The sequence below is a fragment of the Methyloversatilis sp. NSM2 genome (assembly GCF_038066675.1).
Taxonomy (GTDB): Bacteria; Pseudomonadota; Gammaproteobacteria; order Burkholderiales; family Rhodocyclaceae; genus Methyloversatilis; species Methyloversatilis discipulorum_A.
The window spans coordinates 397,845-455,515 of sequence record NZ_JBBUKV010000017.1 but is presented as its reverse complement, the minus strand read 5'-3'; the positions used below and the strand labels follow the sequence as shown (position 1 = coordinate 455,515).

The 57,671-nt window shown below is 68.3% G+C and carries 47 protein-coding genes (2 of these 47 cut by a window edge); 18 read left to right on the top strand and 29 right to left on the bottom strand.

Annotation, left to right across the window (positions count from 1 at the left end):
- From WJU27_RS20920 to WJU27_RS20895, 6 genes are all read right to left on the bottom strand, one after another.
- Positions 1-193, bottom strand: the beginning of a protein-coding gene (locus WJU27_RS20920) for a formate dehydrogenase subunit alpha (protein WP_341423321.1). 2,714 nt of this gene lie to the left of the window's left edge; the window shows 193 of its 2,907 coding nt (coding positions 1-193); it begins with the start codon at positions 191-193; its stop codon lies beyond the left edge, outside the window.
- 20 nt (positions 194-213) lie between these two features.
- Positions 214-414, bottom strand: coding sequence for a hypothetical protein (locus tag WJU27_RS20915; protein ID WP_020165592.1), 201 nt, complete (start codon positions 412-414; stop codon positions 214-216).
- A gap of 63 nt (positions 415-477) precedes the next feature.
- A complete protein-coding gene (locus tag WJU27_RS20910) occupies positions 478-1,134 on the bottom strand; it encodes a TorD/DmsD family molecular chaperone (protein ID WP_341423320.1) in 657 nt (218 codons plus the stop codon).
- On the bottom strand, positions 1,131-3,236 hold the full coding sequence (locus WJU27_RS20905) for a 4Fe-4S binding protein (protein WP_341423319.1): 2,106 nt from the start codon (positions 3,234-3,236) through the stop codon (positions 1,131-1,133). Before WJU27_RS20905 ends, WJU27_RS20910 begins: the two co-directional genes overlap by 4 nt.
- Positions 3,237-3,301: 65 nt before the next feature.
- On the bottom strand, positions 3,302-3,961 hold the full coding sequence (locus tag WJU27_RS20900; protein WP_341423318.1) for a DUF3306 domain-containing protein: 660 nt from the start codon (positions 3,959-3,961) through the stop codon (positions 3,302-3,304).
- On the bottom strand, positions 3,900-4,484 hold the full coding sequence (locus tag WJU27_RS20895; RefSeq protein ID WP_341423317.1) for a DUF3305 domain-containing protein: 585 nt from the start codon (positions 4,482-4,484) through the stop codon (positions 3,900-3,902). The genes WJU27_RS20900 and WJU27_RS20895 overlap by 62 nt, the downstream gene beginning before the upstream one ends.
- Positions 4,485-4,496: 12 nt before the next feature.
- Between WJU27_RS20895 and moaA the strand changes: the two genes are divergently transcribed.
- The 5 genes from moaA to WJU27_RS20870 are packed head-to-tail and all read left to right on the top strand — an operon-like array spanning position 4,497 to position 9,156.
- Positions 4,497-5,585, top strand: coding sequence for a GTP 3',8-cyclase MoaA (moaA, locus tag WJU27_RS20890; RefSeq protein ID WP_341423316.1), 1,089 nt, complete (start codon positions 4,497-4,499; stop codon positions 5,583-5,585).
- A 1-nt stretch (position 5,586) separates the two neighbouring features.
- A complete protein-coding gene (locus WJU27_RS20885; RefSeq protein ID WP_341423315.1) occupies positions 5,587-6,405 on the top strand; it encodes a formate dehydrogenase accessory sulfurtransferase FdhD in 819 nt (272 codons plus the stop codon).
- Positions 6,402-7,010, top strand: coding sequence for a molybdenum cofactor guanylyltransferase MobA (mobA, locus tag WJU27_RS20880; RefSeq protein ID WP_341423314.1), 609 nt, complete (start codon positions 6,402-6,404; stop codon positions 7,008-7,010). The genes WJU27_RS20885 and mobA overlap by 4 nt, the downstream gene beginning before the upstream one ends.
- Complete coding sequence (gene moeA, locus WJU27_RS20875; RefSeq protein ID WP_341423313.1) at positions 7,007-8,242, top strand: molybdopterin molybdotransferase MoeA; 1,236 nt, start codon at positions 7,007-7,009, stop codon at positions 8,240-8,242. The genes mobA and moeA overlap by 4 nt, the downstream gene beginning before the upstream one ends.
- A 2-nt stretch (positions 8,243-8,244) precedes the next feature.
- On the top strand, positions 8,245-9,156 hold the full coding sequence (locus WJU27_RS20870; RefSeq protein ID WP_341423312.1) for a helix-turn-helix transcriptional regulator: 912 nt from the start codon (positions 8,245-8,247) through the stop codon (positions 9,154-9,156).
- Between the two features lie 23 nt (positions 9,157-9,179).
- Here WJU27_RS20870 and WJU27_RS20865 read toward each other — a convergent pair whose 3' ends face one another.
- The 11 genes from WJU27_RS20865 to WJU27_RS20815 form a co-directional block, all read right to left on the bottom strand.
- The gene (locus tag WJU27_RS20865; protein ID WP_341423311.1) at positions 9,180-19,796 is read right to left on the bottom strand and encodes a filamentous haemagglutinin family protein; all 10,617 of its coding nucleotides are present in this window, start codon (positions 19,794-19,796) and stop codon (positions 9,180-9,182) included.
- A gap of 126 nt (positions 19,797-19,922) precedes the next feature.
- Positions 19,923-21,539 carry a ShlB/FhaC/HecB family hemolysin secretion/activation protein gene (locus WJU27_RS20860; RefSeq protein ID WP_341423310.1) on the bottom strand — a complete coding sequence of 539 codons (1,617 nt, stop codon included), beginning with the start codon at positions 21,537-21,539 and terminating at the stop codon, positions 19,923-19,925.
- A 111-nt stretch (positions 21,540-21,650) separates the two neighbouring features.
- Positions 21,651-23,186, bottom strand: a complete 1,536-nt coding sequence (locus tag WJU27_RS20855; RefSeq protein ID WP_296807450.1) for a hypothetical protein — start codon at positions 23,184-23,186, stop codon at positions 21,651-21,653.
- Positions 23,187-23,246: 60 nt separating this feature from the next.
- Complete coding sequence (locus tag WJU27_RS20850) at positions 23,247-24,104, bottom strand: PEP-CTERM sorting domain-containing protein (RefSeq protein WP_296807447.1); 858 nt, start codon at positions 24,102-24,104, stop codon at positions 23,247-23,249.
- Between the two features lie 366 nt (positions 24,105-24,470).
- Complete coding sequence (locus WJU27_RS20845; protein WP_341423309.1) at positions 24,471-25,133, bottom strand: hypothetical protein; 663 nt, start codon at positions 25,131-25,133, stop codon at positions 24,471-24,473.
- A 2-nt stretch (positions 25,134-25,135) separates the two neighbouring features.
- Positions 25,136-26,794, bottom strand: a complete 1,659-nt coding sequence (locus WJU27_RS20840) for a putative porin (RefSeq protein ID WP_341423308.1) — start codon at positions 26,792-26,794, stop codon at positions 25,136-25,138.
- Between the two features lie 34 nt (positions 26,795-26,828).
- Entirely contained in the window at positions 26,829-27,533 is a 705-nt protein-coding gene (locus WJU27_RS20835) for a TonB C-terminal domain-containing protein (RefSeq protein ID WP_341423307.1), read from the bottom strand.
- Positions 27,533-27,937 (bottom strand): ExbD/TolR family protein, encoded by a 405-nt coding sequence (locus WJU27_RS20830; protein ID WP_341423306.1) that lies wholly within the window; start codon positions 27,935-27,937, stop codon positions 27,533-27,535. The genes WJU27_RS20835 and WJU27_RS20830 overlap by 1 nt, the downstream gene beginning before the upstream one ends.
- A gap of 12 nt (positions 27,938-27,949) precedes the next feature.
- Positions 27,950-28,360 carry an ExbD/TolR family protein gene (locus WJU27_RS20825; protein WP_019917086.1) on the bottom strand — a complete coding sequence of 137 codons (411 nt, stop codon included), beginning with the start codon at positions 28,358-28,360 and terminating at the stop codon, positions 27,950-27,952.
- A 14-nt stretch (positions 28,361-28,374) separates the two neighbouring features.
- Positions 28,375-30,051, bottom strand: coding sequence for a DUF2341 domain-containing protein (locus tag WJU27_RS20820; RefSeq protein ID WP_341423305.1), 1,677 nt, complete (start codon positions 30,049-30,051; stop codon positions 28,375-28,377).
- A 430-nt stretch (positions 30,052-30,481) separates the two neighbouring features.
- Positions 30,482-31,270 (bottom strand): pseudouridine synthase, encoded by a 789-nt coding sequence (locus tag WJU27_RS20815; RefSeq protein ID WP_341423304.1) that lies wholly within the window; start codon positions 31,268-31,270, stop codon positions 30,482-30,484.
- A gap of 241 nt (positions 31,271-31,511) precedes the next feature.
- Between WJU27_RS20815 and WJU27_RS20810 the strand changes: the two genes are divergently transcribed.
- Both WJU27_RS20810 and WJU27_RS20805 read left to right on the top strand, forming a co-directional pair.
- The gene (locus WJU27_RS20810) at positions 31,512-32,843 is read left to right on the top strand and encodes a GAF domain-containing sensor histidine kinase (RefSeq protein WP_341423303.1); all 1,332 of its coding nucleotides are present in this window, start codon (positions 31,512-31,514) and stop codon (positions 32,841-32,843) included.
- Positions 32,844-32,912: 69 nt separating this feature from the next.
- A complete protein-coding gene (locus WJU27_RS20805) occupies positions 32,913-33,185 on the top strand; it encodes a hypothetical protein (protein WP_341423302.1) in 273 nt (90 codons plus the stop codon).
- 24 nt (positions 33,186-33,209) lie between these two features.
- Here WJU27_RS20805 and WJU27_RS20800 read toward each other — a convergent pair whose 3' ends face one another.
- The 3 genes from WJU27_RS20800 to WJU27_RS20790 are packed head-to-tail and all read right to left on the bottom strand — an operon-like array spanning position 33,210 to position 37,052.
- A complete protein-coding gene (locus tag WJU27_RS20800; protein WP_296807418.1) occupies positions 33,210-33,767 on the bottom strand; it encodes a DUF1415 domain-containing protein in 558 nt (185 codons plus the stop codon).
- The gene (locus WJU27_RS20795) at positions 33,767-34,678 is read right to left on the bottom strand and encodes an alpha/beta fold hydrolase (protein ID WP_341423301.1); all 912 of its coding nucleotides are present in this window, start codon (positions 34,676-34,678) and stop codon (positions 33,767-33,769) included. Before WJU27_RS20795 ends, WJU27_RS20800 begins: the two co-directional genes overlap by 1 nt.
- A 22-nt stretch (positions 34,679-34,700) precedes the next feature.
- Positions 34,701-37,052, bottom strand: coding sequence for a ComEC/Rec2 family competence protein (locus WJU27_RS20790; RefSeq protein ID WP_341423300.1), 2,352 nt, complete (start codon positions 37,050-37,052; stop codon positions 34,701-34,703).
- Positions 37,053-37,223: 171 nt separating this feature from the next.
- On the opposite strand from WJU27_RS20790, the gene WJU27_RS20785 reads away from it, so the two are divergent.
- Positions 37,224-37,787, top strand: coding sequence for a DUF2062 domain-containing protein (locus WJU27_RS20785; protein WP_341423299.1), 564 nt, complete (start codon positions 37,224-37,226; stop codon positions 37,785-37,787).
- Entirely contained in the window at positions 37,784-38,035 is a 252-nt protein-coding gene (locus WJU27_RS20780) for a hypothetical protein (protein WP_341423298.1), read from the top strand. Before WJU27_RS20785 ends, WJU27_RS20780 begins: the two co-directional genes overlap by 4 nt.
- A 225-nt stretch (positions 38,036-38,260) precedes the next feature.
- Here WJU27_RS20780 and lolD read toward each other — a convergent pair whose 3' ends face one another.
- Positions 38,261-38,932 carry a lipoprotein-releasing ABC transporter ATP-binding protein LolD gene (lolD, locus tag WJU27_RS20775; protein ID WP_020165620.1) on the bottom strand — a complete coding sequence of 224 codons (672 nt, stop codon included), beginning with the start codon at positions 38,930-38,932 and terminating at the stop codon, positions 38,261-38,263.
- Positions 38,925-40,169, bottom strand: a complete 1,245-nt coding sequence (locus WJU27_RS20770; protein WP_296807401.1) for a lipoprotein-releasing ABC transporter permease subunit — start codon at positions 40,167-40,169, stop codon at positions 38,925-38,927. The genes lolD and WJU27_RS20770 overlap by 8 nt, the downstream gene beginning before the upstream one ends.
- Positions 40,170-40,301: 132 nt before the next feature.
- On the opposite strand from WJU27_RS20770, the gene WJU27_RS20765 reads away from it, so the two are divergent.
- From WJU27_RS20765 to WJU27_RS20730, 8 genes are all read left to right on the top strand, one after another.
- Positions 40,302-41,294, top strand: coding sequence for a hypothetical protein (locus WJU27_RS20765; protein ID WP_341423297.1), 993 nt, complete (start codon positions 40,302-40,304; stop codon positions 41,292-41,294).
- 56 nt (positions 41,295-41,350) lie between these two features.
- Positions 41,351-43,042: a single-stranded-DNA-specific exonuclease RecJ gene (gene recJ, locus WJU27_RS20760; protein WP_341423296.1), complete on the top strand. Its 1,692-nt coding sequence runs from the start codon at positions 41,351-41,353 to the stop codon at positions 43,040-43,042.
- A gap of 89 nt (positions 43,043-43,131) precedes the next feature.
- Positions 43,132-44,475, top strand: a complete 1,344-nt coding sequence (locus tag WJU27_RS20755; protein ID WP_341423295.1) for a M48 family metalloprotease — start codon at positions 43,132-43,134, stop codon at positions 44,473-44,475.
- Positions 44,476-44,729: 254 nt separating this feature from the next.
- The gene (locus WJU27_RS20750; RefSeq protein ID WP_020165625.1) at positions 44,730-45,857 is read left to right on the top strand and encodes a TRAP transporter substrate-binding protein; all 1,128 of its coding nucleotides are present in this window, start codon (positions 44,730-44,732) and stop codon (positions 45,855-45,857) included.
- Between the two features lie 99 nt (positions 45,858-45,956).
- Complete coding sequence (locus WJU27_RS20745; protein WP_020165626.1) at positions 45,957-46,556, top strand: TRAP transporter small permease subunit; 600 nt, start codon at positions 45,957-45,959, stop codon at positions 46,554-46,556.
- Positions 46,553-48,541 carry a TRAP transporter large permease gene (locus WJU27_RS20740; RefSeq protein WP_341423294.1) on the top strand — a complete coding sequence of 663 codons (1,989 nt, stop codon included), beginning with the start codon at positions 46,553-46,555 and terminating at the stop codon, positions 48,539-48,541. The genes WJU27_RS20745 and WJU27_RS20740 overlap by 4 nt, the downstream gene beginning before the upstream one ends.
- A gap of 84 nt (positions 48,542-48,625) precedes the next feature.
- The gene (locus WJU27_RS20735; protein ID WP_341423293.1) at positions 48,626-49,927 is read left to right on the top strand and encodes an MFS transporter; all 1,302 of its coding nucleotides are present in this window, start codon (positions 48,626-48,628) and stop codon (positions 49,925-49,927) included.
- The gene (locus WJU27_RS20730) at positions 49,924-50,877 is read left to right on the top strand and encodes an AEC family transporter (RefSeq protein WP_296807381.1); all 954 of its coding nucleotides are present in this window, start codon (positions 49,924-49,926) and stop codon (positions 50,875-50,877) included. The genes WJU27_RS20735 and WJU27_RS20730 overlap by 4 nt, the downstream gene beginning before the upstream one ends.
- A 17-nt stretch (positions 50,878-50,894) precedes the next feature.
- Here WJU27_RS20730 and WJU27_RS20725 read toward each other — a convergent pair whose 3' ends face one another.
- The 4 genes from WJU27_RS20725 to WJU27_RS20710 all read right to left on the bottom strand — a co-directional run bounded on the left by WJU27_RS20725 (position 50,895) and on the right by WJU27_RS20710 (position 54,997).
- Positions 50,895-52,874, bottom strand: a complete 1,980-nt coding sequence (locus tag WJU27_RS20725; RefSeq protein WP_341423292.1) for an AsmA family protein — start codon at positions 52,872-52,874, stop codon at positions 50,895-50,897.
- Positions 52,875-52,909: 35 nt separating this feature from the next.
- Complete coding sequence (locus WJU27_RS20720; protein ID WP_341423290.1) at positions 52,910-53,236, bottom strand: BON domain-containing protein; 327 nt, start codon at positions 53,234-53,236, stop codon at positions 52,910-52,912.
- A gap of 187 nt (positions 53,237-53,423) precedes the next feature.
- Positions 53,424-54,836, bottom strand: a complete 1,413-nt coding sequence (locus tag WJU27_RS20715) for a phospholipase D-like domain-containing protein (protein WP_341423289.1) — start codon at positions 54,834-54,836, stop codon at positions 53,424-53,426.
- Positions 54,837-54,844: 8 nt separating this feature from the next.
- Complete coding sequence (locus WJU27_RS20710; RefSeq protein WP_020165633.1) at positions 54,845-54,997, bottom strand: hypothetical protein; 153 nt, start codon at positions 54,995-54,997, stop codon at positions 54,845-54,847.
- Between the two features lie 192 nt (positions 54,998-55,189).
- Between WJU27_RS20710 and WJU27_RS20705 the strand changes: the two genes are divergently transcribed.
- The gene (locus WJU27_RS20705; RefSeq protein WP_341423287.1) at positions 55,190-56,644 is read left to right on the top strand and encodes an NAD-dependent succinate-semialdehyde dehydrogenase; all 1,455 of its coding nucleotides are present in this window, start codon (positions 55,190-55,192) and stop codon (positions 56,642-56,644) included.
- Between the two features lie 7 nt (positions 56,645-56,651).
- Here WJU27_RS20705 and WJU27_RS20700 read toward each other — a convergent pair whose 3' ends face one another.
- From WJU27_RS20700 to WJU27_RS20690, 3 genes are all read right to left on the bottom strand, one after another.
- A complete protein-coding gene (locus WJU27_RS20700) occupies positions 56,652-56,852 on the bottom strand; it encodes a heavy-metal-associated domain-containing protein (RefSeq protein ID WP_341423286.1) in 201 nt (66 codons plus the stop codon).
- A 7-nt stretch (positions 56,853-56,859) separates the two neighbouring features.
- The gene (locus tag WJU27_RS20695; RefSeq protein WP_341423285.1) at positions 56,860-57,561 is read right to left on the bottom strand and encodes a queuosine precursor transporter; all 702 of its coding nucleotides are present in this window, start codon (positions 57,559-57,561) and stop codon (positions 56,860-56,862) included.
- A gap of 74 nt (positions 57,562-57,635) precedes the next feature.
- Positions 57,636-57,671 carry the 3' portion of a hypothetical protein gene (locus WJU27_RS20690; RefSeq protein WP_020165637.1) on the bottom strand. Its footprint extends 312 nt past the window's final position, so the window shows 36 of its 348 coding nt (coding positions 313-348); its start codon lies beyond the right edge, outside the window; it ends in the stop codon at positions 57,636-57,638.

Here is a 57,671-nt window from a genome sequence, read left to right as displayed (position 1 = left end):
GCGGATTGGCAGCCTGCGCGCGCTCGACCATCGAGAACGGCAGCGCCGAGGCGAAGGCGCCGGCACCTGCGGTCATGCCAGAACGCTTGAGGAAGGTGCGGCGGTCCATCGTGCGCGGCGAAGCCGCCGATGCCGGGCGCACGAGACGCGATTGCGCGCGCGCGCCGCCAGCCGATTTGCGGGTCAATGTCATGTTGGCTCTCCTTCTCGGGGTCAGACGCGGGCGGTGCGGTAGTAGGCCGCGATGTGCTCGGTCATGCGGTATCCGCTCCTGTCCGTCTGCGCGGTGGTGGCGGTCGCGCCGGCATCGCTGCCGGTCGAACGCACGGCCACCACGGCCGCCGCGGCGCTCACGCCGCCGACGCCCGCGGTCAGCAGGAACTGACGGCGTTTCAGGTTGGCTTTTTCGGTCATTGCTCTGTCCTCCTCGTGATGACTGCCCGGTTCAGGGTGTTGGCTCTTCAGTTGTAGGTCACTTCATGGATCTATGGTCAGCGCCGCCGCCTCGACGTCGAGAAAGCTGCGCGCGTACTGCGAAACACGGCGGTAGAAATTGGCGCCTGCGGCGGCATCCAGCGCGTCGCACAGCGCGCCGTACCAGGGCTGGATGTGGGTGGCGAAGAAGCGGTCCTGCTCGAGCGCTCGCTCGGCGGCGCTGCGCGTAGTGTCGGTCAGCAGCAGGCGCATCACGTCGCATACGGCGGCGATGTGGTCCTCGGGCAGCGACTCGCCCTGCGTGCGCGCGAAGCCCAGCGCCGCCAAGTCGTCGCGCAATTTCACCAGCGGCTTCTCATTGACGAAGCCGGCCAGGTAGAAGGAGCCGAAGACGACGATCTCCGGCCGGCCGACGCCGCCGAACAGCGCATCGAACTCGTCCTGCGCGGCAGCCGGGTCCATCGCTGCCGATGCTGCACACAGTCCGTTCCAGGCCTGCGCCATCAGCACCGCCTCGGCCGACGGCGCGTCGTCGTCGATCTGCCAGTCGCCGGAGGCGGCGAGCATGCCGAGCAGAGAGGCATCGGGTGCGGCATGCAGCAGCCGCGACAGCAGTGCGTAGTGATTGGCGCGTGCCGTGTCCTCGTCGCTGACCGGGTCACGCACGAAAGTGAGTGTTTGCGGAGTGGGTGCGTTCATGTGTCGAACACCGTGGTTTCGCCACCCTTCGCCTTCATCATGTCGATGACGCGACAGTCGGCGCACATCTGCAGCCGGCGCAGCGCGTCGCCGCTGGCGAACATCGAATGCGCCGACAGCCTGCCGGTCATCGCGTCGATCATCTGCTTGGTGCCGAAGGGCGTACCGCAGCTGATGCAGTGGAAAGGCTCAGTCTCGTTCAGCACGCGTTCGCGCCGCACCGCGTCGCCGATCAGCAGACGCGGTTCGAGCGACAGCGCGTTCTCCGGACAGGTGTTCACGCACAGGCCGCACTGCACGCAGTTGCGTTCGAGGAAGCGCAGCGCCGGCCGTTCACCACCATCCATCAAGGCCGAGGCCGGACAGGCGCCGACGCAGCTCATGCACAAGGTACAGGCGGCCTTGTCGATATTGACCGCACCGAAGGGCGCGCCGGCTGGCAGCGCGATGGCCTCGACCTTCTGCGCCGCGTGGCGGGCCAGGTGATCGATGCAGAACTCGAGCGCGCCGCGCTTCTCGACCGGCAGCGCGAAGCTGGCCGGCGGACAGGACTGCGCCGGCGCAGCCGGCGCGCCCATAGCGTGGATCAGCGTCGCCGCATCGTCGGCGACCACGGCGCACAGCGCCGACGACGGATGGCCCAGCGCGGAGAGGATGGTGCGACCGAGCGCGATCTGCCCCGACGTCGCTTCACGGTAGGCGTCGGGCTGATCGTCGTGAGACAGAATGACGCATTGTGCGGCGCCGTAGCACAGCGTCGCGAGCATCAGTTCCAGCCCGACCGCGGCGACGTCATGCACGGCCACCGGCAGCAGGTCGGCGGGCAGTCCGCGACGGCGTCCAGCCAGCGCCAGCAACTCCTCACCCTGCGTCTCGTTGTGGAACACGACGCGCGGTGCCTGGCCGCCGGCGGCGCGCCAGGCCTGCAGAGCCGTCTTGATGCGCACCGCAACATCGGACGCCGATGGGTAGGCGTAGCGCATCGCGCCGGTGGGACAAACTGTCGCACAGGCACCGCAACCCATGCACAGGTGCGGCTCGACGAACACGCCGTCGCCGTCGGCGCGGATGGCCGAGGTCGAACAGACGTCGATGCAGCGATTGCAGCCCTGCTTGCTGTTGCGGCTGTGTGCGCAGATCGAGGATTTGTAGTTGAAGAACTTCGGCTTTTCGAACTCGCCCACCATGCCGGCGAGCTTCTGCAACGCCAGCGACTGTTCGAGCGGATCGCGGCCCGGTGCCGCGTAACCCTGCGGCGGGTGCGGAATGCGGATCAGCGCCGGCTCCGACAGGTCGAGCACCAGGTCGTAGCGCTCGCTGCGCGGGCTGCCCACGGCGGCGAAATCGATGGCGCCGATGTCGGCACAGGCTTTTACGCAGGCGCGATGGCCGGTACAGCGAGCGGCATCGACCTGATAGTCGTAGCCGATGGCGCCCTCCGGACAGGCGTCGATACAGGCATTGCAGCGCACGCAGGCGTCGAGATCGATCGCGTTGGCGCGCGCCCAGCTCACGTCGAATGCGCCGAGCCAGCCGCTCACCGTCACGTCGCGGCCGGTCATGACCGGCCAGTCGCGGCGCACCGGCAGTTCGCTGCCGTCGCGGCCGGTGACCAGCACACTGACGGCGATGCTGTCGCCGTACCGGCGCTGCGCTTCCTGCGCCCAGCCGAGCGCGGCACCGGCCGGACCGATGATCAGCAGCTGACCGGACGACGCGTAGCTGACCGCAGGCACCGGGGCCGGTTCGGCCATGCGCGCCATCGCCAGTTGCGCGGCGACCGACGGCGTCGCGTCGCTGCCGCGCGGGCTGCGTCCACCGATGTCGCGCAGATTGATGAAGGTGAGACCCGCCGTCGCGCCGGCCTCGTCGGCCACTTCGCGCAGCAGCGCGGCTTCCTGCGTGCAGCCGACGATGGCGTCGGCCGCGCCACCCAGGGCGGCGGAAAACGCGGCGGCGTCGCGACCACACAGCTGCGTCGCGGCATGCAGTACCGGCAGATCGGCGGCGTCGAGCGCCAGCGCGTCACCCAGTCTTCTGATGTCGATCTCAACCGTGCCATTGCAGCTGCACAGCTGGATCGCCTTGTGGGCGTTGTTCATGTAGTCAGGCTCCTCCGGCAAGGCTTCTGCAGCCTTCGTGCCAGATCACCTGAGAACAGAACGGACTATTCCGACCTGGAATTACTTTCTGCGTTGTCGGACGACACGGGCAACTCGCTCGGCAAGCGCTCGATATTGTCCGGCTCGGTCGCAACACCGTCGTCTTCGTCCGCCGGACTGTCCAGCGCAGGCGCTGCCGCCTGCTCCGCGGGGGCTGTGGTCGTCTCCGGCACGGCGGGCGGCGTCTCGTCCGGTACCGAGGTGAGCCAGTTGTCGGGCAGCGTCGGGTTCAGCGTTTCCTTCGCATGCGCAAGCTGCGACACCATGGATGCCGGCAGCGGCTCGTACAGGTTGAAGTCCTCGATATAGACGTCCAGCCCGTCCATCGTATTGAAGTGCGGCGTGTGGAACAGCTTCTTCAGCGCCGCGCGCTTCAGTCCCTCGTCCACCTTCTGGCCAAGGAAGGCGCGGTAGTCAGAATCGAAGCCCAGCGATTCGAGCGGTGGCGGTTCGGCCGGCACATCGGTGTCCGGCACCACCTGCCCCGCGTCCGGCGCCTGCTGCGGCACGATGGCGGCCGGCGCCTCGACGGGCGGTGGCGCCTCGGCGGCGGCCGCTTCCCGCTTCAGCCGCGACCAGCGGCCGAGGAAGCCCTTCACCGGATCATCGTTCACGCTCACCTCCATCGACGCCTGCACGCACACCGCCGTAGTGCGTATTGCCATCGCCGGTCTTCGCGAAACGCTTGGGCTTGCGCGGTTCAGGCGGCTTCTGGAAACGGCGCGCAAAGTCCTCGACCCAGTCGCGCATGTCGGCCGGCATGGTCAGACCATCGACCTTCTCGCCGGAATCCATCCAGCGCGCGGCCTCGCCGTAGCTGGCGCTGATCTGCATCGGTCGTACCGGCGGATCGGCCTCTTCGTCGGGCCGCCACATGACGAAGATGCGCGGCTCGGCGGCCGTCACGTTAAGCAGGTAGTTGTCGGCCTCGTCGGTGTAGAGCGTCAGCTCCAGCGGCGGGAACAGCCACTGGGTCGCCTCGTCGGTCTGCGCAAAAACCCTTGGCACATCAGGGCTTTCCGGGCCTTCGGGCAAAAGCGCGCGCGCTTCCCAGGCATGGTCTGTCCACTTGTTGTGCAGTACCCTGCGCTCCATAATCACGGCCAACCTGAGGGTGACGGGGCTGGTTTCCACGAAATCTTCCTCTGCCTTTCTGTCAAACGGAGCCGGAGCAAGGAAACGGCTCACGCCGCACCGCCCATGAGCGAAAAGATCATACATCTGCTGGACATCCGCACCGCCGGACGCGCGACCGCACTGGTGCCGGAGACACCGATTCCGGCGACCGGCACGCTGCTCGACACGCGTGGCCGCGCCGTGCGCGATCTGCGCATCTCGGTCACCGACCGCTGCAACTTTCGCTGCATCTACTGCATGCCGAAAGAGGTGTTCGACAAGGACTACCCCTATCTGGCACGCAGCGATCTGTTGAGCTTCGAAGAGATCGAGCGCATCGCACGTCTGTTTGTCGCGCACGGCGTCAACAAGTTGCGCATCACCGGCGGCGAGCCGCTGCTGCGCAAGGACGTCGAGAAGCTGATCGAGCGGCTGGCGAAGCTGCCAGTCGAACTGACGCTGACCACCAATGGCGCGCTGCTGAAACAGAAGGCGCGTGCGCTGCGCGACGCCGGCCTGACCCGCGTCACCGTCAGCCTCGACGCGATCGACGACGCCACCTTCCGCATGATGAACGACGTCGACTTTCCGGTCGCGCGCGTGCTCGAAGGCATAGACGCCGCGCAAGCCGTCGGTCTCGCGCCGGTCAAGGTGAACATGGTGGTCAAGCGTGGCACCAACGACCACGCCATCGTACCGATGGCGCGCCACTTCAGGGGCAGCGGCCACATCGTGCGCTTCATCGAGTTCATGGACGTAGGCTCGAGCAACGGCTGGAAGATGGACGAAGTGCTGCCCAGCGCCGACGTCATCGCGCGCATCCATGCCGAAATGCCGCTGGAGCCGGTGGACCCGAACTACCCGGGCGAAGTCGCGCAGCGCTGGCGCTACACCGACGGCAGCGGCGAAGTGGGCGTCATCTCATCGGTGACCCAGGCCTTCTGTTCGTCCTGTACGCGCGCCCGCCTGTCGACCGAGGGCAAGATATTCACCTGTCTTTTCGCGACCGAAGGACACGACCTGCGCGCGCTGCTGCGCGAAGGCCGCAGCGACGAAGAGATGCTTTCGGCCATCGGCGCGATCTGGCAGCAGCGCGGTGACCGCTACTCCGAAATCCGCACTGCGGAAACGGCCGCGGCAAGAAAAATCGAGATGTCCTACATCGGTGGATAGTGTGCACAGACCCAAACTGACCGACGCCGCACGCCCCGCCACGATAGAAATTCCCGCCATCAACGAACGTGGCGAAACGGTACCGACGGCGATTGCCGGCGAGCACCCGCTCACCGTCTATCTCGACAAGCGCGAACTGGTAACGCTGATGACGCTGGGCGGCGCACCCGAGGCGCTGGTGATCGGCTGGCTGCGCAATCAGCGCCTGTTGCCCTCCATCGACGACATCCTGTCGGTGCAGGTGGACTGGGACGTGAATGCCGCGGCCGTCACCACCCGCGCTGGCGTGGCCGACCTCGACGCGCGCATGGCGACGAAAACCGTCACCACCGGCTGCGGCCAGGGCACGGTGTTCGGCGACCTGATGGACGACATCGAACGCATCCGCCTGCCGGACGATGCCCGGCTGACCGAGTCGACGCTGTACGCGATGCTCGACGTGGTGCGCAAACACGAAACCATCTACAAGCAGGCCGGCGCGGTGCATGGCTGCGCGCTGTTCCGCGGCGACGAACTGCTGTACTTCGTCGAGGACGTCGGCCGCCACAATGCGGTGGATGCCATCGCCGGCCACATGTGGCTGGATGGTGTCGAAGGCGGCGACAAGATTTTCTACACCACCGGCCGGCTGACCTCGGAAATGGTGATCAAGGCGGCGCAGATGGGCATCCCCTTCCTGGTGTCGCGCTCCGGCCTCACGCAGATGGGCTATGACATCGCGCAGCAGGTGGGCATCACGATGATCGGCCGCTCGCAGGGCAAGCATTACCTGCTGCTGACCGGCATGCAGCGCTTCGTGCGCGATGGAGAAAGCGCATGACTAAAAGCGGCGTGAGCGAGGCGATCACCGGTCTGGTGCTGGCCGGCGGCCTCGGCCGCCGCATGGGTGGCGTCGACAAGGGCCTGCAGGACTTCCGCGACGAGCCCATGGTCGCGCACGTGGTCCGTCGCCTGGCGCCGCAGGTCGATGCGCTCATCATCAACGCCAACCAGAACATCGAACGCTACGCCGCCTTCGGTCACCCGGTTGTGGCGGACGCGATAGCCGGCTTCGCTGGCCCGCTGGCCGGGCTGCACGCCGGGCTGAGCGCCTGCACGACGCCGCTGCTGGTGACCAGCCCCTGCGACTCGCCCTTCCTGCCACTCGATCTCGTCGCGCGACTGCGCGCGGCGCTGGAGCGCGAAGACGCCGACCTCGCGGTGGCCATCACCGGCGACCAGCCGCATCCGGTATTCAGCCTGGTGCGCGCGCACGTGCTGCCCGGTCTGACACAATTCCTCGAAGGCGGCGGCCGCAAGGTCGACCTCTGGTACTCGGCGCTGAAGGTGGTCGAAGTGCCCTTCGACGACAATCCGGACGCCTTCGCCAACATCAATACGCTTACCGAACTGGCCTCGCTCGAAGCCCGGCCTGACGCCTCATGACTGATCGCTTCACTCCGGTCGCGGACGCCCGCGCCCACATCCTCGCCGCCTGCTCGCAGGTCGCCGGCACCCAGCGCGTGCCGGTGCGCGACGCGCTGGGCCGCGTGCTCGCCGTCGACGTCATCTCGCCGGTCAGTGTGCCGCCGCACGACAACTCGGCGATGGACGGCTACGCGGTGCGCCATGCCGACCTGTCGGCCGACGCCGATACGCGGCTCACCGTCGTCGGCACCGCCTACGCCGGCCACGCCTGGGACGGCGAGGTCGGCCCCGGACAGGCGGTGCGCATCATGACCGGTGCCGTCATGCCGCGCGGCGCCGACACGGTCGCGATTCAGGAAACCGCGAAGGTGGACGGCGACTGCGTCCTCATTCCGTCCGGCCAGAAGGCCGGCCAGAACCGGCGCCGCGCCGGCGAGGACCTGAAGGCGGGCGAAGCCGCGCTGCGCGCCGGCCGCCTGCTGCGCCCGTCCGACATCGGCCTGGCCGCTTCGCTCGGCGTGCCCGAACTGACGGTGGTGCGCCGCGTGCGCGTCGGCGTGCTGTCGACCGGCGACGAGGTCATGTCCATCGGTGACGCGCCGCGCGAAGGCGGCATCTACGACAGCAACCGCTACACGCTGACCGCCATGCTGACGCGACTCGGCTGCGAGGTGGTCGACCTCGGCGTCGCGCGCGATACGCGCGAAGCGCTGTCGGCCGCGCTCGAATCGGCGGTCGGCGAGGTAGACGCCATCATCACCAGCGGCGGCGTGTCGGTCGGCGAAGCGGATTTCGTCCGCGAAATCCTCGCCAGCCTGGGCGAGGTCACCTTCTGGAAGATCGCGATGAAGCCGGGCCGGCCGATGGCTTTCGGGCGGCTCACCAAGGGCGGCCGCGACACCTTGCTGTTCGGCCTGCCGGGCAATCCGGTCGCGACGATGATCACCTTCTACTTCTTCGCGCGTGAGGCACTGCTGACGCTGATGGGCGCCTCCCCCGTGCCGGCACCGATCCGCTTCGACGCGATCAGCGGCAGCGCGATGAAGAAGCAGCCGGGCCGCACCGAATACCAGCGCGGCATCCTCGAACTGCGCGACGGCCGCTGGCACGCGACGGTCACCGGCGCCCAGGGCTCCGGCATCCTGCGTTCAATGTGCGACGCCAACTGCATCATCGTGCTCGACGACGACGTGGGCAACGTCGCAGTCGGCGACACAGTGGGCGTCATCCCGTTCGAAGGCCTGATCTGAACGTGAGCGCCGACGGCGACGATACGACGCCTTCGCCCTACCTGACGGCGCGCGAAGCGGCCGCCTACCTGCACCTGAACGAGAAGACGCTGTACGCGATGATCCAGGACAGCGGCATTCCGGCCACCAAGGTGACCGGCAAGTGGCTGTTCCCGCGCAAGCTGCTCGACGACTGGCTGCTCGAATCGACGCACGGCGGCGTGCTGGCCGACCGCCTTCTGATCGCCGGCAGCGACGACCCCTGGCTGGCGCACAGCATCGCGCGGCTGGCGCAGCGCGCCGACGACGGCACGCTGATCGCCTACAGCCCCTGCGGCACCCGCCGCGGCCTCGCCCTGCTCGCCCAGCGCCGCGCCAACGCCTGCCCGATCCACTGGGGCGAAGCACACCACGCGACGCGCCGGCACGCGCTGCTGCTGCGCGAATACACCGGCAGTTCGAACTGGGTCATGGTGCAGCTGGCGCTGCGCGAACAGGGCGTCATGCTGTCACGCACGCTGCCCTCCGTCGGCGGCCTGCGCGAACTGTTCGAGCGCCGCCCGCGGCTCATTCAGCGCGGCGAAGGCGCCGGCTCGCAACACTTCTTCGTCCAGGCCTGCACCGCCGCCGGCCTCGCCGCGCCGGAGGCGGTGCAGGTCGCCGCCACCGAGCGCGAAGCCGCCTTCATGGTCGCCAGCGGCGCCGGCGACTGCGCGCCCGGCACGCGGGCTGCCGCCGGCGAGTTCAACCTGCACTTCCTGCCGCTGGGCAGCGAAGCGCTCGACCTCGTGATGCCGCGCACTCTCTACTTCCGCGCCCTGCTGCAGCAACTGCTGGCCGAACTGGCCAGCGACGACAGCCGCGACCTCGCCGCGCGACTGGGCGGCTACGACCTGGCGCCGCTGGGGCGGCTGCGCGAGGCAACGCCGCAGTAACGCGCCTCACCTCGCCGACGCGCTCACAGCGACTTGCCGCACTCCTCGTCGTCCGGCCGGCAGCCCGCGGCCGTACTCTCCTCACCCAGTCCGACCAGTTCGACCGTCAGGATGGAGCCGCGGTCGCGCTCTTCCTTCTGACCGGATGCTGCGGCGCCCTGCCCCTGGTCGGCCGCCTTGTTCGCTTCCGACGGCGGCGGCGCGGCCGGCGGTGCCGCCGGCGCGGCAGCCACCACGGTCGCCGAACCGCTGATCGAGCCGCCGGCGCGTATCGAGTCGCCCAGCACGCGGTCGGCACCGATGGTGATGTTGCCGGACGAGCGGATCGCCGCGTCCAGTGCGATCACCGCGCCCGACGGTGCGAACAGCCGGATGTCCGCATCGCGCACGTCGGGCGACTTCTTCAGCGTGCCGATGCCGGAGCCGGACACCGAATCGCTGATGTCCAGCACCACCAGATCGCCGCGGATGCGCACCTGCGGCGGCGGCGTCGCCGATGCGGTGCGCGAGCCACGACCGGCGTCGATGTCGCCGAAGCTCGACCAGATCTGGATGTCGCCGCCGCCCAGCGTGAACACGCGCGACGGGCCGAGCTGGAAATCGCTGCCGGCGACCGCGTTGATTTCGCCCTCGCCGATGGCGAACACGCCCTGGCGCGACGCACTGGCCGAACTGGCACCGGCACCGGCCACACCGACGTTGATGCTGCCGCCCGGCGCGTAAAGATTCACCGCGCCGCCCTGTTCCGACTTCACCTGGCTGAAGAAGAGGTTGATGTTGCCGGCCTCGTTGGCCTGCGGGAAAGCCGCCTCGATCAGTGCCACGCCCGGCGCATAGCCGTCCTTGCCGGCACCGAGCGCGTCGCCCAGCTTGCCTGCGTAGTTCAGCCCGGCATTGAGCAAGGCCGACAGCAGAGGCTGCTGCGCTTCGAAGAAGCGCTGGCGCTCGGCCGCCGGCTGCGCTGCGAAAGCGGCGATCAGCTGGGCGTCGCTGGTCTGCGGATCGGCGCCGCCGGCGCGCATGTGCTGCACGATCGCGGCATCCAGTTCCTGCATGCGCGCCGCCAGCAATGCGCGCCCTTCGCTGCGGATGCGGACGAAGGTGCTGCCGGCCGGGCCCGCCAGCAGCGTGTCGATAGACGACGCGCCGGACAGCGACAGCATGATGGCATCGAACGGGTCGTTCGATCCGCGCAGCGCAGCCAGCAGCGCCGCGCCATCGAAGCGCGCGCTGCCGGCCTGCACCAGGATGGAAGCGCCGACCTCGTCCAGCCAGGGGTTGTCGTAATTGCCGCGGGTGACGATGCCGAACGAGTTGGCGAGGTCTATGCTGCCGCCAGCCATCACCTCGAGCTTGCCGCGCCCGCCGGTCTGTATGCCTTCGGCCACATTGCTGGCCGGCGTACCGGCCGAGTCGGTCACTGCCGTGAAGGTGATGTCGCCGCCAGCGCGCACGCGCGTCACGTCGCTGTCGCTGAAATGCTGCGAACGCAGGGTCAGGTTCTCGATGTCGCCACCGGCTTCCACCTGCACCGGCTGCGGCGAATTGATCACCAGCGGCAGGTTGGCGCTGACCGCCGGCACACGGATGTCGCCGGCTTCGGCCACCAGCCGCACCGTCTCGACCACGCGGTTGGCGTTCAGGTTGGCATCGTGCGCACGCAGACCGGACACCACGTTCGGATTGGCCAGCTCTACCCAGAAAACATTATTCGCGTTGGCAGCCGGCCGCAGCAGCGAGGGCACACGCGACGGATCGCTGTCGGCGATCTTGATCGACGACACGCCGCCATCGGCAGTGTTGAGCTTCAGGTTGCCCGAGGCGGCCAGCAGCAGGTCGTTATAGACCGCCGGCAGCAGCACCATGCCATTGCCCAGCGTCAGGTCGCCACCCATCGCCACCGCGTTCAGCGAACTCGGCAGCAGCGGCGCGTTGCCCTCCCACAGCGCGAGCGTGCCCCAGGGCAGCGGATTGTTCGCCAGGTCGACCGCACCGCCGAAGCTCAGCAGATCGACGCGGCTGTCGGCGCCGTAGCGGAAGAAGTAGCTCGATCGGTTCGACGTCGTCGTACTGCTCGCCTGCCGCACCGCGGTCGACGACGCGATCGTTTCCAGATTGATGGCACCGGCCGCGGCGAGCTTTGCCGAGCCCTCGCCCAGCAGCAGCACCGAACCGGCGCCATTGCCGCGTGCGCTGTCGAAGGCGCCGCCGGCCTGCGCGGTCAGCACGCCGCGATCCACCATCATGATGGCGCTCGAGATGTCGCCACCGGCACGGATGGCCACGTCGCCGCCGGCCAGTACGGTCAGGTTTGCGGCATCGGGCGCGTTGCCCGCCGTACCCGACAGGCGGCCGTTCGATACCGTGTAGACGCCCAGATTGCGGATGTCCTCGCCGGCGCTGACACGGATGTCGCCGCCGCCGAAGGTCGCCACGCCCTGGCTGAACTGGTCGATGCGCGCATACCAGGTGGTGTTGCGCTGGTTGCTGCCGGACAGGAAGTTGCCGTTGGCGTCGAGCGCGCCCTGGCGCAGCAGCCAGTCGCCGACGATGCCATTCGCTTCGGTCGCAGAAATCGTGCGCTGCGCGCGCACCGCCACGTCGCCGCCGTCGGTCGCGTACTCGGCCTGGCGGTTGCCGGAGCCATTCAGGTTGAGCAGGGTCTGTGTGCCGAATTCGGCACCACGCGCCACCTGATAGCCGGCGGTATAGATCGCCGCGCGATTGCCCAGCACGAGGTCACGGCCGGCGGCGACTTCGATGTCGCCGGCGCCGGTGCGTACCTGGGTGTTGGCGGCCAGCGCCAGGTCGCCACTGTCGGCTGCAGTCAGCGCATCCAGCGTCTGCAGCGACAGCGCATTCGACGCCGACAGGTCGGCGCCGGACGCCAGCCGGATCGACCACGCGGTGTCGCGAGTGCCCAGCGCGAAGCGGCTCTGCGTCAGACCCGAATCGGCGAGCGCACCAAGCACGATGGTCTGGCTGCCCGCATTGAGCCGGCCGAAGCCGTCGCTCAACGTGCCATTGACGTTCAGGTCACCGGCCGCACGCACGGTCAGCGACGCCGCCTCGGTGCCGCCGGAATAAGTGAAATTCGCCAGATCGGTGGCGGCGATGCTGAAGTCGCCTTCGCCGCGGAACTCGATGTGCGGGCGCACGTGATAGCGCGTATCGCCGGCGGCATCGGTCGTCGGCAGACCGAGAGCTTCGCGGGTGGCCGCGACGGCCGCGGTCGTCGTCATCGCAGCGGCGTCGGCGTGCGCCGCCACCATGTTCAGCGTGCTGCCGCCATAGACGCGCGTGCCTTCGACAAACACATGGCGCGCGCCGTCGATCGCCGCCGGCAGGTTGCCGTCGATGGCGACCGCCGTGTTGCCGGTGCGCTCGGCGCGCAGCCACACCTGGCCGTCGCGCGCGGCGCTGGCCTGTTCGACGCCGCCCACCACCTTGGACGTCGTACCGACCGCAATCTGCGCGCCGTCGACGATGCGCAGCCGGCCGCCCTGTGCCGGGCCGCTTTCGCCACCGGCGGCACGCGGACTGGCTTCGAGCACCACGGTGCCGCCTTCGCCACGCGTACCGACCGCTTCGGCCACGTACTCGGTGGCGCGTGCGTCCAGCTTCGCGCCGGCTTCGAGCACCAGGTCGCCAGCGCCGGTCGTCATGCCATCGACGTGGTCGAGCGCGCGCTGCGCCGTCAGTTCGATACGGCCACCGCGCTCGGCGCCCGAAGCGTCCAGCGTGCCGCCGATGGCGAGCGAACCGGCGTCGGCCGAAATCGCGATGGTCTGCGCCTTCACGTTGGCATCGAGGCGGGTGTCGCCGTCGCGCACACGCGCCTGCCAGCTGCGCGTGAACTCGCCGGTCAGCGCAGCGATGCCATCGAGGCTGGCCGCGGCGCGGGTGTCGATCGAGAAGTCGCCGCCTGACGCGCCGCCTGCGGACTGCGCACGCAGCACGCCGGCCGCGACCTCGATGTCGCCTTCCGGCGCGGACAGCGTGACCGATCCGGCGCTACCGCTGCCCGCCGCCGACACATCGACACGCGCGCCGCTGTTCAGCGCGATGTTGCCTGCGCGCGACACGATCGCGACGTCGCCGCCCGGCGTCGTGACCGTCTTGCCCAGATAGTCCTTGGCCGTACCGGCGACGTCGAGCGTGCCACCGCTGGCCAGCTGGATGTCGCCGACCGCGCTGAGGCTGATGCGACCCGACGGCAGCACGATGCGTGAAGCCACGTCGATGCGCTGCGCATCGACAGCGAGCGAGGCGCCGACGCCAGCCTGCACGGTCGATGCCGTGCCGCCGCCCTGGATGGCCACTGCGCCGTCGCTGCCGATGCGCGTGCTGGCGCCGGTATCGGCCGACACCTGCGGCGTGCTGATGGTGAGCGTATCGGCGGCGAAGTGATGGTTGCCGGCGCCGGACAATCGCACGCCCTTCTGCGCATCCAGCGTCACCGCGTCGAAGCCCTTTACTGCAAAGCCGCGCGCGTCGCTGGTGGCGTCCGGCGTCGCACCCAGCACTATCGTCTGCGCATTCACCGCCAGCGTGCCGCTGCCAGCGGTCGCCGGCAGCACGGTCGCGGATGTCGACGAGTTCGTCAGCTGCACCTCGCGCGCCACGATGTGCTGCGTCAGCGCGGCGTTGTCGTGACCGACGATGCCGGCGGCGTCGATGCGCAACAGGTCCAGCGATTCGCTGCCCAGCGTCACGTCGCCATACATGTTCAGGCTGCCGTAGGCACGCAGGGTCAGTCGCGACGGATCGCCCAGTGCGGCCAGCTGCGCATTGTCGAAACGCAGGCCCGGCGCGTCGGCGCCGACCTCGCCGACACTGATGGTCGAGGCGGTCAGCGCCAGCGCCCCGCCTTCGGTCGGCAGCGCGATGACCGCGCCCAGGTTGCGCGTGTCGCGCGTGCTGTCGAGCACCACGCCGCGGCCTTCGATGCGCGCACCGTCCCCCAACACCAGTTCGCCGCGTGCGCCGGTCGGCGCGTCGCGCCCGATCAGCGCGCTGTCGGCGGCGCTGACGCGCAGTGCCGCACCATCGGCGTCGGCGCCGCTGCCGGCGATGCGCAGCGCCTGCACATCCGTCCCGCCGATCGCGCCGCTGGCAGACACCTGGCTGCCCGCCTCCAGCACCACCGAGTCGCGCGCCACCAGCACCAGATCGGGCGCGGTAAGCGCCGGACCGGCCGCGTTGTCGACGCGCACAGTGGACGCCCCGCGTATCAACTGCCCGGCCGCGTCGAACTGTCGTACATCGACCAGCGTGTCGCCGCTGTCCTCGTCGCTGCCGCCGCGCGTGCCACCGAGCACGATGCTTTCCGCATTGAGCGCATTGAGCTGGGCGACCGATACGCCGACCTCGCCGTCGCGCGCACTTGCGCCCTCGCCGAGCAGGGCGAGCGCCTGCGCCGTGATGTCGACCTGGGCACCGCGCGCACCGGTCGCGCGTGTCGTGTCGAGCACGCCGTCGAGCGCCAGCGAACGTCCGACCTGCAGGGACAGGCGACCGGCGTCAGCCGTGCTGCGGCCGTCGTCGAACACGTCGCCGGTCTTCGATATCAGGTATTCGGCGCGCGTGCGCACCTGTTCTCCACTCAGCAGTTCGGCGGTGAAGGCCTTGCCGCTGGTCGTGCTCGAACCGCTCATCGCCTGCGCAGCACGCACGCTGACCTGGGCCGTGCCATCCGGACGCAGCATGGACTGGCCGGCTGCCAGCGATTGGTCGCCCGGCTTCAGCGTGATCAGGAAAGCACCCGGCAGCAACGCGTAGCGAGCTGGCAGCAAGGTGTAGGTGCCGGCCGGCAGGCCGTTCGCCGAGGCGAGTATCTGCACCGCGTCGCCGATCTGCAGGCCATTGGCTTCCTCCGACCAGGCCGACAGGTCGTACGGCGCATAGCCGCTGCCGACGGACGGCACGATGGCGTAAGCGTCCTTCGCGCCAGCCAGGATGTCCTTCGAGCCGCCGCTGCCGGCGATCCATTCCCAGGCCTGCAGATCGCCGCCGCCGGACAGATCGACCAGCGCCTTGGCCTCGCCGTCGGCGGCGTCCCGCAGCACGATGTTGTCGGCGTTCAGCGTGATGCTCTTCTGCGGCGTGCCGTCGAGTTCGATGCGTCCGTCGGTGCCGACCAGATAGAGCCAGTCGCGACCGCTCAGTGCGGTCTGACCGAAGGGCAGCAGCAAGCCGTCGGCCGACACCGACGTGACGCTGCCGGCAGCCAGCTCGACGCTGCCACCGGCAGTCGCCGTGCGCGTGCTGCCGGCGTCGGTCGTCGTGATGGTCTGCGACTGCAGCGATATGTTTCCGAACGGCGCGACCAGGCGACCGTCCTGCACGATGTGCGGTGCTGCCAGCGTCAGCGTGCCGAGCGCCGAATACACCGGACCGGCCGCACGGCCGGACGATTCGACGCGCAGTGTGCCGCTCGCGTTGTTGTGGATTTCGAAGGCATAGTTCGACGCCGAGGTCGGATAGACCTGGGCCGCACGCAGCGTAAGGTCGCCGCTGGTGACAAGGCGCGCGCCGTCGCTCAGATAGGCCGGCGAAGCGCTGGCACGCAGGTCGCCCTGTGCGGCCAGCGTCACCTTCGAAAAGCGGCTGGCCGCCAGATTGCCGGCCACGTTGATCAGATCGGCCGACAGCGTGAGCGTGCCGTCACTGGCCTCGACCGCGGTCGGCCGGGTGTGGTTCTGCTGCACGCGGCCGACATTGGTCCAGTCGAGCACCGCGGCCGACAGCTTCACGTCTGCCCCGTTGGCACCGGCGATATTGGCCGCGTCGAGCACCATGCGGCCGGACACGGCCTGCGTCACGTCCTCGCCGAAGCGCAGCGTGCCGGCGTTGCCGCCATTGCCGCGCACCGCCAGCGTCAGGTCGGCGATGCCGCTGCCGTCCAGTGCGTCGAGCGCGAACACGCCGCGCCCGGCATAGGTCGCCGGGCTCGGTACCGCACCGGGTAAGAAAGCGGCCGAGCCACTGTTGCCCGACTGCACGATGTCCAGCGTGCGCGGGCCGGTCAGCGCCGGCGGCAGCGACAGCAGATCGCCCCAGTTGTTGCTGCCCTGGTCCAGCGTCACCGACAGCGCGCCGCCGTAGGCATTCGCCCCGCCCGCTTTCGCGGACAGCAGTGGATCGGCGTACAGACCTTCGCGCGCATTGAGCGCAATCAGGCCGCCGGACGAATCGATGCGGGTCGGCGTCAGCGTGCCCAAGGAACCGATGCGTTGGGTCAGCACCGCGCTGCTGCCGTCGGCGCGCAGTTCCGCGCCTTCCTGGATCACCAGATAGCCGCGCCGTGCCGCGATGTCTATCGTGCCGCCGCCGTACAGAGTGCCGTCGACGTAGGGGATATTCGGCGTGGCGACGAAGGTGCCGCTGACGTCCAGCTTCGCGCTTGGCGCGACGAAGATGGACGCGCCGTAATAGATGTCGTCCTGCTGCGGCTCGGCCATGCGCAGCGCGATGCGGCCGCCGGGGGCCGTGAGCTGGCCGGCGACTTCGAGGCTGCGATTGGCGTTCAGTTCGATCTCACCGCCGGCATCGACGGCGATCCGCGTGCCTTCATGCACCCGCACCGTGCCCAGCAGATCCGATGCCGACTCGAACGCCAGCCGCATGCCCTCGTCGCGGAAGGCGCGCGGCATGATGGCCAGCGTGCCGAGCCCGTCGAGCGATGTGCGCGATGCGCTGCCGACGCCATCGATCGCACGGGTCACGAGCTGCGGAGTCAGACTGAGCGCTGCACCCTCGCGCCCCAGTTCGACCAGATTGCCACCGGCCACCGTGATGTCGCCGAAGCCATAGGCGGAGAACAGCGTCGGCGACAGGTAGAGCGTGTCGCCTTCGAGTCGGGTGTCGCCGCCGTCGATGGCCACCGCGGCGCTGCGCAGCGAAAGCGTGCCGCTGTCGCCGCTGCGCCCCTGCAGGCTGGCAGCGTAGGCACTGACGCGGCCATCGAGTTGCAGGTTGCCGGTGTAGGAGCCGACCGTGGCGCCACTGCCGAAGTCGCCGCTGCCGACCTCGAAGCCGGCACCGAGTGCGACGGTGCCGGCATCGCCGAGCGAAGTGCGGCCGGCCACGGTCTGCCAGGCGCCGGCCGAGGCGTCGATCTCGGCTCCGGCGCTCAGCACCAGATCGTTATCGGCGTCGAGCGTAACGCTGCCGCCGTCCTTCGCGACATAGCCGCTTGCCGTGCTGCGCGTATCGCGCTGCCACTGGCCGGCGGTAGAGATCGATGCCTTGCTGCCGACCACGATGTTGCGGTCGACGCGCGGTGCGCTGTCGACCAGGCCATCGGTGTCGAACCTGACGGAGCCGCCGGCGGCACTGATGCGGCCATTGATCGTGAAGTCGGTGCCGCTGATCGCCAGGCGGCTTCCGTCGCTCCACTTGCCGTCGGCGCCGCGCAGCGCAGTCGGGCCCAGCGTCAGGCTGACGTCCTCGGGCAGCACGACGCTGCCGGCGCCGCTCAGATCGAAGCTGCCGACACCGGCCGCGAACCAGTCGCTGCGCACCCACAATTCGTCCGGTTGCGCGCCGTCGGCGCTCAGCGTGCGCGAGGTCGTGGACGTGACAAAGCGCGTGTCCTGCGCCTGCACGCCACTGATCAGACGCAGCTCCAGATCGATGCGGCCGGCCTGCGGCGAGCCGGTGACTTCTGACTTGCCCGGGCCGAGCCAGCGCGTACCCAGTTCGCGCTGCGTGATGCCCACGGTGCGCTCGGCCTTGACCGCGCCGTCCAGTGCCATGCCGAAGGCGGTCACCTTCATTTCACCGGCGTCGCGGCCCTCGACCACTTCGGCCACGCTGCGCGTGCGGTCCACGGTGCCGGTATAGACGCGGTCACCGACAGCCTTCTCGACCGCCTGCGTGCGGCCGTCGGCCGACTGCACCAGCGTGTAGTTCACCTCGCCGGCGCGGTAGGTCACGGTGCCGCCCGAAAGATCGATGCGGCTGCCGGAATGGGTCAGCACGTCGCCCTGCGAATGGGCGACGAACTGGCCGCCGCTGGTCATCTTCTCGTCCAGAGTGCGCTCGATGCCGCCGATGTAGCCACCGATGTCGAACAGCTGGGTGCCGCTGCGCGTATCGACCCAGATTTCCTTGCCGAACAGCTTGCGGCCGTAGGCGGCGTCGCGCAGCAATGGCGAATCCTTCACCTCGTCGCCGCGCAGTTCGACGCGCACGATTTCGCGATCGGCATCGGCCACCGCGTTCAGGCCGGCGAGGTCGATCACGCTGCCCGCGCCGATATAGATGCGCGAGCCGCTGTCGCGCTGCGGCAGCGTCTGCGCCGCCGAGCGCGGATCGGCTTCGGCGGTCATGCGCAGCAGGCCGGACGGCGCACGCAGCGTCACGCCGACGCCGTCAGCACCGGCGTCGGCCAGCACGACGGTGTGGCCGTACAGATTGATTTCCGAGCGGCGGAACAGCGCGTCGTCGCGCGCCGTCTGGGCGCGCGACGCTTCGTCCGGCGTCACCTCGATCACCGCCCCGGCCGCCAGTTCGATGCTGCCGGTACGCTGACCGATGGGCACCTGCGAGCCCTCGGGCAGCGCTGCCGCGTCCGGGAACATCGCGTCGACCAGACGGCCTTCGACCGAGTCGCGCGCCTTCAGGAAAACGGTGCCGTTCAGCGTGACCGACGTCGTTGCGCGTGCCGCACCGCCATGACGGATGTTGAGACCGACCAGCGTGATATTGCCGCGGTCGGACAGCAGTTCCGACGCCTTGTCCGTGGTCACCGTGCCACCGTTGTCGACTTCGACCAGGAAGCCGCGCAGGCGGCTGTCCAGCGGGTCGGCGATATACACCTTCTCGCCGGCCGCCAGCACCACCTGGCCCTCTTCCGCCTCGATGCGCGCATCCGGCAGCGCGGCGCGCTGCGCCGGCGTCAGCGGCGAATCGATCGTGGTATCGACGTCGGCGCCGACCCGTACGTTCGGCGCGGCCAGCAGCACGCGGCCGTTCTTCGCCGCCAGCAGCCGGGCGCCGCGCGCCACCGTGATGTCGCCGGTCGCGCGGCCAGCGTAGCCGCCCTCGCTGAAAGGCGCCAATGCGGCGGCCGTGGAGCCGAGCGAATTGAGCGCGCGCTCCATCAGTTCGTCGTTCAGCTTCAGCGACGAACCCACCAGGCCACCGACGTCGACGAAGGCGTTCGGGCCGAACAGGATGCCGGCCTGATTGAAGATGAACACCTGGCCGCTTGCGGTCAGCGAGCCGTTGATTTCGCTGCGCGGCCCGCCCGGCAGTACGACGTTGACCGCACGCATCGAACTGCTGGCCTGATCGAAGTGCACCGCATGGCCGCGCGCGATGTCGAAGCTCTGCCAGTTCAGCAGCACCGGATTGCTGCTGTGCTGGGTGATGGTCATGCGACGGTCCGACACATTGATGCTGGCCGAGCCGGGCACCGCCACCGCCGAACCGGGCGATCCGACCACCGGCGCCACCGGCAGGTTGCGATTGGCCTGCGCCGGTCCGCTCAGCGCGGCGGCGACGGCGGCCGCCAGCACGCCGGTCTTCAGCGCACGGCGTGCGCGCTTGCCACGCGCCTTGACCGTTTCGGCCACCGGCACCCAGGTGTTGCTCAGCTCATTGAATACCAGACGGTAGCGATCGCGGTTCATGTCGTGCTCCTGTGGCCCGCTGACGAGGGGCCGTCGTGTTCAGTGTCGGCATCGCGCATGACGCGACGATGACCCGGACGGCACGGCATTCACCGCACCGTGACCGGATGGGCAGATGCGGCTGCGTCAGAATTCGTAGGCCAGCTTCATCAGCAGGCGCTGGTCGCCTTCGCGCGTACGGCCGACCGCGCCATCGCGCAGCGCGTAGGCCCAGTCGGCGTGCAGCTTCCAGCCGCCGGGTGCGTTCGCACGCAGGCCCAGCCCGGTACTTTCGAGCGCTGCACGCGGGTTCTGGCCGATGAAGGCCTCGCGGGTGCGCAGGCCGGCCCAATCGTAGAAAAGCAGCGCCGACAGGCCGAAGGCGTCGTCGAAGAACAGGCGCGTCGGCGTCGCCAACTCCAGCCGCACGCGCTCACCCTCGTCGCCGAGGCGCTCCGATTCGAGATAGCCGCGTACCGAGTCGAAACCGCCGGCCGAGAACTGTTCGCTGTTGATCAGCGGGTCGCTGCTGCGCTGCACGTCGATGCGTCCGCTGGCCACCCAGCCGTCGGCGAAGGGCATGGCACCCTCGATCTCGAAGCGCGACACGAAGAAGGACGGACGCGCGCCGAAGCGGCGGCACTCGAACTGCTCGGCCTGCACGCCGTTGCAGTCGATGATGCGTTCGTTCATCGCATTCGAGCCGACGTTGAGCGTGGCGCCCAGGCGCAGTCGCGCGCCGGATTCGAAGGGCAGCGTGATGCCGTACTGGCCCGACAGCACCCAGTAGCGCACCGGCTGGCTCAGCGAGAAGGCGGTGCCGGCAATGCCCAGCGTGTCCTGATCGTTGTCCTTGTAGTCGGCGCCGACGCTGATCGAGTGGATGAAGCCCAGACCCCGGTCAGGAAGCGGCCGCACGTAGCGGAAGCCGGCGGTGTCGCCGGTGCCGAGCGAGGTGGTGTCGAACTGGGTCGGGATGTTGCTGTTCGACTTCGCGTAGTAGGCGGCGATGATGCCCTCGCCCAGCGGCGCCGAGTAATTCAGGCCCCACACCTCGACCTGCTCGCGGTCGCGCGGCGACACGAAGTAGGTGATGCCTATAGAGTGACGGCGCTGCCACAGATTGTCGTAGCGCATCGACGCCTCGATGCGTCCGGCATCGGTGTCGGCGCTGCGCTTGTTGTTCAGTTCCACCGAACCGTGGAAGGGATTGTCGTCCTTCAGCCGCAGTTCGACCGCGACCGAACCGGGCACACGGCCGGGCTGCAGCAGCGGCGTCACCGTCAGGTCCGGATTGCGCCCGAGGCGGCCGAGATCGGCCTGCACTTCCGGGAAATGCGGCACCTCACCCTCGGCCAGCGACGGCGCGGCGTCCTTCACGCGGCTGGGCAGCGTGTATTCGGCGCCGGTCACGCGCAGTCGCTCGACACGGCCCTCGGTCACCTCCAGCTTCACCACGCCGGTGGTGATGGCCTGCTCCGGTATGCCGACGGCAACGGTCAGATAGCCGGCGTCCTGGTAGGCCTTTTCCAGCGCGGACACCGCCGCGTTCACATCGTCGGCCGTGCGCTTCTCGCCGAGGAAGGGATAGACCGCGCGCTCGATCGCTTCGGCCGGAAGCACGGTGTTGCCGTCGATCTCGAATTCGTAGATGTCGAAGCGGGCTGTCTCGCCCGCGGCCTCGGGCGTCCGTGCCGATGCGGTACCCAGACAGAAGGCCAGTGCGAACAGCAGTGAAAGGCGTTGGATGGCAGCGATGTGCATGGATGCCGGAAAGGACGTGGCCACCTGGGCCGATCAATGGAACGGCCCGCCAGGGGCGGGCCGCGGTGCAACGGGCGTCCGCACGGCATGTGCCGCGCGGACGGGTGCTGCTTAGTTGCCGAAGAACTTCAGCGGGCTGCAGGTGTTGGCTTCGCGGGTGAACTTCGACACGAAGCGGTCCGCGTAGCGCACGCCGTTGCCATCGACTTCGCTGCCGTTGGCGTCGGTCAGGCCGGCGAAGAACTGCGGCAGCGACGCGAACGCGTTCGGCGTGCTGACCTGGACACCGGTGTTCTCGAAGTTGCCGGTGAAGCGCGGCGAGCCGGCGCGCTTGACGATCTCGTCCGCGAACGCCTTCTGCACGCCGGCGATGGCCGGCACGGTGTCGCCCTGTTCGTTGGTGACCGGCACCGAACGGTCCTGGATCGACAGTTCGACTACGAAGTCGTAGCGACCCTTGATCAGGTTTTCCTTCGACGGGAAGATGCCAGTGGCGTTGGCTGACGGGGTCTGGGTGGCGGCGTTGTAGGTGCCGACGCCGTCCAGGTTGCGGAAGCTCCAGCCGTTGGTGCTGGTGTAGGAATCCAGCGACAGCGTGGCGATCGCCTTGACCGGGCCGGTCGAGGAGAACGGCACCTTGAAGGTGTTGGTCTTCTGCTCTTCCGGATCCCACGACGTGAAGGTGTAGTCGGTGCCGTTGTTGGCCGCCTGCATGCACGAACGGACGTTACCCGACGACGAGTTCTCGATCACGGTGTAGCCAGCCGACGGATCGATGATGTAGGGATCGGCCGCGGTGCCGGAGCCTGCAGTCTTCCAGCCGAAGCTGGAGGTCATGCGGGCCGGTTCGACGAAGCCACCCTCGTTTGCCGCGCACGGGAAGTTGCCGAAGAACCAGTTGTACGAGGTCTGGGTGCCCGAACCTTCGACACGGCGGCACACGACCACATCGCCGGACAGCGACGGATCGACCTGATCCCAGGTGGCGATCTGACCGTTCAACATCGCACCGTAGGTCGAACGCGAGAAGAAGGTCGTGTCCGGCACGGTGTTGGTGGCGGCCAGACCCATCATGAGCTGGTTGACCGGCTGCACGCGCATGCGCGCCACTTCGTCCGGCGACAGCGCGGGCGTGTCGTTCTCGGTGTTCAGCGGGCCGGCGAACATGGCCGGCTCGACGTCGGATACGCCAAAGTCGATCACCAGACCGGCGTTGTTGGCGGCGGCGTGGTTCGGCTCGCCCGGGTCGGTACCGACCACGGCGCAGCTGAACGGCGAGGCCTTGGTGCCGGCGCCGCTGGTGCAGTTGTTCACGTCGATGGTCTTGACGCGCTGCGCACGGGCCACCGGGTTCACGCCAAACACCGAGCCGCCGGCAGAGCGCTTGATGAACAGCACGCGGGTGCCGTTGGTCACGCCCGGCACGCCATTCGCAGCACCGGCAAACGCACGGTAGTTCGGCGCGACGTAATAGGTGATGCCGGTCAGCACGCCTTCGGCGATGTCGTTCAGGAAGTTGTCGGGGGCGGTTGCGCCACCGAAGTACACCACCTGGTGGGCGACGCCGCCGATATTGACGGTGCCGGCGGCGAAGGACGAACCCGCGGCCATCATGGCGCAGGCGAATGCGAGGGACTTCAGCTTCATGGTCTGTCTCCGTGACAGGTCGCGCGCAGCGGCGCGACCTTCAGTGCGATAGGGGAAGGATCAGGCGCGGCGGCGGGCGGCGAAGCCGATCAGGCCGAGACCGGCCAGCAGCATCGCGTAGGTTTCCGGCTCGGGCACGACGGCGATCTGCAGGCGGTACTCGCCGGTGTCGCCGAGATAGACGCGTGCAGTGACGGCCTGATCGGTGGCGCCGAGCAGTTGAGCAAAACCGCCGAGACTGGTGTTGGACAGCGGCGACGCGCCGCGAACGACGTACATGTCCATCGTGTCGCCGATGCTGCCGAAGCTGGCGTAGGCGTTGTTCATGCTCGGCGCAACGTTGCCGGCGAAGGCGGTCAGGTCTTCGATGGTCGTGACGCGGTAGCCATCGACCGTCTGATCCAGATTGTTGTGCGTGCCACCCTGGCTGTTGGCATCGGTGTATGCGGCGAACTGCGAAACGGCACCGTTGATGGTGTTGGTGCGCACGCGAGCCGCCGGATCATTGGCGACGGTCTGCACGATGCGATTCACGCCCGAGTTCTCACCCGACCACACATTCCACAGCACGCCGTTGGTACCACCGGACAGCGCCAGGAAGCTGTCGAAGCCGGTCAGCGCGGCATCGAACACGATGCCGGTCGAGAAGCCGTTGCTCAGGTAGGTAGAAGTGGCGGTCAGCTGGGCGGCGTTGTTGTTGGTCTGGTTGCCATTGCCGATCAGGCTGTCCATCTTGACGTTCGAACCGAAGGCGCTGTTGAAGCCGGCGTCTGCGAGGTCGTAGGTGTAGCCGACGTTGCCGACGTAAGCGGTGAATACCAGCTCGGTGTTGCCGGTCGAGGAACCGACGATACCGGCGCTGGCGGCGCCCGACATGCCGATGGCAGCGACGGCGGCCAGCAGTTTCATCTTGAACATATGAATCTCCTTGAAGAATTTCGTGGGTGGAATCCGGCGTCCGCCGAACCTCCCTGCTCCACGAGGAAGCGGGGTGAATCGTGCGGGGGGTGCGTTACATGCACCCGCTGCCCGGCGGAAAAATTGATGATCCGATCGGACTATGTGCTGTAAAAAAATCCGTCCTCGGGTACCGGGCGCAAGGTAGTCAGCGCAGGTGACGAAAACATTTCAGGTGGGGCGCCGATTCGTAGTCCGAACGGGCCATGCCGCGTAGTCCGAGCGCTGGAGAACCCCACCGGCAAAAGGTTTGGGCGATGGGCCGTCGCGAACCGAAAGGCGCGAAAATCATGTGCAGGTGCAGCAGCAAGGACGATGCGACCGCCGTCAGCGCGCGGCCGACGGGGCAGTGCCGATGCGCGTTTCGTCGAGCCGGTCGCGCCAGGTTTCGACCAGGTTTTCGAGCTTGACGCGACCGATCTGGGTGAAGGGCTCGCCCTGTGCGGTGCGTTCGCCCAGCGTGCGGTCGCGCCAGCGGTCCAGCATCTCGATACCGGTGCGATAGAGGGCGACGTTGTCCTGCGTGCACTGGTCGAGGCGGCTGCCGAGCTGGCCGGCGCGGGCCTGCGTCTGTTCGAGTTCGCGCGCCGTGGTGGCGAGCGTGTTGCGCGTGTCGCCGAGATCGCGCTCGCGCTCGGCCAGACGGCTGGCCGTCTGTTCGTGACGGGCGGTCAGCGCGCTGTGGGCAGCGCGCAGTTCGTCCAGCTCCCGCTGCGCCTGATCGAGCTGCTTCTGTACGCTGCGGGCGCGACGACGCGCGGACTGCGCCTCCTCGCCGAGCTTTTCCAGTTCGGCCCCCTGCGTCTTTTTCAGCGACTGCAGTTCGGCGGTCGCGGCCTGGCGCTGCTGCTGTTCGGCCGCCAGCGCCTGCTGCAGTTGCTGGGCCTGCGCGCGCAGGCGACGCAGCTGTTCCTGTTCGCGCGACGCGTTCTGCGCCAGCGCAGGGCCGGCGGCAAGCAGCAGCGCACATGCGATCAGCGGCATCTTCATCGTCAGAACCTCACGTTCATGTCGACCATGACGGTGTCGACCTCGTAGCGCTGTCCGGCGATGACGGCGGGGTCGTAGGTCATGCCCTGTATGTTGCGCGCTGAGTACCAGCGCAGACCGACCGCGGTATCGCGGTAGAGGCCGTAACTGCCGCCGAGCACGAAACCCTTCAGGTTGGTGCCGCCGAGGCCGAAGTCGGAGTCAGTGAAGCCGTCGATCAGCGCATCGGAGCCGATGTACTTGTAGGAGGCGAACACCTGCCAGTCGTCCGCCAGCCGCACCGACGGCATGCCCACCATCAGGCGCACGTGATACGCGGTGTCCTTGCCGTCGGTCAGGTTGAGACCGGTGCGGCGCAGGATGTCGCCACGGTCGAAGCCGGTGTTCTTGACGTATTCGGCGGACAGCAGCACATGCACCGGATCGAAGTGCGCAAGATCGGCGGTCGCGGTCAGCACCCAGGGTTCGAACTTCGACGCTAGACCGTAGATCGGCGTCGTCTCGCCGAAGGCGGCACCGGCACCCGGGTTGGTCAGCACCAGCGTGTTGCCCTTCTGACGCAGCGCCGACGAGTGCTCGTAACGACCGTAGCCGGGCAGCGGACCGATCGCATCGAAATTGGTGTCGGTGCGTGCCTCGATGCGGCTGTAGTGATACTTCGCCAGACCCACGCGCAAGCGGGTCGAGCTGCTGAGGTCGTACTCGGCACCGATCTGACCGCCGGCCAGCCATTGCTTCTCGGCGTTCGGCGGATTGTCGGCGCGCAGCGGGAACCAGCCGGCGGTGGCGAACGGACGCAGCGACTGCGTCGGCGTCACGTTGCGCAGGTTCACCGCCACGCCGTCGAAATTCAGATCCTCGTCCCACACCAGATCGGTCGAGAACCAGGGGTTGGGGATGCGACCACCGCTGACCGAAGCCCATTCCACCGGATCGAACTTGATGTAGGCGCGATCGACCAGGAAGCTGTACTTGTTGAAGCCGCTGCCCAGGGTCTGGTTGGTCGATACGCGGTCGGTCACGTTGCCGGTGGTGAAGCGCAGGCCAGCGCTCACCGTGTCGTTGATCTTGGCCAGCACGCCGAGACGGGCCCGCAGACGCAGGCGATTCACGTCGTCGGTCGCGTTGCCGGTGGGCAGACCGTTGTCGTCCAGATCGACGCCGGCAGGAAAGCGCGTCGCGAACGGGTAGTCGGTGTTCAGCGCGGCCGGATTGCCCGCCGCACCGGGCGCAAAACCGGCGATCGGCGTATTGCTCTTCGGGAAGCTGTCGTCCTGATAACGCACGCGCAGATCGCCCTCGATCTTGATCCGCTCCGTCCACTCCGGAATCGCGTTCGGCGCCGCCCAGCCTTCGGTGCGCGCCTGCGCCAGCACTTCCTGCTTCAGCTGTTCGCGGATCTCCGCCTTCACCGATTCCGGCACGTACTGCACGCGCACGGTGCTGTCCTTCTTCGCCTTCGCCGCCGTCTTCGCAGCCTTGGCTTCGGCCGCCTTGATCAGTTCGTCGGCCTTCTCGCGGGTGAGCACGCCGGTATCGACCAGGGCGTCGATCAGGTTCATCGTGGTCTGGCGCAGGGTGTCGATCGATGCGCCTTCGTTCGCCTGCGCGGGCAGTGCGAACAGCGCGGCGAGCGCGAGCGTGGGCAGGGCTTTCTTCATCACTTCGGTTCCGGAGTGTCGTGTATCGGGTGGTTCAACCGGTCATCCGGTTGGTGATGCGCAGGCGTATCGGCTGCGGCATGTCGGACGGCGGCGCGTCGCGGAAGGCGCGCATCTGCGCCAGTGCGGCAGAGAGCGCGGCGTCGGACTTGTCGTCGCCGGTGCTGTCCACCAGTTCGGCGCGCCGCACGCTGCCGTCGCGGCCCAGCCAGATGGCCACGGTGACGCGGTAATCGAGCAGCTTCACTTCGCGGTTGCGCGCCAGCTCCTCCTGGATGTGGCGCTGCAGCGCGTTGGTGAAGAAGGCGTACTGCATGCGGTTGGGCTTGGCCGGACCTCCGCCTATCGTGGTGCCGACGTCGCCGCCCTTGTATTCGCTGGTGACGCTGCCGGCGGCGAACGGGCTCGGGCCGTCGCCGGCCGCACCTTCCATCTTCAGCTGCTCGGCCTGCTGCGGCGGCGCCTCGACCGGCTTGGGCTGCTCGACCTTCACCTCCTTCATGTCCTTCGGCGGCTCCGGGCGCTTCTCTTCCTTCGGTGGCGGCGGAGGCGGCGGCGGGGTATCCGGGATGATGGAAATCTTCGTCACCTGGCGCGTCGGTGCCGACGGCTTCGAGAACAGGTCCTTCAGCCACATGCCGGCCGCGACCAGCAGCGCAATGCCGGCCAGCAGCGCGACCAGACGCAGCACGCGCGCGCCGCGCGACAGGTCGACGGAATCTTCGGCCAGCACGCTCATCAGGTACCGATCCGCGACGTGATGAGGCCGACGTTCTGGATGCCCATGCGGTTCACCAGGTCGACCACCTGGATGACGCCGTTATAGGGCGCGCGCGCCTCGCCACGGATCATCACGCTGAACTTCGGATCGCGCGCGCGCGCCGCATTGAGCTGGCCCTCGAGCTGGTCAAGCGTGACGCCGACGCCATTGACCATCAGCGCGCCGCTTTCCATCACCTGCACGATCTTCACTTCGTGCTGTTCGGTGCTCGGCTTGTTCGACGGCTTGGGCAGCGTCATCGTCAGCCCCTGCACACCGGCGGTCGTCATCAGGATGAACACGACCAGCAGCACGTAAGCCAGATCCAGCATCGGCGTGACGTTGATCGAGTCGTAGGGCTTCGCCTCTGTATTAATCTGCATGAGCGCGCATCCTCAACCGGCGACCTTCTTGGTCACGAGCCCGACTTCGGTGATATCCAGCCGCTTGCAGATTTCCAGCACGGCCGACACCTTCTCGTAGTGCGCGGCGGCGTCGCCCTTGAGCACCACCGGCAGCGCCGGGTTGGCGCTCTTGTACTGGCCGAGCCGCGCTTCGAGCGTGGCCATGTCGACCGGGTAGGCGTCGAGGAACACGTCGCCGGCGGCGGTGATGGTGATGGCCTTGGTCTGCGGTTTGGCGAGCGAAGACACGGTCTGCGTCTGCGGCGCCTCGACCTTGATGCCCTGCACCGAGGCGGTGGTCATGATGATGAACACCACCAGCAGCACGTAGGCCAGGTCCAGCATCGGCGTGACGTTGATTTCGTCGTAGGGCTGGTTGTCGTCCTTGACGTCGGCGGACATGGGCGGGCCTGTGCCTAGCGGCCGTGAACTTCGGCGACGCGGGTGATGAACTCGTCGACGAAGATCTGCATGTCGGCGCTGATGTTCTTGATGCGCGACGCGAGGTAGTTGTAGCCGAACAGCGCCGGAATGGCGACGGCAAGGCCGGCCACCGTGGCCAGCAGCGCGGCGGCGATGCCCGGCGCGATGGCGTTCACGTTCACGTCACCTGCAGCGGCGATCGCGGCGAAGGTGATCATGACGCCGACCACGGTGCCGAGCAGGCCGAGGAAGGGGCCGCCGGAAATGGCGATGGTCAGCAGCACCATCTGCGAGTTGAGCTTGTGCGACTCGCGCACCAGATCGGCGTCGATCGATGCCTTGATCGCGTCCATCGACGCACCGGTCAGGCCGGCCGCCTCGCCCTGCGCGTCGAAGCGCTTGCGGATTTCGCGCAGGCCGGCACCGTACAGGCGGAACAGCGACGAGCTCTTGTGCGTGGCGCCCTGGTCCAGCTTAAGGAAGTCGTTGCTGGCGCTGCGGAAACGTTGCAGGAAGGCGCGGTTGTCGCCGTCGATGCGACCGACCAGCATGGCCTTGGCGATCATGACCCAGCAGCTGATGACGAACATGACGGCGAGGATGACGATGACCACCCAGGCGTCGACCGTGAGGTTGTCGATCAGGATGCCGAAATAGTTGTGGCCACCCTCTTCGCCCTCGGCCGCGTCTTCGCGCACCGTCACGAAGGTTGCGTCGGCGCCCTGCCCGGCCGCGGCCAGCTTGATCCAGTCGGCACTGCGCGTCGTGTTCGCCAGTTGCAGCTCGTCCAGTTCGCCGCTGTAGGCGTCACCGATCACCAGTTCGGCCTGTTCGGCCGGCAGCGTCGCGTCGGCCGAGGCGACCGCCTGGCCGTCAACGTAGAGCGTCGCCTTGCCGCCGCCGACCGTTGCCGCGACGTGCTGCCAGGCGCCCGGCTTCAGCGCGCCGCCGGCGACACGGGTGGCGCCGACGTTCAGCACATAGGCGCTGTCCTCGACTTTCACCGTCAGCGTGCCCTGCGCGTACAGCGTGGCCTGTTGCGCTGCCGCCGGCTTGATCCAGGCCGACATCGTCCACGCGCCGCCGGCGGTGGTGGCCAGTTGCGGCGCGGCCGGCACGCGCAGCGCGCTGCCGTTGAAGATCGCCGCGTCGCCCAGCAGCGCCGCTTTCTGCAGCGTGACATTGCCGGTTGCGGTCAGCGCGTTGGCGGACGCATCGGCCAGCGGTGCCGCTTCGGCGAACTGCCACACGCCGACGGTCGAGCCGTCCCAGGTCGCCTTGCTGTCCGGCACGCCGCCGACGGCAGCGTTGCCGAAATAGGCATACAGCGTCGTGCTCTGGCCCGGCGCGATCAGCGGCACCTGTACCCACACGACTGCCAGTTCGTTCAGGCTGTCGTAGCGCTCGACGTGGTGCTTCAGCACCGTCTTGTCATCGCCGGCGACGAAGCGCAGGTCGGAGCCGTCCTCCTTCGCCGCAGTGAAGTCAAAATTGCCGCTGTGCAGCCGCACCGCGACCGGCACCGACGACTGCGGCGCAGTGATCGCCACGCCGGTGGCGGAGGTGTCGAGCGTGATGGTGCGGCGGGCGGTCCACGCCTCGTCCCACCAGGCGTTGGCAAAAGAAGGGGCGAGCGCCAGCAGGGCGCCAAAGGCAATGATGTTTTTCATGGCAGGCAGGGAAAATTTCAGGCCGGATTCTCACGGCCCAAGGTGTCCTTGCCATGACATGAAATATGGGGATGGATAGTCCGAACGGACTATCGAAGCTTGCGCATCGATGCTGGACGCGGCACGGGACCAGTCTGGCGGCCCTCTCAGATCCCCGGCTCCGGCGACCGGTCAGGCACCCCCTTGTAGGAGCGGTCCTCTGACCGCGACGCAGCGGTTGCAGTCCACCGGCTCCGATACCGGCTTATGTCTTGGTCATAAGACTCCTCCCACGGAATCACGGCTTCGGTGGCGGATCGAGCGCACCTCCTGTAGGAGCGGTCTTCTGACCGCGACACGGCGGTTGCAGTCCCCAGCCTCCGATACAGGCCGCCGTCGCAGTCAGAAGACCGCCCGCACAGCGAGCGCCGCCGGACGCGCGTGAATCAGCTTACTGACCGCCAAGCAGCGGATGCGCGGCCTCCGGCCTCAGCACCTCCGCATCCCACCCGAACACCTCTGCCAGCCGCTCGAAAGCCGTGCCCGGCCCGCAGCGCAGGTCGATGCCGGCGCCGCTGAGCGGGTGACGGATATGCATATATATACAGGCGAGCAGCAGCCGCGACTCGCCGCACAGGCCGGCGACGTAGCGGTTGTGCGCGCCTTTGCCATAGGTCGCGTCGCCGATGACCGGATGGGCGATGTGCTTCATGTGGCGGCGGATCTGGTGGGTGCGGCCGGTCAGCGGCATCGCCTCGACCAGCGCGTAGCGGCTGCTCGGGTAGCGGTCGATCGCCACCGGCATTTCGGCCACGGCCAAGCGCCGGTAGCGGGTGACGGCCGGCTGCGCCGCCACCGGTTCGGCGCCCTCGCGTGCGCCGCGCGGGTCGATCGCGTCGTCGATGCGGCGCAGCGGGTGGTCGATCTCGCCCGACTCCGGCGGGTGGCCGCGCACCACGGCGAGATAGCGCTTGGCCGGCAGGTGCTGCGCGAACTGCTGCGCCAGCGCGTGCGCCGACACGGCGTCGAGCGCGAACACCAGCACGCCCGAGGTGCCGCGGTCCAGCCGGTGCACCGGCCACACGCGCTGCCCGATCTGGTCGCGCAGCCGCTGCACCGCGAACTCGGTTTCGTGGCGATCGAGCGCCGTGCGATGCACCAGCAGGCCGGACGGCTTGTCGATGGCGATCATGACCTCGTCGCGGTACAGGATGTCGAGCATGGAGACGTCCGCTTTCATGGAGCCGCGGATCATGCACCAGCAGGTCGAGGAATGACACGGGGAATCGATGTAAACCAAAGTGATATGTCAAAGAAATGCCCGGCATGAACCTTGTCCATGATCAACATGAACATGCCCATGCCGCGGCACCATGCATCCGTCCGGTTCCCGCGGGCGTGCCCCGGCTGACTGCGCTGTCGCAGCGTGCGCGGCGCATGTCGCTGACCGGCCACACCACCCATCCGAGGTCGCCCAGAAAATGCACTTCACGCCCGCCCCAGCCTTGCCCGACGAGGCCGAAAGACTCGCCGTGCTGGCCGAGTACGCCATCCTCGACACCGACGCCGATCCGCTGTACGACGACTTCGTGCTGCTGGCCACCCGGCTGTGCGGCACGCCGATGGCCTATATCAGCCTGATCGACCACGACCGCCAGTGGTTCAAGGCGCGCACCGGTGGCGGGCCTGACGAAACGCCGCGCAGCATTGCGTTGTGCAGCCACGCGATCGCGCAGCGCGAAGTGTTCGTGGTCGAGGATACGCACGCCGACGCGCGCTTCGCCGGCAATCCGCTGGTCACCGGTGCGCCGCACATCCGCTTCTACGCCGGTGCGCCGCTGGTGACGCCGGAAGGTCATGCGGTCGGCGCGCTGTGCGTGGCCGACCACGTCGCACGCCAGCTCAGCGCCGGGCAGATCGAATCGCTGGCCGCACTGGCGCGTCACGTCGTGTCGCAGCTCGAACTGCGTCGCGCCACGCTGCGTCAGGAGCGCACCCGGCGCGCACTCGAAGCGTCGGAACGCCGCCTGCGCGACATGAACGAACATCTCGAAGAACGCGTCGCCACGCGCACGCTGGAACTGCGCCAGCTCAACGACGATCTGGCCGCCTTCGGCTACTCGTGCGCACACGACCTGCGCACGCCGCTGCGCGCCATCGACGGCTTCTCGCGCATCCTGCTGGAAGAGGCGGCGGCCAGCCTGAACGACGAACAACGCCTGTATCTGGACCGCATCGTCGCCAACACGGTGCGCATGGGCGAGCTGATCGACGCCATCCTCGACTTCTCGCGCATCGGCAGCAAGTCGCCGCAGGTGCAGCGCATCAACCCGGCCGCGCTGGTGCGCGAGGTGGTCGCCTCGCACCCGGGCTACCGCGACGACAAGCGCGTCAAGGTCGACATCGGCACGCTGCCCGACACGCTGGCCGACCCGGTACTGTTCCGCCAGGTGTGGCAGAACCTGATCGACAACGCGCTGAAATTCTCGCGCGCTCAGCCGCGCAGCGAAGTGACGGTGGAAGGCTGGATAGAGCCGGGACGCGCCTGCTACGCGGTCAGCGACAACGGCCCCGGCTTCGACCCGTCGCAGGCGCACCGGCTGTTTCGCGTTTTCGAACGCCTGCATCCGGCGACCGAACATCCGGGCGTGGGCGCGGGTCTGGCCATCGTGTCGCGCATCGTGTCACGCCACGGCGGGCGCATCCGCGCCGAGTCACCGCCGGGCGGCGGCGCCCGCTTCATCATCGAGATGCCGCTGGCGCGCGCCGTAGCGCTCACCCGCGCGGCCGAGCCGGAAACGGTCGCTGCCTGAAGCGGCCCCACCTGACGCGAACCGGCGGACGGTGCTAGATTGACGGCACCATCCAGCGGGAGGTGAGTCATGACTGATGCACGCACGTGTGAATACGTCGTCGACCTGACGAATCATTCCAACCGCCTGCGGCTCGAATCCGCCGTGCCGGGGCGTCCGATGAAGGTGGTGGTGCGCGACCCCGCGCATCCGGACGGGCCGGCAATTCACGGCACCGGCCTGCTCAGCGCCGACGGCCGCAGCTTCGCCATCGACATCCCTACGTCGTCGGGGCTGCACCATCAGACCTGTGACTGGGCCAAGCTGAGCGCCGAACTGAACACCTATTCCGAGTTCGATTGAAGCAAGCGGACGCGACTGCGCGGCTCAGCGCTCGCGTCGCCCGTCCGGCAGCCCGAGCGCGCGCCAGCCGTCGATGCCCAGCTTGTGCAGCGTTTCGATATTGCGCTCGTAGATGCTTTCCGCCTCCGGGAAGGCATCGACCGCGCGCGTGACGCTCGCCTCGCGCAACAGATGTATGGTCGGAAACGGCGCGCGATTCGTGTAGTTGCCGATGTCGTCCGGCTCGGTTTCGGCGAACTGCCACTGCGGGTGGAAAGCGGCGACCTGGATCACGCCTTCGTGGCCCTGCTCGCTGACGGCCTCGTCGACGATGTCGAGGAAGTCGTTGAAATCGAGGAAATCGCCGAGCAGCGAGGCGTGCATGATCAGCGTGGTATCGACCTGCTGCGGATCGGCCGCGGCGAGAAAGTCGATTTCGCGGTCGATGTCTTCGAGCAGACCGTCGAGGTGCTTTGCCTCGCTCACCACGTAACGCACCTGCTCCTTCACATACACCGCCTTGGCGAACGGGCACAGATTGAGCCCGATGACCGCCTTCTCGATCCAGTCACGGGTGGCGGCGATGATTTCGTCCTTGTTCATCAAACAGAATCTTCCAGCAGGAATTGTTCGACCGGGGCGGTCTGCGCGATGTCCATGAACATCGGCGCATGACCGACACCGGGCATCTCCAGCGTGCGCGCCTTCGGGCCGCGCTCGCCCATCTGCATCAGCGTGTCGTGCGTCAGCAGGTCGGATTCTGCACCGCGCACGCACAGCGTCGGGCAGCGTATCGCGTCATACAGGTTCCACAGTTCGATGTCGCCGAGGAACTGCATGGCGGCCAGCGGTTTGCCGATGTCCGGGTCGTAGCCCATTTCGAAACCGCCTTCCGCCGTCGGCCGCGTCACGTGCACGGTCAGGTGGCGCCACTGCGCGTCGGTCAGCGGGCCGAAAGGCGCGCTGACGACGCGAATGTAGCGCTCGGCCTCGTCCAGCGACGCGAACTTCGGCGCCTTGCCCACGTATTCGGCGATGCGGCGCAGGCTGACCGCAGTGACTACCGGACCGACGTCGTTCAGCACCATCCGCGTGACCGGCGTCTGCGGCAGCGCGGCCAGCGCCATGCCGATCAGCCCGCCCATCGAGGTACCGAACCAGTGCACCTGCTCGACACCGAGGCGGGCGATCAGCGTCACCATGTCGCCGACGTACTGTGGAACACCATAGCCGGAAGCGTCCGGCAGCCAGTCGCTGCGACCGCGCCCGACCACGTCCGGGCAGACGACGCGGTAATGCTGCGACAGTCGCTGCGCAAGGAAATCGAAATCGCGGCCGACCCGGGTCAGTCCGTGCACGCACAGCAGCACCCGCGGATTGCCCGGATCGCCCCACTCGGCATAGGCCATCCGGTGCAGCCCCTTCGGGTTGGCACACTGCACGTGCAGCAGCCGCGGCTGTTCGCTCACCCGCGCCCGCCCGAACCACCCCGCCACCTTGTCGATCACGCCCATGTCGCCCCCTAACCCCTAGCCCCTAAAACCCATTGTGCCAGTAGCGCGCGTCCAGCTCGCGGCTGCGTTCGATCGCGATGCCCGCCGCCGTGAAGCGATAGCGCACCGCGCCGTCGTGATCGCTGCGTCGCTGCGTCGCGCCGGCGGCCTCGTAGCGCGCAGCGACGGCCGGATGCGGGTGATTGAAGCGGTTACGGTAGCCGACCGCATGCACCACCTCGCGCGCCGCCACCGCATCGACAAATACCTGCGTGGAAGAAGTGCGGCTGCCGTGGTGCGGACTGACCAGCAGGTATGCAGCAAGCGGCGCGCCTGCCGCCACCAGCTCGCTTTCTCCGTCGGCCAGCAGATCACCGGTGATCAGTGCGACGCCGTGCACCGACTGCACCCGCAGCACGCATGACAGCGCATTGCTCGAGCGCGCCCCGCGCAGCACCGCACCCGGCGGCGGGTGCAGCAGTTCGAACAGCACGCCGTCGGCCGCCCACCGCTGCCCGGCGGCGCAGTCCTCGGTGTCCGGCCGCAGCAGCCGCAGCCCGTCGTGCGCTGGCACCGACGACAGCACACGTTCGACCGGCATGCCGTCGAGCAGCGAGGCGGCGCCGCCCGAATGGTCGCTGTCGGCGTGACTGACCAGCAGCCGGTCGAGCCGGCGCACGCCGCCAGCGCGCAGGTAGGGCAGCAGCAAGCGCTCGCCAGCGTCGGCCTCGGCGCCGTAGCGCGGTCCGGTGTCGAACACCAGGTCGTGCGTGGCCGTCTGCACATGCACCGCCAGCCCCTGGCCGACGTCGAGTACGGTGACCGTCATGTCGCCAGGCGAAGGTCGCGGCGGCGTGAACAGCAGCAAGGGCAGCATCAGCGGCAGGGCGAGTACTCGCCCGCTCCACCCGGCCGGTGCCAGCGCGCAGCCGGCGCCGGCGACACCGGCCAGCACCGCCCACGGCGGCGGCGCAGCGCCGTGCCACAGCGCCCAGTCCGGCGTCGTCAGCGTTGCGGCAAAGCTCATCAGCACCGACGTCAACGCATGCGCACAGACGAGCAGCAGGTCGATCGGCAGCAGCACCGCCAGCAGGGCCAATGGCGTGATCAGCCCGCTGACCAGCGGTATTGCGAACAGATTGACCAGCGGTGCCAGCAGCGACATGCGGCCGAACAGCGCAAGCGTTAGCGGCGCCAGCCCGACGGTGATCGCCGCCTGCGCCTGCAGCCAGCGACGCAGCGGACGACGGGCGCCGACGCCGCTTGCTGCGGCATAGAGCAGCAGGGCCACCGCACCGAATGACAGCCAGAAGCCGGCGTCGATCACCGCCAGCGGATGCAGCGGCAGCACGACGGCTACCGCCAGCGCCAGCGCGCGCGATGGCGACGAGAAGCGCCCGGCGAGCAGCGCAAGGCCGGCGGTGGCGAGCATGATGAGCGTGCGCTGCGCCGGAATGCCGAAGCCGGCGAGCGCACAGTAGGCGGTGGCGGCCAGCAGCCCGGCCAGAACACCCGCCCGCTGCGCCGGACAGCGCAGCGCAAGCAGGGGCACGCGGCGCCAGACCGCAGCACACAGCCAGCCGGCCAGCGCCGCCACCATGGTTACGTGCAGGCCGGAGATCGACACCAGATGGGTCAGACCGGCGCGCTCGAACAGGTCCCACTGCGCCGGCGGAATGGCGCGCTGGTCGCCGATCGCCAGCGCGATCAGCACGCCCGCCCACGGATGGGTGATGGATGCGCCATCGACCACGCCGAGCGCGCGTTCGAAGCGCTCGCGTACCGCCTGCCGCGCGCGCTGCACCGCGTAGCCGATACCCGCCGCCTCGGCCTCCAGCATGCGCGGCACGGCGTCGCCGGAGATACGTACATGACCGGTGGCGCCGATGCCGCGTGCAAACAGCCAGCCTTCGTAGTCGAAGCCGTGCGGATTCATGTTGCCGTGCGGCCGCTTCAGTCGCACGCGCAGCTGCCAGCGACTGCCGGCCGGCAAGGCGGGGCGCGCCAACGATGCCTGCTCGCCGCGCGCGTCGTACCAGTTCAGCACGATGCGCGGCGGCACGCCGGGCGGCGCCCGCTCGACCTCGAAATCGAAGCGCAGGCCGCGCTCGATGCGCACCGGCAAGCCGGCGACGACGCCGACGATGTCGATGTCACGCCCTTCGAGCCCGCCTTCCAGACGCCGGTCGAGCTGTGTCAGCCCCCAGCCGGCCGCCCAGCAGAACGACGCCAGCAGCACGCCGAGGCAGGACAGCTCGCGCCGGCGGCGCCCGCCGAGCATGCACACCAGCGCCAGCACCGCCAGCGCGCCGAGCTGCGGCCAATCGGGCAGCCTTGCGAGCCGCGACGCGATGAAGGCGCCGGCCACCAGTGACGATGCGAGACGGATGGACATTCATCGATTATCGCCCAACCACCCATATGGCATATATCGATGACACCCTCCGCCACCCGCGGCCGGAACCTCCGCTCGCGGCGCCGATCCAGAGCAGGCAGGATGCGACGTCGGCCACGCCCCGGCGGCTCGTCTTGACGCTACGCTGTGCGCGACGACCCGCCCCCACACATGAAGAAAATCATCCGCAGTTACCTGCCCGACACCGAAAGCCTGCGCCGCAACCGCTGGCTGGCGCCGTTTGCCGATACCCTGGGTCACCCGCGTCTGTGGCGACTGAACCGCCACAGCTGCGCCGGCGGCGTCGCCGTGGGACTTTTTGCCGGACTGATACCGGGGCCGTTGCAGATGCTCGGTGCGGCGCTGCTGTCAGTGCTGCTGCGGGTGAACCTGCCGATGGCGCTGGTGGTCACCTTCTACAGCAACCCGCTCACCATCGTGCCGCTGTATGCGGTCGCCTGGGCCTACGGCCGGCTGGTGATGCCGCTGCTCGGCCTGCAGATGCCGGAGGGCGCGCAGTTCCACGCGCCGGTCATTCCGGACGACGCCGGTTTCAGCGGCTGGATGCATGCGCTGGCCGACTGGTTCTTCGCGCTCGGCGAGCCGCTGCTGATCGGTCTGCCGCTGCTGGCGCTGACGCTGGCCGGGCTCGGCTACGTGGCCGTGCTCGGCACCTGGCGCTGGCATCTGATCCGCAGCTGGCGCCGCCGCGCCGAGCGACGCCGAAAGCCATGACGCTCACACGCGAGAAATTCGCGCTCTATCAGCGCTTCGGCGGAGACCTCGACGCCCGCACGCGCGCGGCGCCCGACACGCGCACGCTGCTGTCCGACGAGGAGTGGGCGATGATCGACGATCTGCGCATGCAGATTGCCGTGGTCAGGTCGGGTCACGCGTCGGACGCGTTCGCGACGACAGTGCGGCAGCGGCTGGACGAGATCGCCGACGCCGACCTGCGCGCTGCGTTGTGGGACAGCCGGTAACGTAGCGCCGCGCACCTTCGTCCGCCGGGTCGCGGCCAAGGCCGCTCCCACAGGGGGGCGCCCGAGTCGCGGCCGGAGCGTGAGCCGGGATTCTGCGGGAGGGGTCTTCTGACCCCGACGGCGGCCTGTACGGAAGCTTGCGGACGGCGGCGGCCGGGTCGCGGCCAGGGCCGCTTCCATGGGAGAAGCGCCGGCGGTCTTCCCGCGAGGCCGCTGCAGCCCGGGTCAGAACCGGCCGTCCACCAGCCTCACGGTGCGGTCGGTACGCGCCGCCAGCCTTTCGTCGTGGGTGACGATGACGAAACTGGTGCCGCGAGTGCGGCTCAGCGTCAGCATCAGGTCGAACACGCCGTCGGCGGTGCGGCTGTCCAGGTTGCCGGTCGGTTCGTCGGCCAGCACGCAGGCCGGCTGCGTCACCAGCGCGCGGGCGATGGCAACACGCTGGCGTTCGCCGCCGGACAGTTCGCCCGGCTGGTGCTCGACCCGGTGCGCCAGCCCGACTTCGGCCAGCATGGCCGCAGCCGCTTCGCGCGCCTGGGCGCGGGTCTGGCGGCGGATCATCAGCGGCATCGCCACGTTGTCCAGCGCCGAGAACTCGGCCAGCAGATGGTGGAACTGGTAGACGAAACCTAGCGAGCGGTTGCGCAGCGCACCGCGCGCCGCCTCGCCGAGCGACGAATAGTCCTGACCGAGCAGCGACACGCTGCCCGCGGTCGGCACATCCAGCCCGCCCAGCAGGTGCAGCAGCGTGCTCTTGCCGGAGCCGCTGGCGCCGACGATGGCGACCCGCTCGCCGCGGATGACATCGAGGTCCACGCCGGACAGCACCGGCACCTCGACCTTGCCCTGATGGAATACCTTGGTCAGCCCGCGGCAGCTCAGCACGATGTCACTCATAGCGCAGCGCCTCCGCCGGTTGCACGCGCGACGCGCGCCAGCTCGGATAGAGCGTGGCGACCAGGGTCAGCACGCCGCCGATCAGCGTCACCGTCACGACATCGCTCATCAGGATTTCCGACGGCAGCTCCGGAATGAAATACACCTCGGACGACCACAGCGACACGCCGACGATCTTCTCGATGGCGGGCACCACCACGTCGAGGTTGGCCGCCAGCAGCACGCCGCCGGCCACGCCGAGCAGCAGGCCGAAGCCGCCGATGATGGCGCCCTGCACGACGAACACCGCCATCATGCTGGCCGGGCTGGCGCCCAGCGTGCGCAGGATGGCGATGTCGGCCTGCTTGTCGGTCACCACCATGATGAGCATGGACACGATGTTGAAAGCAGCCACCGCGACGATGAGCGACAGGATGATGAACATCATGTTCTTCTCGATCGCGATGGCGCGGAAGAAGTTGGCGTGCTGGCGCGTCCAGTCGCCGACCAGCAGCTCCTGGCCGGACAGCTGGGCGTGCAGTTCGCGCGCCACGCGCGGCGCGTCGAACAGGTCGCCCAGCTTCAGGCGCACGCCGGACACGCGGTCTTCCATCCGGTACAGCGTCTGCGCGTCCTGCATGTGGATCAGCGCGAGGCTGGCGTCGTATTCGAAATGCCCGGCCTCGAACACGCCCACCACGGTGAACTGCTTCAGCCGCGGCAGCACCGCGGCTGGCGTCACCAGGCCCTGCGGCGCGATCAGCGTCACCTTGTCGCCCAGCTGCACCTGCAGCGCGCGCGCCAGTTCGAGGCCCAGCACCACGCCGTAGCCACCGGGCTGCAGGTCGGTCAGCTTGCCGGCGCGCATGTGCTGGCTGAAGTCGGCCACGCCGTCCTCGGCCGCCGGCAGCACGCCGCGCACCATGGCACCGCGCACCGTCTGGTCGAAGGACAGCATGGCCTGTTCGCTCACATAGGGCGCGGCCGCCTTGACCTCGGGGTTCTTCAGCACGGCGTCGGCCACCTGCTGCCAGTCGGCCAGTTCGTTGTCGTAGCCGGTCACCTGAATGTGCGAGGCGACGCCGAGGATGCGGGTGCGCAACTCCTTCTGGAATCCGTTCATCACCGACAGCACGGTGATCAGCGCCGCCACCCCGAGCGCCAGCCCGAAGGTGGAGATCAGGGAAATGAAGGAAATGAAGCCGTTGCGCCGTTTCGCCCGCACATAGCGCAGGCCGAGCAGGATTTCGTAGTTCATGGGGTCGGCATGGTACCGGATGGCGCCCGCGCGCCCGCCAGGGATGATGCGGCAGCGCCGCGTCGGATTCCGCCGACCGGGCAGCGGCCAGTCCCCCGCGCGGCGTGCCGCAAGCCGGGTAAACTCGCGCCCATGTCCCTGCATCTCGTCCTGCCCGGCCTGCTCTGGCCGTCGACTTCACCGCTGCCGCCCCCCCGCACCCCGGCGCTGTCGCTGCTGCTGGGCCGTGGTCGCCGGACCTCCCGGGCCGCGCGCGCGCCTGAACACCTGCTGGCCGAGCTGTTCGGCCTCGACGAGCGGGCGCCGCTCGGCGCGCTGCGCTGGGCCGGCACAGGTGAGCCAGCCGACACCCGCTGCTGGCTGGCGGCCGATGCCACTCACCTGCGCTTCGCGCGCGACGCACTGATGCTGACCGACCGCCCGGACGTCGCGCCGGACGCACAGGAGGCCGCCGCGCTGGCCGCGTCGTGGAACGCCCACTTCGCAAACGTCGGCTGGCTGCACCTGCCCTCCGGCGGTCACGGCCATCTGTCGCTGCTGGAGCCGCTGGACGTCGACACCGTGCCGCCGGGCGCCGCGCTCGGGCGCAAGATCGACGCCTCAATGCCGGCCGGTCGCGACGGCGCGAAGCTGCGCCAGTGGATGAACGAGACGCAGATGCTGTTCCACGCCCACCCGGTCAACGTCGCACGCGAAGAGGCGGGCCGGCCGGTCATCAACAGCCTGTGGTTCTGGGGCGCCGGCAGCCTGCCGGTACGCGCCGACATTCCCTGCATGCAGCTGTGGGCGGACGACCCGCTGGCGCACGGTCTGGCGCACGCCGCCGGCGTGCGGGCGGCACCGCTGCCGGACAAGACCGGCGTCGCACTGCAGGAAGGCAACCTCGTACTGCTGCAGGACGCGCTGGCGCCCGCCCTTTACCTGGACGCCGTCGCTTGGACGCAAGCGGTCGAAGCGCTCGACCGCGACTGGATCGCGCCGGCGCTCGACGCGCTGCGCCGCGGCGACGTGCAGTCGGTCACGGTGCGCCTCAGCGGCGACGAAGCCGCGGTCGCCGTGACCACCGAACGCCGCGACCTGTGGAAGTTCTGGCGCCGCCCGCACCCCCTGACCCCTGGTCCCTGACCCCCAGCCCCTAGCCCCTAGCCCCTAGCCCCTAGCCCCTAGCCCCTAATAAGACAGTGACCCTCATCCTGAACCGCCCCATCCCGGCGCGCAGCTCCGCGCTGCTCGAACAGCAGGGCATCCATCCGCTGCTGGCCCGGCTGTATGCCGCGCGCGGTGTGCAGGACCGCAGCCAGATCGACTATTCACTGAAGGCGCTGCTGCCGCCGGACGCGCTGACCGGCACCGCAGAAGCGGCGCAGATGCTGGCCGACGCGATCGAGGCCGACGCGCGCCTGCTCATCGTCGCCGACTACGACTGCGACGGCGCCACCGCCTGCGCCCTCGGCATCCGTGCGCTGCGGGCGATGGGCGCCAACGTGAACTACCTGGTGCCCAACCGCTTCGAGTACGGCTACGGGCTGACGCCGGAAATCGTCGATCTCGCGGCGCACGCCGAGCCGGACATCATCATCACCGTGGACAACGGCATCGCCAGCGTCGAAGGCGTGGCGCGCGCCAACGAACTGGGCGTATCGGTGCTGGTGACCGACCATCACCTGCCGGGCGACGAACTGCCGCTGGCCGACGTGATCGTCAACCCGAACCAGCCGGGCTGCACCTTCCCGAGCAAAGCGATCGCCGGCTGCGGCGTCATGTTCTACGTGATGCTGGCGCTGCGCGCGGAACTGCGCCGGCGCGGCGCCTTCGCCGGGCGCGAGGAACCCAATCTGGGCAACCTGCTCGACCTGGTCGCGCTCGGCACCGTGGCCGATGTGGTCAAGCTCGACCACAACAACCGCGTACTGGTGACCCAGGGCATGCAGCGCATCCGCGGCGGCAAGCTCACGCCGGGCCTGCGCGCGCTGTTCGCCGCGGCCGGCCGCGAGCCGGAGCGGGCCACCTCCTTCGATCTCGGCTTCGCCATTGGCCCGCGTCTGAACGCGGCCGGCCGGCTGTCCGACATGTCGCTGGGCATCGAATGCCTGATCACCGACGATTTCGCGCGCGCGCTGTCACTGGCGCAGCAGCTGGACGCGATGAACCGCGAGCGGCGCGAGATCGAACAGGGCATGCAGGAAGAGGCGGAAGCCCAGCTGGCCGGCATCGACATCGGCGAGTCGACATCGCTAGCGCTGTTCCACCCGGACTGGCACCAGGGCGTGATCGGCATCGTCGCCTCGCGCGTCAAGGAACGCGCGCACCGGCCAACCATCGCCTTTGCGCGCGGCAACGAGGGCGAGATCAAGGGCTCCGGCCGCTCGATACCGGGACTGCACCTGCGCGACGCGCTCGATCTGGTGTCCAAGCGCGAACCCGGCCTGCTCATCCGCTTCGGAGGCCACGCGATGGCGGCCGGCCTGACCGTGCACGAGCACGATTTCGAGCGCTTCCGTGACGCCTTCGAACAGGCGGTCGCCGACATGGTGGAACCTTCGGCGCTGACCCGCACCATAGAAACCGACGGCGCGCTCGAAGCTTCGCTGATGAACCTGCACGCGGCCACCCTGATGGAAGCCGAAACCTGGGGCCAGGGCTTTCCGCCGCCTGTTTTCGCCGACCGTTTCGAAGTGCGCAACCAGCGTCTGCTGAAGGACAAGCACCTGAAACTGTCGCTGGCAAAGGACGGTAACGTGTTCGATGCAATATGGTTCAACCGCGCCGAACCGCTGCCCGAACGGGTGACCGCCGCCTACCGGCTGGACATCAACGAGTACCAGGGCGTGCGCCGTGTGCAGCTGATGGTGGAACACGCCGAACCGGCCTGATACGGACGGAGCGCCGGCGCGACCTTGCCCTGTCAGCGGCGGCGATCTTCCAGCGTTATCGCTGAAGACCTCAACGAAGGACGACGACCATGTCTCACGACCGCTTTTTCCGCCGCGAAATGAGCCGCCGCGACTTCCTGTGGCTGTCCGGCATCGCCGGCGCCGCAGTGACGCTGCCGCAGCTGTCCGGCTGTGCCACCGACCCGATCACCGGCCAGCAGGTGCTGGTCGGCCTGTCCGAGCAGGACGAGATCGGCATCGACCACAAGCACTCGCCGCAGCAGTTCTCGTCCGACTACGGCGCGGTGCAGGACGCCGAACTGAACCGCTACGTGAACGACCTCGAACTGTCGCTGGCGAAGCACACGCACCGGCCCGACGTGCCCTACAGCGCGCGCGTCGTGAACGCCAACTACATCAACGCCTACACCTTTCCTGGCGGCAGCATGGCGTGCACGCGCGGCATCATGCTGGACATGGACAGCGAGGACGAGCTGGCCGCGCTGCTCGGCCACGAGACCGGGCACGTGAACGCGCGCCACAGCGCCAAGCAGGCCGGGCGCACGATGATGGCGCAGGTCGGCGCCACGGCGGTCAATGTGGCGGTGGCGATGTCCGACTACCGCGGTGCCGCGCCGCTCGCCAACATCGCCACCCAGGTTGGCGCCAGCGCGCTGCTGGCCGGCTACTCGCGCGCCGACGAACGGCAGGCCGACGCGCTCGGCATGGAATACATGACGCGCGCCGGCTACAACCCGGACGGCATGGTGAACCTGATGGACATGCTGCGCAGCCAGCACAAGGAAAAACCCAGCCTGCTGCAGACCATGTTCTCATCGCACCCGATGTCGGACGAGCGCTACGCCACCGCCGAGCGCGAGGCGCTGGACACCTACGGCAGCCTGCGCAACAAGAAGCTGTCGCGCGAGCGCTACATGGACCACACGGCAGGCCTGCGCAAGCTGGCGCCGGCGATCAAGTCGCAGCAGGAAGGCGAGTCGCTGATGGCGAAGAAGTCGCTGGACGACGCCGAAACGCGCTTCGCGCAGTCGCTCAAGGTCGCGCCGGACGACTATTGCGGCAACGTGCTGATGGGCAAGTGCCTGCTGGCGCAGAAGCAGTACGCCGACGCCGACCGCCACTTCGCGCGCGCCGCCGAGGTGTATCCGGGCGAAGGTCAGGCCATGTACCAGCGCGGCGTGTCCAAGCTGGCACTGGGCCGGGCCCCTGAGGCGCTGGCCGCCTTCAACGCCTACGATCGCGTGCTGCCGGGCAACCCGACCACGCTTTTCCTCAAAGGCGTGGCCTACGAAACGATGCAGGACAAGCGCGCCGCCAGCCAGCACTACGCCGCCTACATCCGCAGCGGCAGCAAGGACGCACAGGCCAAGTTCGCCTACCAGCGGCTGCAGGCCTGGGGGGTCGTCAAGTAGCCCGACGCAGGCAGCGACGAGGATCTGCATACATTTGTGTCGGACACCGGGTAAGCGCGGCCAGCCGCTCCCACGCCGCGGCGCCGCCGCGCGCGGAGCGCGTGAAACGGTCATTCCGTCGTCACGCTGCAGTGCGCCTTGTGACGGATTCCCGGCAGGGTTAGCATCGCGCGGCGTCGTTTTTTGTCCATTGCCGGCAACCCCCTGCAACGGACAGTACGAAGCACCCACCACCACGAGGAGGAGCATCAACCATGTCTGAACAGAACAAGACGCAGTCGGCCCGCCGCAACTTCCTGGCCAAGGCTGCAGGCACCGCTGCCGGTACCGCGGCAATCGCCTTCCCCAGCATTTCCGTCGCCCAATCCCCGGTCACCCTGCGCTTCCAGTCGACCTGGCCGGCGAAGGACATCTTCCACGAATTCGCGCAGGACTACGCCAAGCTGGTCAATGACATGTCCGGCGGCCGCCTCAAGATCGACGTGCTGCCCGCCGGTTCGGTGGTGAAGGCCTTCGACCTGCTGGACGCGGTCAACAAGGGCACGCTCGACGGCGGTCACGGCGTTATCGCCTACTGGTACGGCAAGAATTCCGCACTGGCGCTATGGGGCTCCGGTCCGGCCTTCGGCATGGACGCCAACATGCTGCTGGCCTGGCACGAGTTCGGCGGCGGCAAGGCGCTGCTGGACGAGATCTACAAGAGCCTGAACATGGACGTCGTGTCCTACATGTACGGCCCGATGCCGACCCAGCCGCTGGGCTGGTTCAAGAAGCCGGTCACCAAGGCCGAGGACATGAAGGGCCTGAAGTTCCGTACCGTCGGCCTGTCGATCGACGTGTTCACCGACATGGGTGTGTCGGTCAATGCGCTGCCCGGCGGTGAAATCGTGCCGGCGATGGACCGCGGCCTGCTCGACGCAGCCGAGTTCAACAACGCCGCCTCCGACCAAGTGCTCGGCTTCCCCGACGTGTCCAAGGTGTGCATGCTGCAGAGCTTCCACCAGGCCTCGGAACAGTTCGAAATCCTGTTCAACAAGAAGCGCCTCGAAGCACTGCCTGCCGACCTGCGCGCCATCATCGCCAACGCGGTGCCGGCCGCTTCGGCCGAAATGTCGTGGAAGGCCATCGACCGCTACTCCACCGCCTACCAGGAAATGCAGGAGAAGCAGGGCGTCAAGTTCTACAAGACGCCGGATGCCATCCTGAAGGCACAGCTCGCCGCCTGGGACAAGGTGACCGAGAAGAAGGCGGCCGAAAACCCGATGTTCAAGAAGGTGCTGGAATCGCAGCGCGCCTTCGCCCGTCGCACCGCGAAGTGGCAGAACGACACGACGGTGAACTTCAAGATGGCCTACGACCACTTCTTCGCGAAGAAGGGCTGAGGCCACACGCTGCAAACGAGCCGGCGTCTCCAAAAGGGGCGCCGGCTTTTTTGACTCCAAAAGAAAAGGACGGGCACCCACAGGTGTCCGCTTGATGCCATGCAGAAACTTCTCCTGCGCGTAGACCAGTTCAACACACTGGTCGGCCACGCCTTCGCGTGGACCATAGTCGGGCTCACGCTGCTCATCACCTGGGAGGTGTTTTCGCGCTACGTGCTGAATTCGCCGCACGCCTGGGTATTCGACGCGACCTACATGCTCTACGGCACGCTGTTCATGATGGCCGGCGCCTACACGCTGGCCACCGGCGGCCACGTGCGCGGTGACGTGCTGTACGGCTTCTTCCGGCCGCGCACGCAGGCCACGCTGGACCTCATTCTGTATTTCGTGTTCTTCATCCCCGGCGTGCTCGCGCTGTGCTGGGCGGGCTGGGACTTCTTCAGCGAATCGATGGCGATCAACGAACATTCGTCGGTCACCTCCGATGGCCCGCCGATCTATCCGTTCAAGGCCATCATCCCGCTGGCCGGTGCGGTGCTGATGCTGCAGGGCGTGGTCGAGATCCTGCGCTGCATCGTCTGCATCCAGCAGGGCGAGTGGCCCTCGCGCACGCACGACGTCGAGGAGGTCGATGTCGAAAAACTGCGCCACATGGTGCATGCCGATCTGCCTGAAGGCAGCGAAGGAGCGTCCAAATGAGAAAGGAACTCCGTTTCGGCTTCGGCCTGATGGCGATCATCATCGCCGCCACGGCCATTCTGATGCCGGCGCCGTCCGAGTGGACCGGCGGCCATCTCGGCCTGCTCATGCTGGCGCTGGTGGTGGTGGCCATCATGCTCGGCTTCCCGACCGCCTTCACGCTGATGGGCATGGGTGTGCTGTTCTCCTGGCTGGCCTACCGGATGCAGAACCCGGACATCGCCACCCAGCAGACGCTGGACCTGATGGTGCAGCGCGCGTTCTCGGTCATGACCAACGACGTGCTGATATCGATCCCGCTGTTCGTGTTCATGGGCTATCTGGTCGAGCGCGCCAACCTGATCGAGAAGCTGTTCAAGAGCCTGCATCTGGCGATGGCCCGGCTGCCCGGTTCGCTGGCGGTCGCCACGCTGGTCACCTGCGCCATCTTCGCCACCGCCACCGGCATCGTCGGCGCGGTGGTGACGCTGATGGGTCTGCTCGCGCTGCCCGCCATGCTGCGCGCCGGCTACGACGTGCGCCTGTCGGCCGGCGTGATCACTGCCGGCGGCTGCCTGGGCATCCTGATCCCGCCCTCGGTCATGCTCATCGTCTATGGCGCGACCGCCGGCGTATCGGTGGTGAAGCTGTATGCAGGCGCCTTCTTCCCGGGCCTGATGCTGGCCGGCCTCTACATGCTGTACGTGATCCTGGTCGCCAAGCTGCGCCCGGACATGGCGCCGCCGCTGCCGGACGACGAACGGCACGTCGAACTGCCGCCGTCGACGGCCGGGGTGGCGAAGCAGTACGGCCAGCGCGCGCTGCCGGCGCTGCTGGCTGCGCTCAAGGGCCCGCGCAACGCCGGTGTGGCCACCGGCACGATCATGCGCCAGCTGTTCGTGACGCTGCTGCCGCTGATCGCGGTCGCGGTAGCGCTGACGGCGATCCACGGCAACCTCACGAAGGCCGATGCGGTGGCCGACGTGCTGCCCGACAGCCTGCAGTCCTTCGACAGCGACTATTCCTCGGGTGGCGATCTGGCCGAACCACCGGCTGACGAAGGCGGGCTGCAGGAACCGCCTGCAGCCGACGGCCTTGCAGAACCGCCGTCGACCGGCGGAGACCTGGCGGAACCGCCGGGCGCCGAGCCGACCGTCGCCGAGCCGACCGTCGCCGAGCCTGCAGCGCCGTCGCTGGCCGAGCCTGCTGCCGCCGGGGCCGCAGCGGCACCGGCAGAAGTGGCCGAGGCGAAGTCGGCACCGCGCGGCTTCTGGATCGCGGTTGCCGTGTGCGCGGTGCTGATGCTCGCCTACTACGCGATGCTGAGCTTCGAGCGGCTGGAAATCTTCAAGATGCTGCTGTCGTCCTTCTTCCCGCTGGCCATCCTGATCCTGGCGGTGCTCGGCACCATCGTGTTCGGCCTGGCGACGCCGACCGAGGCGGCGGCGATCGGCGCCTTCGGTGGCGCCTTGCTGGCGGCAGCCTACGGTCAGCTCAACTTCGGCGTGGTGAAGGAGTCGGTGTTCCTGACCGCCAAGACCTCGGCCATGGTGTGCTGGCTGTTCGTCGGCAGCGCCATCTTCTCGGCCGCGTTCGCGCTGCTGGGCGGACAGGAACTGGTGGAGAAGTTCGTACTGGACCTGGACCTGACGCCGATTCAGTTCATGATCCTGGCGCAGTTCATCATCTTCGTGCTGGGCTGGCCGCTGGAGTGGACGGAAATCATCGTCATCTTCATGCCGATCTTCATCCCGCTGCTGGCGCACTTCAACATCGATCCGCTGTTCTTCGGCCTGCTGGTGGCGATCAACCTGCAGACGGCCTTCCTGTCGCCGCCGGTGGCGATGTCGGCCTTCTATCTGAAGGGGGTGGCGCCGCCGCACGTGACGCTGAACCAGATCTTCGCCGGGATGCTGCCCTTCATGGGCATACAGGTGATCGCGCTGATCCTGCTCTATCTGTTCCCGGGCATCGGCATGTGGCTGCCCAACTATCTGTACAACTGATCGCAACGGTACAGATCAGGGTGTTATGACGACGACGGCGCTGCGGCGCCGTCGTTTTTTTGGCCACAACGTAGAATCGCCCCGATGCTCTCCGCCGAACACACCCGCCTGCTGATCCGCCTGCGCTGGACAGCTTTCTTCCTGCTCGCCGGCGCCTACGTGCTGGTGTTCTTCCACCGCACCGCGCCGGCAGCCATCGCCGGCGAACTGGCGCGCGACTTCAACGTCGGCCCGGCCTCGCTCGGTGCGCTGGCATCCAGCTACTTCTGGATCTACATGGTGATGCAGATCCCGACCGGGGTACTCGCCGACACGCTGGGCCCGCGGCGCATCGTCGCGCTCGGCGGCGTGATCGCCGGCATCGGCTCGATCACCTTCGCGCTGGCCGACACGCTGTGGGTGGCAGTGATCGGGCGCACGCTGGTCGGCCTCGGCGTGTCCTTCCCCTTCATCGCTCTGCTCAAGATCAACGCCGCCTGGTTTCCGGAAAGCCGCTTCGCTACGCTGAATGGCGTCACCATGTTCATCGGCAATCTGGGCGCCGCCAGCGCAGCCTTGCCGCTGGCCTGGGTGGTGACGATGGTGTCCTGGCGCACGGTATTCGTCGCACTCGGCCTGCTGTCGATGCTGCTGGCACTGGTGACCTGGCTGCGCGTGCGCGACCGGCCGGAAGATGCCGGCCTGCCCACCATGCGCGAACTGGACGGCAAGCCGGCGCACGCGCCGCTGCCAGTCGGCGACTGGAAGGCCGGTCTGGCACAGGTCGCGCGCAACCGCGCCAGCTGGCCCGGTCTGTTCGTCAATGCAGGCATCGCCGGCAGCCTGTTTTCCTTCGCCGGTCTGTGGGGCGTGCCCTACCTGATGGCGGCGCACGGCATGGAACGCGCGGTCGCCGCGCAGCACACCACGCTGCTGCTGGTCATCTTCGCCTGCAGCTGCCTGGGCATCGGCCGGCTGTCCGATCACCTGCGCCGGCGCAAGCCGGTCATGCTGAGCTATGCCGCGCTCTACGTCGCCGGCTGGCTGCCCTTCGTGCTCGCCGACGGCGCGCTGCCGCCGCTGGCGACCTACGCCACGTGTGCGCTGATCGGTGTTTCCGCCGCCGCCTTCTCGCTGACCTGGGCCTGTGCGAAGGAAGTGAATCCGCCGGCGCTGTCCGGCATGGCGACCAGCCTGGTCAATGTCGGCTGCTTTCTCGGTGCGGCACTGCTGCAGCCGCTGGTCGGCTGGGTGATCGAGCTGTATTCGCCTTCGATCGCCGAAGCGACGCACGAAGCGGTGACCATGGGCATACGGGTGCTCGCTGTCGCCGCGCTGGGTGGCTTCGTCGCCGCCTGCTTCATCCGCGAGACCGGCGGTCGCAACCTGACGGAGTCGCACGGATGAATGCGCTGGTCGGCCTGATGGTGCAGGTGATGCTGCCGCTTTCGCTGCTGGTGGCGGCCGGCGGCTGGTGGGCGGCGCGCATGGGAGAAGGACGCGACGCCGACGTGCTGCGTGCGCAGCTGAACCGGCTAGTGCTCTACGTGTTCTACCCGGCCATTCTGTTCGCGGTGGCGGCCAGCACGCCGATCAGCCTGGAGCTGCTGACCGTACCCTTCCTGGTCGGTCTCGGCACGCTGGCCAACGGCGCCCTGCTCTATCTGCTGCTGTGGAAGACGCGACTCGGGGCGAAGCTGCACGACACCACGCGCGCCGCCATCATGCTCGGCGGAATGTTCGGCAACACCTTCAACGTCGGCGCGCCGGTGCTGGAGTTCTTCTTCGGCAACGGCGCGATGCGCTACGCCATCTTCAACGACATGTTCATGACCATGCCCTTCGTGTGGACACTGGGCGTGTGGATCGCCACCCGTCTCGGTTCGCACGCCGAAGGCGAACGGCCGGACGTGCTGCGCACCGTGCTGATGATGCCGCCGATCTGGGCCTTCGTGCTCGGCCTCGGCGCGCAATACACCGGGCTGGCCTACCCGCCGCTGGTACAGGCGGCGCGCTTCATCGGCCAGGCGGCGATTCCGGTCATCATTTTCGTGCTGGGCATGACCATTCCGTGGCGCCGGCTGGTGCCGCGCACCGAAATCCTGGTCGCCTCCGGCGTCAAGCTGCTGGTCGCGCCGCTGCTGATCTGGGGGCTGGTGCTGCTGGTGTCCGATACGCCGAACGAGGCACAGCGCGCATCGCTGGTCGAGTGCGCGACGCCCACCTTCATGACCTCGCTGCTGCTGGCCGAGCGCTTCAAGATCGACGCCGCGGCGTCGGCGCTGCTGATCGGCTGGAGCACGCTGCTGTTCTGGCTGTCGTTGCCCTTGCTGATGGGGCTGGGCCTGTTCGGCTGACGCCCGCTGCCGGCGCCCTACCGCCGGGACGGCGTGCTGCAGCGGGCCAAGGCAGACTTTGCACCATCGTCGCCTGGATCGATCAGCGGCAGCAGCGCGGCCAGCGGATTCACCAGTGCCAGCGCCGCCGCCGGCAGCAGCCGGGCCAGCAGAGGACCTTTTTCGAGCGACACCTCAGGCTGGGCGAAACGGCCGGTGATCCGCACCGGCGTGCGCAGGCTGAGCGGCGATACGTCCTTCGGCGCAGCGCGCGCCACCAGGTCCAGCCTTTCGTCGACCAGCGACAGCGAACCGTCGACGCCGAGCGTCGAATCCGCCGTGTCGACGCGCGCGCCCGCGACCGTCACGCGGCCCTTGCGCACCTGCAGATCGGCGATGCCGCAGGTCACCGGGAGTGCGGCGTCACCGCTGAGCATGACGCCCAGCGCCTGCGCGACGTCGATGCCGGCCGCTTCCACCGCCAGGTGCGACACACGGCCCTGCGTCCATACCAGCGCCGCATGACCGTCGGACGACGCCAGCAGTTCGGCGCTTGACCGCCCCTGACCGCGCAGTTCGATACGGCCACCGACCCGTCCAGCGACGTAGGGCGGCGCACCGTCGGCGCGCGGCTGTCGTATCCACTCCTCCAGCCGCAGCCCGCCGCCGCGCAACTGCACGTCCCACTGCGCAATGTCGGCACGACCGTCGAGACCGATGCGACCGGTGAGCCAGCCGTGCGCGAGCCGCGCTTCGATGTCGCGGATGTCGAGCACGCCATCGGTAAGGCGCAGGCTGCCGCGCAACGGTGCAATCGCCTGCAGCGAGTCGCTGCCCGATTCGAAGCGCTCTATGTCGATGCGGATGTCGGCATTCATGGCGCGCAAGGACGGCAGATCGAAGTGGCGGTCCGGCAAGACGCGTCCGTTGCGCCGCGCAGAGGACTGCTCGCCCTCGGGTACGCCCACAGCCGGACCGAGATCGGCCAGCCAGAGTACGCTGCCATTCAGCGTTCCGCCCAACCAGGGCAGCCCGTCGCGCCCCGTCTCATAGCGGAACTGGCCCGCCAGCCGGCTGCGGCCGATTCTTGCGGTATCGATCGCCGTCTGCCAGGCATCGGGCTTGCGCTGCAGTCTGCCCTGCAGCGAGAACGCGGGGGTCGATGGCAAGGTCATCGCGAGGGCGTCGCCCAGCGCCGCGAGCGACGGGCCGCTCAACGTGTAGCGCCCGTCCAGTCCGCGCTGCGTCAGCAGATCCTGCACCCGACCGTCGAACGACAGTGCGGCACGACCAAGCTTCAGCGCCAGCGTGATCGGCACGGCCGGTACATCGTCTTCGCCGGACAACCAGGGCAGCGTGGATCCGGTGCTCAGGGTCGCCGTCAGCGGCGACTGCCGATAACGGCCGTCGATGATCGCCCGGATGCCACGTTCGTCCCGCGCGTCGCCGGCCCGCTCGCTGCCATCGCGCATCGAAAAGTTCGCCGTCAGTGCCAGCGTGAGCGACGCATCGTCGACCACGAGACGCCCCTGCGTCACTTCGACGTGTGCCGGCTGCACCCAATCCAGCAGTGGTCGGGCCGGTTCATTGCTCGTTCGCTCGAACTGCCAGTTGGCGCGGCCGTCATCGCCGCGGGCGAGGTGGAGGTCCAGCCCTTCGGCGACCAGGCTCTCGATGCGCAGCGGCGCACCCCTCAACATGCGGAACACGTCCGTGTAGCGCAGCTTCAGACGGGCTTCACGGGCATCCATCAGCGCCGGCCGCGGCGCCCATTCCGGACCGCCGATGCGCAGACGGTCGACGCGAAGGTCGATGCCACCGAGAAGTCGGAGCGCGAAGGTGTCGCGCCCGCCGAGGTCCACCGTGCGGGCGACTGCAGCCGTCAGCCAGCGCTCGGCCGGCTCCGCCAGAAAGAACCAGCCACGCCATTCGCTCCATGCGAACAGCGTGGCCAGCAGACAGCAGGTGGCAAGGAAGAGACGGCAGGCCAGGCCTGCCGCGGTGGAACGCGCGCTCATCTGCCTCTCCGGCTCGCCGCGTTCCCGCTCACGCATCAGCTCTGCTTGGCGCGGATCTGGATCGCGTTCTTGACCGACTTGGCGCCCTTGACGCTCTTGGCGATGCGCTCGGCCTCGGCCTTTTCGGTGGCGTCCTTGGCGAAGCCGGACAGCATCACCTCGCCGTTCAGCGTTTCGACGCTGATGGCCGCCGCGTCGACCGCCTTGGAGTCAACGAACTTGGCCTTCACCGACGCGGTGACGGTCGCGTCGTCGATGTATTCACCGACCGAGGACTGGTCGCGCGTGACGGCGCAGCCCGGCAGCACGGTCAGGGCAGCCAGGGCGGAGAAGGCGGTGGCGAGCATGAGATTGGAACGCATGATGGACTCCCTTGTGATGAACGCTGGTCGCCGGTCGCGACCGCTGCGCAATGAACGGAACCGATCTCGACGGCGCCCGGAATCGGGCAGAAGTCATGCATCCGTCAAGTCGATGACTGCAGTCTAGGGGGGACGCATCGGCCCGCCCGTCGGACAAGCGCCGTCCGCCGTGTAGGACAGCGCCGGCCTACCACCAGCGTTCGAACAGCCGCGCTGCGCGCTCCTGCAGACGCGGCCACAGCGGTCGTCTGCGCCAGGTCTGCGCGTCGATCGTCTGCGACGCAGCGACGTCACGCTCGAACATGCGCGTCATCGCATCGCCAAAGTCCTCGCCGAACACCACCGCATTGACCTCGTTGTTGGCGACGAAACTGCGCCAGTCCATATTGCTGGAACCGACCGTGGACACCACGCCGTCGATGACCGCCGTCTTCGAGTGCAGCACCGCGTCCTGCAGTTCATGAATGCGCACGCCGGCGTCGAGCAGTTCCTGGTAATAGCTGCGGCCGGCATGCAGCACCGGCGAGAAGTCGCTGACCGACGGCAGTACCAGCTGCACGTCGACACCGCGCCGTGCAGCGTCGGCCAGCGCGTCGACCATGTCCTGGCCAGGCGCGAAATAGGCCATGGTCAGATGCACGCTGCGGCTGGCGGCGTCGATCGCGGTGAGCAGCAGCGTGTAGATGCGGTTCTGTCCGTCGTCCGGCGACGACGGCACGATGCGCACCGCGTGCGGGCCTGCGGCCTTGCCGGCCGCCTGCTCGACGGGCGGAGGAAGTGCCGGCTCGCAGCGCTGGTTGCGCCAGGTGTCGCGTACCAGCTCGTCGAGCGCCGCGGCGGCCGGGCCGCGCAGTTCGATCTGCGTATCGCGCCAGCCGTTCTGCTCCGGTGCGCGCGACTTCCTGCCGAACGAACCGGAGGAATAGACCGCGCTGACGTTGATGCCGCCGGTATAGGCGATCTCCCGATCGACCACCAGAATCTTGCGGTGATCGCGGTGAGTGATGTCCTGATAGCGGCGCTTGCGCAGCGGCGACAGCGGATTGAATTCGCAGACGGCGACGCCGGCCGCGCGCAGCACTTCGAAATAGTCGCCACTTGTGCCGATGGAGCCGACCGCGTCATGGATCAGCGCGACCGACACGCCCTCGGCACGCTTGCGCACCAGCAGCGCGGCGAGATCCTGCGCGATCTTCGCGTCATCGATGATGTAGCTTTCAAGCAGGATGGAGCTGCGCGCGCGCGCGATCGCGCCGAACATCGCATCGAAGGTGGCCGGCCCGTCGATCAGCAGACGGGCGGCGTTGCCCGCGTACAGGTCGACGTCACCGAACTCGGCCATCGCGGCGAGCTGGCGCTTCAGCGGCGAACCGGCGCCCTCGCGGCCGATGCGCTCGACCAGTCGCGCGCGCTGATCGTGGTCGAGCCGTCCGCGCGGCCCGGTCACGTCCATCTTCGCAACCACCTGGCGTGCAGCCGGAGCCGGGCCTTCCGCCTTCGTCTGCAGCGTGCGCGCGGACGGCAGCGACGCCGCGCATCCGGCCACGCAGATCGCCAGCGCCGCGAGCAGCGGCCGGCCGCGACGCCTCGACGCGCACATGACCGTGGTCAGCGCTGCAGCGGACAGGCGGCTGCAGGCAGTTGCAAGGACGGGATGAGGAAGGGCAGCGCGCATTCGCAGCCCCACAGCGCCTGCACATCGTCGCTGTCGGCAGCGGGGCGGAGCGTCGGCTGTTCGAGTTCGGTCGTCATGCTGTTCATCGGCGATCTCCTCCAGAAGCGATTCGACAGCGGCCGCGTTGCCGCGTCGTGCAGCCACTGTACGGAGCGCGGGCGCCGCATCGTGTCGGCGGAGACCGGGCCGCGTGTAGGAATTCATCCCGGTCCGCGTACGCAACCGTCGTTCGCTGGGACAATCGAGGAACTTCCCTGCGCAAGCTCCGCCCCGCTGCCATGCTGCTGAACGATTCAACGCTGCTGCACACCCACTGCCTGATCGCTGGCGTCTGGACGCACGCCGACGACGAAGGCGCGATCGAAGTACGCAATCCGGCCAGCGGCACGCTGCTTGCGACCGTGCCGCGCTGCGGTGTCGCGGAAACACGGCGCGCCATCGACGCCGCCCACGGCGCCCTGCCGGCCTGGCGCGCGCTCGGCGCACACGAGCGCGCACACCGGCTGCGTGCGTGGTTCGCGCTGATCAACCAGCACGCGGACGATCTGGCGCGGCTGATCACCGCCGAGGGCGGCAAGCCGCTGCACGAGGCGCGCGGCGAAGTGCGCTACGGCGCCTCCTTCGTCGAGTGGTTCGCCGAGGAGGCGAAACGCACTTACGGTGAAACCATCCCGTCGCCGGATCCCGGCCAGCGTCTGCTGGTGATCAAGCAGCCGGTCGGCGTCTGCGCAGCGATCACGCCGTGGAACTTCCCGCTCGCGATGATCACGCGCAAGGCAGCGCCGGCGTTGGCTGCCGGCTGCACCGTGGTGCTCAAGCCTGCCGAGGCGACGCCGCTGACTGCGCTGGCGCTGGCCGATCTGGCGCTGCGCGCCGGCATCCCGCCCGGCGTGCTCAATGTGCTCACCGGCGAGCCGACCGACATCGGCGGCGAGCTGTGTGCGCATCCGCGGGTGCGCAAACTGTCCTTCACCGGATCGACCGCCGTCGGGCGTCTGCTGATGACGCAGTGCGCGCCGACGCTGAAGAGACTGTCGCTCGAACTGGGCGGCAATGCGCCCTTCATCGTGTTCGACGACGCCGACCTCGAACTCGCGGTCGACGCGGCCATCGCCGCCAAGTACCGCAACAGCGGCCAGACCTGCGTCTGCGTGAACCGCTTCATCGTGCAGTCGGGCATACACGACGCGTTCGCCGCCCAACTGGCGGCGCGGACGGCGCAGCTGAAGGTCGGCGATGGCATGGAGGACGGCGTTCAGCAGGGCCCGCTGATTAACGCGGCCGCGGTCAGCCGGGTCGAGGAACAGGTGGCCGACGCCATCGCGCGCGGCGCCACCGCACTGTGCGGCGGACGCCGTCACGCGCTCGGCGGCAACTTCTTCGAACCGTCGGTGCTGGTCGGCGCCCGGCCCGACATGGTGCTGGCGCACGAGGAAACCTTCGGGCCGCTGGCGCCGGTGTTCCGCTTCGACAGCGAGGACGAGGCGATCGCGCTCGCCAACGACACCGAATCCGGTCTCGCCGGCTATTTCTTCACGCGCGACATCGACCGCGCCTGGCGCGTTGCCGAAGCACTGGAGTGCGGCATGGTGGGCATCAACACCGGCCGGCTGTCGAACGAGGTGGCGCCGTTCGGCGGCATCAAGCAGTCCGGCTTCGGTCGAGAAGGTTCCCGCTACGGCATCGAGGAATACCTGGACATCAAGTACCTGTGCTTCGGCAAAGGCCGTTGAGCGCGGATCAGACCGCGTCGTAACCGGCCGCCTCGACCGTCTCCAGCAGCCGCTCACGCGGGAGCGCCGCGTCGTGCTCGATCTCCGCGTCGCCGTGTTCGAAATGCACGATCACGCGCCCGACCCCGGGCAACGCGGCGAGCGTGGCTTCGAGGCCCGCCACGCATTTCCTGCAACGCATGCCGACGATGCGGATGCGTGTGCGCACGATTGCCTCAGGCGCGCAGCGAGAAGGGGTTGAAGTCGGTATCGCGGTCATAGTAGTCCTCGTTCTCGGCCCGCTTCAGCCAGGCAACGATGCGATAGGTGAGCGGCGTGAAGGCGACTTCGACCCCGACCTTGGCGACGAACTGCGCCAGCATGACCGCGGGCAGCTGTTCGTCCGGAATGATGCCGGTGCCCCAGAAGGCGAGCGGGTAGAACAGCAGCGAATCGACGCCTTCGCCGAACAGCGTCGACCCTATCGTGCGCATCCACAGCCGGCGCCCGGCCATCCACAGCTTCATCTTGGCCAGCACGAAGGAATTGACGAACTCGCCGCAGCAGAAGGCGATCAGCGACGCGATGGATACGCGCCAGGCCGAGCCGAAGGCGACTTCGTACGCCTGCTGGTTATGCCAGAACGGCGCTGGCGGCAGCGCCACCACTACCGCTGCCATCGTCGAGGCGAAGGCGAGCGCGGCAAAGCCGGTCCAGATGACGCGACGCGAACGCGCGTAGCCATAGACCTCGGTCAGGATGTCGCCGAACACATAGCTGATCGGAAAGAACAGCACGCCGGCACCGAAGGTGAGCGTGCCGAGCAGTGGCGCGTCGACCTGCGCGATCTTGGCCGGGCCGATCAGATTGGAACAGACGAGCACGGTCACGAAGGCGACCATGACCCAGTCGTAGTAGCGGTATTGACGTGCGGTCACGTGCGCGGCCCGATGAATGCAGACCGCGATTGTGCATCGCCACAGGCGGTCCGTCAGCCCGGACCGCGCAGGACTCAGACGCTTTCGAGGAAGCCCAGGTGGAAAGCCGA

Bases quoted from the DNA above. Each gene is read 5' to 3' on its own strand.
- WJU27_RS20815 (WP_341423304.1), bottom strand. From the start codon at position 31,270: ATGAAAGCGGACGTCTCCATGCTCGACATCCTGTACCGCGACGAGGTC.
- WJU27_RS20905 (WP_341423319.1), bottom strand. From the start codon at position 3,236: ATGAACAACGCCCACAAGGCGATCCAGCTGTGCAGCTGCAATGGCACG.
- WJU27_RS20765 (WP_341423297.1), top strand. From the start codon at position 40,302: ATGTCCCTGCATCTCGTCCTGCCCGGCCTGCTCTGGCCGTCGACTTCA.
- WJU27_RS20845 (WP_341423309.1), bottom strand. From the start codon at position 25,133: ATGAAGATGCCGCTGATCGCATGTGCGCTGCTGCTTGCCGCCGGCCCT.
- WJU27_RS20780 (WP_341423298.1), top strand. From the start codon at position 37,784: ATGACGCTCACACGCGAGAAATTCGCGCTCTATCAGCGCTTCGGCGGA.
- lolD (WP_020165620.1), bottom strand. From the start codon at position 38,932: ATGAGTGACATCGTGCTGAGCTGCCGCGGGCTGACCAAGGTATTCCAT.
- WJU27_RS20900 (WP_341423318.1), bottom strand. From the start codon at position 3,961: ATGGCAATACGCACTACGGCGGTGTGCGTGCAGGCGTCGATGGAGGTG.
- WJU27_RS20810 (WP_341423303.1), top strand. From the start codon at position 31,512: ATGCACTTCACGCCCGCCCCAGCCTTGCCCGACGAGGCCGAAAGACTC.
- WJU27_RS20745 (WP_020165626.1), top strand. From the start codon at position 45,957: ATGCAGAAACTTCTCCTGCGCGTAGACCAGTTCAACACACTGGTCGGC.
- WJU27_RS20790 (WP_341423300.1), bottom strand. From the start codon at position 37,052: ATGTCCATCCGTCTCGCATCGTCACTGGTGGCCGGCGCCTTCATCGCG.
- WJU27_RS20710 (WP_020165633.1), bottom strand. From the start codon at position 54,997: ATGAACAGCATGACGACCGAACTCGAACAGCCGACGCTCCGCCCCGCT.
- WJU27_RS20720 (WP_341423290.1), bottom strand. From the start codon at position 53,236: ATGCGTTCCAATCTCATGCTCGCCACCGCCTTCTCCGCCCTGGCTGCC.
- WJU27_RS20750 (WP_020165625.1), top strand. From the start codon at position 44,730: ATGTCTGAACAGAACAAGACGCAGTCGGCCCGCCGCAACTTCCTGGCC.
- WJU27_RS20910 (WP_341423320.1), bottom strand. From the start codon at position 1,134: ATGAACGCACCCACTCCGCAAACACTCACTTTCGTGCGTGACCCGGTC.
- WJU27_RS20800 (WP_296807418.1), bottom strand. From the start codon at position 33,767: ATGAACAAGGACGAAATCATCGCCGCCACCCGTGACTGGATCGAGAAG.
- WJU27_RS20795 (WP_341423301.1), bottom strand. From the start codon at position 34,678: ATGGGCGTGATCGACAAGGTGGCGGGGTGGTTCGGGCGGGCGCGGGTG.
- WJU27_RS20730 (WP_296807381.1), top strand. From the start codon at position 49,924: ATGAATGCGCTGGTCGGCCTGATGGTGCAGGTGATGCTGCCGCTTTCG.
- WJU27_RS20850 (WP_296807447.1), bottom strand. From the start codon at position 24,104: ATGTTCAAGATGAAACTGCTGGCCGCCGTCGCTGCCATCGGCATGTCG.
- moeA (WP_341423313.1), top strand. From the start codon at position 7,007: ATGACTGATCGCTTCACTCCGGTCGCGGACGCCCGCGCCCACATCCTC.
- WJU27_RS20855 (WP_296807450.1), bottom strand. From the start codon at position 23,186: ATGAAGCTGAAGTCCCTCGCATTCGCCTGCGCCATGATGGCCGCGGGT.
- WJU27_RS20735 (WP_341423293.1), top strand. From the start codon at position 48,626: ATGCTCTCCGCCGAACACACCCGCCTGCTGATCCGCCTGCGCTGGACA.
- mobA (WP_341423314.1), top strand. From the start codon at position 6,402: ATGACTAAAAGCGGCGTGAGCGAGGCGATCACCGGTCTGGTGCTGGCC.
- moaA (WP_341423316.1), top strand. From the start codon at position 4,497: ATGAGCGAAAAGATCATACATCTGCTGGACATCCGCACCGCCGGACGC.
- WJU27_RS20865 (WP_341423311.1), bottom strand. From the start codon at position 19,796: ATGAACCGCGATCGCTACCGTCTGGTATTCAATGAGCTGAGCAACACC.
- WJU27_RS20825 (WP_019917086.1), bottom strand. From the start codon at position 28,360: ATGTCCGCCGACGTCAAGGACGACAACCAGCCCTACGACGAAATCAAC.
- WJU27_RS20805 (WP_341423302.1), top strand. From the start codon at position 32,913: ATGACTGATGCACGCACGTGTGAATACGTCGTCGACCTGACGAATCAT.
- WJU27_RS20860 (WP_341423310.1), bottom strand. From the start codon at position 21,539: ATGCACATCGCTGCCATCCAACGCCTTTCACTGCTGTTCGCACTGGCC.
- WJU27_RS20840 (WP_341423308.1), bottom strand. From the start codon at position 26,794: ATGAAGAAAGCCCTGCCCACGCTCGCGCTCGCCGCGCTGTTCGCACTG.
- WJU27_RS20725 (WP_341423292.1), bottom strand. From the start codon at position 52,874: ATGAGCGCGCGTTCCACCGCGGCAGGCCTGGCCTGCCGTCTCTTCCTT.
- WJU27_RS20705 (WP_341423287.1), top strand. From the start codon at position 55,190: ATGCTGCTGAACGATTCAACGCTGCTGCACACCCACTGCCTGATCGCT.
- WJU27_RS20785 (WP_341423299.1), top strand. From the start codon at position 37,224: ATGAAGAAAATCATCCGCAGTTACCTGCCCGACACCGAAAGCCTGCGC.
- WJU27_RS20820 (WP_341423305.1), bottom strand. From the start codon at position 30,051: ATGAAAAACATCATTGCCTTTGGCGCCCTGCTGGCGCTCGCCCCTTCT.
- WJU27_RS20915 (WP_020165592.1), bottom strand. From the start codon at position 414: ATGACCGAAAAAGCCAACCTGAAACGCCGTCAGTTCCTGCTGACCGCG.
- WJU27_RS20770 (WP_296807401.1), bottom strand. From the start codon at position 40,169: ATGAACTACGAAATCCTGCTCGGCCTGCGCTATGTGCGGGCGAAACGG.
- WJU27_RS20755 (WP_341423295.1), top strand. From the start codon at position 43,132: ATGTCTCACGACCGCTTTTTCCGCCGCGAAATGAGCCGCCGCGACTTC.
- WJU27_RS20830 (WP_341423306.1), bottom strand. From the start codon at position 27,937: ATGCAGATTAATACAGAGGCGAAGCCCTACGACTCGATCAACGTCACG.
- WJU27_RS20715 (WP_341423289.1), bottom strand. From the start codon at position 54,836: ATGTGCGCGTCGAGGCGTCGCGGCCGGCCGCTGCTCGCGGCGCTGGCG.
- WJU27_RS20740 (WP_341423294.1), top strand. From the start codon at position 46,553: ATGAGAAAGGAACTCCGTTTCGGCTTCGGCCTGATGGCGATCATCATC.
- WJU27_RS20835 (WP_341423307.1), bottom strand. From the start codon at position 27,533: ATGAGCGTGCTGGCCGAAGATTCCGTCGACCTGTCGCGCGGCGCGCGC.